Origin of the sequence: Acetobacterium sp. (assembly GCF_041752335.1) — a bacterium.
GTDB lineage: Bacteria > Bacillota > Clostridia > Eubacteriales > Eubacteriaceae > Acetobacterium.
Genome location: NZ_JBGSHG010000097.1, coordinates 1 through 57,666 on the forward strand (window position 1 = coordinate 1; position 57,666 = coordinate 57,666).

Annotated in this window: 44 protein-coding genes and 1 pseudogene; 39 read left to right on the forward strand and 6 right to left on the reverse strand. The window is 48.7% G+C overall.

Translation table 11 applies throughout. The features are described from left to right. The first annotated feature begins 170 nt into the window (after positions 1-170). A complete protein-coding gene (locus tag ACEW8F_RS12435) occupies positions 171-353 on the forward strand; it encodes a hypothetical protein (protein WP_373483790.1) in 183 nt (60 codons plus the stop codon). A 146-nt stretch (positions 354-499) separates the two neighbouring features. Further along, positions 500-796 (forward strand): helix-turn-helix domain-containing protein, encoded by a 297-nt coding sequence (locus ACEW8F_RS12440; protein ID WP_373483791.1) that lies wholly within the window; start codon positions 500-502, stop codon positions 794-796. A gap of 234 nt (positions 797-1,030) precedes the next feature. On the opposite strand, the gene ACEW8F_RS12445 is transcribed toward ACEW8F_RS12440, so the two are convergent. Then, positions 1,031-1,915, reverse strand: a complete 885-nt coding sequence (locus ACEW8F_RS12445; protein WP_373483792.1) for a LysR family transcriptional regulator — start codon at positions 1,913-1,915, stop codon at positions 1,031-1,033. Positions 1,916-2,309: 394 nt separating this feature from the next. Between ACEW8F_RS12445 and deoC the strand changes: the two genes are divergently transcribed. From deoC to ACEW8F_RS12465, 4 genes are all read left to right on the forward strand, one after another. Continuing rightward, positions 2,310-3,029: a deoxyribose-phosphate aldolase gene (deoC, locus tag ACEW8F_RS12450; protein ID WP_373483793.1), complete on the forward strand. Its 720-nt coding sequence runs from the start codon at positions 2,310-2,312 to the stop codon at positions 3,027-3,029. A gap of 314 nt (positions 3,030-3,343) precedes the next feature. After that, positions 3,344-4,495: an iron-containing alcohol dehydrogenase gene (locus tag ACEW8F_RS12455; RefSeq protein WP_373483794.1), complete on the forward strand. Its 1,152-nt coding sequence runs from the start codon at positions 3,344-3,346 to the stop codon at positions 4,493-4,495. A 222-nt stretch (positions 4,496-4,717) separates the two neighbouring features. Next, on the forward strand, positions 4,718-5,518 hold the full coding sequence (locus tag ACEW8F_RS12460; protein ID WP_373483795.1) for an HAD family hydrolase: 801 nt from the start codon (positions 4,718-4,720) through the stop codon (positions 5,516-5,518). A 26-nt stretch (positions 5,519-5,544) separates the two neighbouring features. Continuing rightward, entirely contained in the window at positions 5,545-7,107 is a 1,563-nt protein-coding gene (locus ACEW8F_RS12465) for an FGGY-family carbohydrate kinase (protein ID WP_373483796.1), read from the forward strand. Positions 7,108-7,370: 263 nt separating this feature from the next. On the opposite strand, the gene ACEW8F_RS12470 is transcribed toward ACEW8F_RS12465, so the two are convergent. The 3 genes from ACEW8F_RS12470 to ACEW8F_RS12480 form a co-directional block, all read right to left on the reverse strand. Beyond that, positions 7,371-10,232: an HD domain-containing phosphohydrolase gene (locus tag ACEW8F_RS12470; protein ID WP_373483797.1), complete on the reverse strand. Its 2,862-nt coding sequence runs from the start codon at positions 10,230-10,232 to the stop codon at positions 7,371-7,373. A gap of 198 nt (positions 10,233-10,430) precedes the next feature. After that, a complete protein-coding gene (locus tag ACEW8F_RS12475) occupies positions 10,431-11,669 on the reverse strand; it encodes a DUF3298 domain-containing protein (protein ID WP_373483798.1) in 1,239 nt (412 codons plus the stop codon). A gap of 55 nt (positions 11,670-11,724) precedes the next feature. Next, positions 11,725-13,872: a lectin like domain-containing protein gene (locus ACEW8F_RS12480; protein WP_373483799.1), complete on the reverse strand. Its 2,148-nt coding sequence runs from the start codon at positions 13,870-13,872 to the stop codon at positions 11,725-11,727. 398 nt (positions 13,873-14,270) lie between these two features. Between ACEW8F_RS12480 and ACEW8F_RS12485 the strand changes: the two genes are divergently transcribed. From ACEW8F_RS12485 to ACEW8F_RS12555, 15 genes and pseudogenes are all read left to right on the forward strand, one after another. Next, positions 14,271-14,894: a hypothetical protein gene (locus ACEW8F_RS12485; RefSeq protein WP_373483800.1), complete on the forward strand. Its 624-nt coding sequence runs from the start codon at positions 14,271-14,273 to the stop codon at positions 14,892-14,894. 415 nt (positions 14,895-15,309) lie between these two features. Beyond that, entirely contained in the window at positions 15,310-18,477 is a 3,168-nt protein-coding gene (locus ACEW8F_RS12490) for a methyl-accepting chemotaxis protein (protein ID WP_373483801.1), read from the forward strand. A gap of 226 nt (positions 18,478-18,703) precedes the next feature. Further along, on the forward strand, positions 18,704-21,139 hold the full coding sequence (locus tag ACEW8F_RS12495) for a PocR ligand-binding domain-containing protein (RefSeq protein ID WP_373483802.1): 2,436 nt from the start codon (positions 18,704-18,706) through the stop codon (positions 21,137-21,139). Between the two features lie 24 nt (positions 21,140-21,163). Further along, the gene (locus ACEW8F_RS12500) at positions 21,164-21,739 is read left to right on the forward strand and encodes a glycerol-3-phosphate responsive antiterminator (RefSeq protein ID WP_373483803.1); all 576 of its coding nucleotides are present in this window, start codon (positions 21,164-21,166) and stop codon (positions 21,737-21,739) included. 377 nt (positions 21,740-22,116) lie between these two features. Then, positions 22,117-23,265, forward strand: coding sequence for a uroporphyrinogen decarboxylase family protein (locus ACEW8F_RS12505; RefSeq protein ID WP_373483804.1), 1,149 nt, complete (start codon positions 22,117-22,119; stop codon positions 23,263-23,265). Between the two features lie 45 nt (positions 23,266-23,310). Continuing rightward, positions 23,311-24,105, forward strand: coding sequence for an HAD-IIA family hydrolase (locus tag ACEW8F_RS12510; RefSeq protein ID WP_373483805.1), 795 nt, complete (start codon positions 23,311-23,313; stop codon positions 24,103-24,105). 85 nt (positions 24,106-24,190) lie between these two features. After that, positions 24,191-25,738: pseudogene (locus ACEW8F_RS12515) on the forward strand (FGGY-family carbohydrate kinase). Positions 25,739-25,768: 30 nt separating this feature from the next. After that, complete coding sequence (locus ACEW8F_RS12520; RefSeq protein WP_373483806.1) at positions 25,769-26,401, forward strand: B12-binding domain-containing protein; 633 nt, start codon at positions 25,769-25,771, stop codon at positions 26,399-26,401. A gap of 93 nt (positions 26,402-26,494) precedes the next feature. Next, positions 26,495-27,301, forward strand: a complete 807-nt coding sequence (locus tag ACEW8F_RS12525) for a methyltetrahydrofolate cobalamin methyltransferase (protein ID WP_373483807.1) — start codon at positions 26,495-26,497, stop codon at positions 27,299-27,301. A gap of 175 nt (positions 27,302-27,476) precedes the next feature. Next, positions 27,477-27,782, forward strand: a complete 306-nt coding sequence (locus ACEW8F_RS12530) for a type II toxin-antitoxin system RelB/DinJ family antitoxin (protein ID WP_373483808.1) — start codon at positions 27,477-27,479, stop codon at positions 27,780-27,782. Continuing rightward, a complete protein-coding gene (locus ACEW8F_RS12535; RefSeq protein WP_373483809.1) occupies positions 27,779-28,090 on the forward strand; it encodes a type II toxin-antitoxin system RelE/ParE family toxin in 312 nt (103 codons plus the stop codon). The genes ACEW8F_RS12530 and ACEW8F_RS12535 overlap by 4 nt, the downstream gene beginning before the upstream one ends. A 707-nt stretch (positions 28,091-28,797) precedes the next feature. Beyond that, positions 28,798-29,256 (forward strand): hypothetical protein, encoded by a 459-nt coding sequence (locus ACEW8F_RS12540; RefSeq protein WP_373483810.1) that lies wholly within the window; start codon positions 28,798-28,800, stop codon positions 29,254-29,256. A gap of 351 nt (positions 29,257-29,607) precedes the next feature. Continuing rightward, entirely contained in the window at positions 29,608-31,581 is a 1,974-nt protein-coding gene (locus ACEW8F_RS12545; protein ID WP_373483811.1) for a DNA polymerase, read from the forward strand. Positions 31,582-31,630: 49 nt separating this feature from the next. After that, positions 31,631-34,195 carry a phage/plasmid primase, P4 family gene (locus tag ACEW8F_RS12550; protein ID WP_373483812.1) on the forward strand — a complete coding sequence of 855 codons (2,565 nt, stop codon included), beginning with the start codon at positions 31,631-31,633 and terminating at the stop codon, positions 34,193-34,195. Between the two features lie 350 nt (positions 34,196-34,545). Continuing rightward, positions 34,546-34,923: a hypothetical protein gene (locus ACEW8F_RS12555; protein WP_373483813.1), complete on the forward strand. Its 378-nt coding sequence runs from the start codon at positions 34,546-34,548 to the stop codon at positions 34,921-34,923. Positions 34,924-34,958: 35 nt separating this feature from the next. On the opposite strand, the gene ACEW8F_RS12560 is transcribed toward ACEW8F_RS12555, so the two are convergent. Both ACEW8F_RS12560 and ACEW8F_RS12565 read right to left on the reverse strand, forming a co-directional pair. Then, positions 34,959-35,285 (reverse strand): type II toxin-antitoxin system RelE/ParE family toxin, encoded by a 327-nt coding sequence (locus tag ACEW8F_RS12560; protein WP_373483814.1) that lies wholly within the window; start codon positions 35,283-35,285, stop codon positions 34,959-34,961. Then, positions 35,278-35,532: a type II toxin-antitoxin system prevent-host-death family antitoxin gene (locus tag ACEW8F_RS12565; RefSeq protein WP_373483815.1), complete on the reverse strand. Its 255-nt coding sequence runs from the start codon at positions 35,530-35,532 to the stop codon at positions 35,278-35,280. The genes ACEW8F_RS12560 and ACEW8F_RS12565 overlap by 8 nt, the downstream gene beginning before the upstream one ends. A 319-nt stretch (positions 35,533-35,851) precedes the next feature. Here ACEW8F_RS12565 and ACEW8F_RS12570 point away from each other — a divergent pair, with 319 nt between their 5' ends. The 18 genes from ACEW8F_RS12570 to ACEW8F_RS12655 form a co-directional block, all read left to right on the forward strand. Then, positions 35,852-37,486, forward strand: coding sequence for a diguanylate cyclase (locus ACEW8F_RS12570; RefSeq protein ID WP_373483816.1), 1,635 nt, complete (start codon positions 35,852-35,854; stop codon positions 37,484-37,486). 145 nt (positions 37,487-37,631) lie between these two features. Then, positions 37,632-37,853, forward strand: coding sequence for a DUF1659 domain-containing protein (locus tag ACEW8F_RS12575; protein ID WP_373483817.1), 222 nt, complete (start codon positions 37,632-37,634; stop codon positions 37,851-37,853). Positions 37,854-38,017: 164 nt separating this feature from the next. Continuing rightward, positions 38,018-38,242 (forward strand): DUF2922 domain-containing protein, encoded by a 225-nt coding sequence (locus tag ACEW8F_RS12580; RefSeq protein WP_373483818.1) that lies wholly within the window; start codon positions 38,018-38,020, stop codon positions 38,240-38,242. A 51-nt stretch (positions 38,243-38,293) separates the two neighbouring features. Continuing rightward, positions 38,294-38,839 carry a D-Ala-D-Ala carboxypeptidase family metallohydrolase gene (locus ACEW8F_RS12585; protein WP_373483819.1) on the forward strand — a complete coding sequence of 182 codons (546 nt, stop codon included), beginning with the start codon at positions 38,294-38,296 and terminating at the stop codon, positions 38,837-38,839. Further along, entirely contained in the window at positions 38,805-39,239 is a 435-nt protein-coding gene (locus ACEW8F_RS12590; RefSeq protein WP_373483820.1) for a holin family protein, read from the forward strand. Before ACEW8F_RS12585 ends, ACEW8F_RS12590 begins: the two co-directional genes overlap by 35 nt. 137 nt (positions 39,240-39,376) lie before the next feature. Then, complete coding sequence (locus ACEW8F_RS12595; protein ID WP_373483821.1) at positions 39,377-40,414, forward strand: hypothetical protein; 1,038 nt, start codon at positions 39,377-39,379, stop codon at positions 40,412-40,414. Between the two features lie 306 nt (positions 40,415-40,720). Next, complete coding sequence (gene radC / locus ACEW8F_RS12600; protein ID WP_373483822.1) at positions 40,721-41,398, forward strand: DNA repair protein RadC; 678 nt, start codon at positions 40,721-40,723, stop codon at positions 41,396-41,398. Between the two features lie 288 nt (positions 41,399-41,686). Continuing rightward, positions 41,687-42,289 carry a DUF6088 family protein gene (locus ACEW8F_RS12605; RefSeq protein WP_373483823.1) on the forward strand — a complete coding sequence of 201 codons (603 nt, stop codon included), beginning with the start codon at positions 41,687-41,689 and terminating at the stop codon, positions 42,287-42,289. A 9-nt stretch (positions 42,290-42,298) separates the two neighbouring features. Continuing rightward, entirely contained in the window at positions 42,299-43,297 is a 999-nt protein-coding gene (locus ACEW8F_RS12610) for a nucleotidyl transferase AbiEii/AbiGii toxin family protein (protein WP_373483824.1), read from the forward strand. A 153-nt stretch (positions 43,298-43,450) separates the two neighbouring features. Further along, positions 43,451-43,624: a hypothetical protein gene (locus ACEW8F_RS12615; protein ID WP_373483825.1), complete on the forward strand. Its 174-nt coding sequence runs from the start codon at positions 43,451-43,453 to the stop codon at positions 43,622-43,624. A gap of 376 nt (positions 43,625-44,000) precedes the next feature. Then, a complete protein-coding gene (locus tag ACEW8F_RS12620) occupies positions 44,001-46,157 on the forward strand; it encodes an EAL domain-containing protein (RefSeq protein WP_373483826.1) in 2,157 nt (718 codons plus the stop codon). 67 nt (positions 46,158-46,224) lie between these two features. Further along, positions 46,225-48,831 (forward strand): ABC transporter substrate binding protein, encoded by a 2,607-nt coding sequence (locus ACEW8F_RS12625; RefSeq protein ID WP_373483827.1) that lies wholly within the window; start codon positions 46,225-46,227, stop codon positions 48,829-48,831. 46 nt (positions 48,832-48,877) lie between these two features. Beyond that, on the forward strand, positions 48,878-49,108 hold the full coding sequence (locus ACEW8F_RS12630; protein WP_373483828.1) for a hypothetical protein: 231 nt from the start codon (positions 48,878-48,880) through the stop codon (positions 49,106-49,108). A gap of 449 nt (positions 49,109-49,557) precedes the next feature. Further along, on the forward strand, positions 49,558-52,101 hold the full coding sequence (locus tag ACEW8F_RS12635; RefSeq protein ID WP_373483829.1) for a DEAD/DEAH box helicase family protein: 2,544 nt from the start codon (positions 49,558-49,560) through the stop codon (positions 52,099-52,101). A 25-nt stretch (positions 52,102-52,126) separates the two neighbouring features. Further along, positions 52,127-52,726: a class I SAM-dependent methyltransferase gene (locus tag ACEW8F_RS12640; RefSeq protein WP_373483830.1), complete on the forward strand. Its 600-nt coding sequence runs from the start codon at positions 52,127-52,129 to the stop codon at positions 52,724-52,726. A gap of 347 nt (positions 52,727-53,073) precedes the next feature. After that, the gene (locus ACEW8F_RS12645; RefSeq protein ID WP_373483831.1) at positions 53,074-54,606 is read left to right on the forward strand and encodes an RNA-binding domain-containing protein; all 1,533 of its coding nucleotides are present in this window, start codon (positions 53,074-53,076) and stop codon (positions 54,604-54,606) included. Beyond that, positions 54,603-55,001, forward strand: coding sequence for a (deoxy)nucleoside triphosphate pyrophosphohydrolase (locus tag ACEW8F_RS12650; protein ID WP_373483832.1), 399 nt, complete (start codon positions 54,603-54,605; stop codon positions 54,999-55,001). Before ACEW8F_RS12645 ends, ACEW8F_RS12650 begins: the two co-directional genes overlap by 4 nt. Positions 55,002-55,023: 22 nt before the next feature. Next, positions 55,024-57,666 (forward strand): DUF3427 domain-containing protein (locus ACEW8F_RS12655; protein WP_373483833.1); only part of this gene is annotated, 2,643 nt, incomplete at its 3' end.

The following is a 57,666-nucleotide window of genomic DNA, read 5'->3' on the forward strand; positions in this document are numbered from 1 at the left end:
ATATCCATGTATAACTCCTTTCAGGTTGATAGATTTGTTTTTAAGCAACTCAATTTTATCACAATCTGGTGAGGAGTTATATTTATTTATGTTAAAAATATCCCGTAATTATGCGGGCTGTGGCGTTTTGCAAACGCCTAATAAAATAAACAAAAAAGGAGGTGCTGGCTATGAGTGATGAAGCCACTCAAAAATATCTATTTGACAGCGAAGTCTATTTTAAATTAAAAGAGGCGGAGTTGGAAGCCCAACAAACCAGTCAGCGTTATTTGCATAAGGTGGTGTTTGCTGACTTAAAGAAAATACTTGAGGCAAAGGTTGAAGCAAAGGTTGAATATCGTGATGATTTATAAAACTTCACCGGAATTTTTTGAAGATCTGAAAATCTTGACAAGTTAGCAAGACGTCCACAAGCTCAGAACAATTAAAACAACGATACGTGAAATTCAAAAGGCAAATAAATACCGAGCCGATTATTTAACAAGGGAGGCGAAAAAAAATGAGTCGATTTAATGATTATTTAGCCGAGAAAATGGGCGATCCTGAATTTAAAGCTGAGTATGATGCCTTGGAGCCGGAATTTGCCATTATCCAGGCTAGGATTGACGCCCAAAAACAACTCGGTCTAACCCAAAAACAACTTTCTGAAAAAACAGGGATTGCTCAAGCCGATATCAGCAAATTGGAAAACGGCAATGCCAATCCTTCTTTAAAAACACTACAACGATTGGCTCACGGGATGGGAATGAATTTAAAAATTGAATTTATACCTAACCATCATTCGCTTCGTAAATAATTGCGTCATGACGGTTGGTTCAGGTGCTTGTTTTAGGTGGCAAAGGATTACTTTCTGACCAGCTTGTTACCGAAATAAAAAGCAGCGCTGTTTCAGGCGCTGCTTTGTGCTTACTGATAGTAAAAAATAGCAGGAGCTGGAAAAGACTTTTGCGCTGCCGACAACGGCTGTGGGAACAGAATTATCACTGAAATTAAGGCATAATTTGTGTTTGTGAAATGCGCCATCAAATAATTAGGTACGCGTTTCAAAATATCGCAAAAAGTAATCGCAAAATTTTTGGGCACCCAAAGAAAGGGGTGTCTTTTTTTTTGTTAAGATATGGATTTGCGGTATGTTTTGACATCGATATGGTTGGACGATAATATCTTCTGAAATTGGGAGTGCTTTATTCATGCCAAGGATAAAAGGACTCACGCCTAGACCAGATTGAACACACTGCATGGTTACATTGATGTCAGTTGAAGAAACGACTATGTTTGGAACAAAATTAGCCTCGGCACAATCTTTAACAACCGTATAGTAATTCGTGGAGCCACATAAGATAAGTTTTGTATCGCGGAGGTCTTCAACAGTAATGAAGCTTTTTTTTGCAAGCACATGGTTTTTAGGGACGTAGACAATAGAATTAAGGGGATAGAATGGCAAAACATCAAATTGCTCACTATCAACCGATTTTACAGCAAAAAAAACATCAGCAGTGCCATCAGAAAGCTGGGCTTGACAGATCGTCTCACGATGTTCACCAAACCTGAGGTCAACATTGGGATATTCTTCAATAAAGTGTAAAAATGGAGACAACGTTAAGAGGGTAAGGCAACCAAGCTCTAATACAACATTTAAAGGGCCATGGATTAAGCTATTATTTAAGTTGATGGAGTCGGTTACTTTTTGATATTCACTTAAAATTTTTTCTGCATGTTCCCAAAGAAGTTTTCCCTCAACCGTAGGAGTAACACCGCGATTGTTACGTCTAAATAGTTTTACACCCAGTTCATTTTCCATTCGCTTGATCATTTGACTCAAACCTTGCTGGGAAATGAATAGATTCTCGGCTGCAACAGAAACATTCTTGTCCTTGCATAGTCGCACAAAGAATTCAAGACTTTTGATATCCAAAATTATACTCCTATCCAAAAATGTAGTGGGGTAATAGTAATATTGACTTATTCGCAATAAAACTACAAAGCAACATATTTTAGAACAATCATCTTAAAACACAAATCGCTTAATATTTCAGGAAGAAAAGGATTTCATTAGTTTATTCTATCAAATGGAGAATTGGTTGTCAATTTTTGATATTTTTTTTACAATCTTTAAATTTGATTGTAATGGGTTACAATTAAGCGTTGTTTTACCTGGTTTTTATAAGGTGCTATACTAAAATCGTGGAAAGATTAAGGGCAAAGTTTATTGATAAACTACTTGTTTTTAAGATGTTTCACATTTGATTTTGTTAAAAAGTCGAGAGGTTATTCTACACTCTGGCTAATTTAAAATAAAGGAGAAAAAGATGTTAGTATTAAACGGAAAAGAAATTAACAAAGCGTCCTTGGCAAAAATGATTGATGGTTCATTACTTAATCCCTATACAACAACTCAGGAGATTGATGAATTAGTAAAAATTTCCTTGGAGTACAACACAAATTCTGTTTGTGTAAATCCAAACTATCTTGAAAGAGTTGCCAAACAATTAAAAGGGACCGATGTTAAAGCTTGTGTTGTTATTGACTACCCCTTTGGAACCGGATCAATTGAAGACAAAGTCAATCAGGCAAAAGTGGCCATTGAGCATGGCGTCGAAATTGTTGATTTTGTGATTGATTACGGTCATTTAAAAAGTGGCAATAAAGATCATTTATTAGAAGAAATTAAAGCTTGTGTTGCAGCAGTAAATGGTCTTGAAACAAGATTTATCATTGAAGTATGCTATTTGACACCTGAGGAAATTGTAACTGCTTGTGAGTGTGTTATTGAAGGTGGCGGGGATTTTGTAAAAACCTCGACAGGTCGATTTGGCGGTCCTGATATGGAAATCATCGACCTTCTTGTAAAAACCTGCAAAGGTCGCTGCAAATTAAAAGTTGCTGGAACAGGTCAGTTTTGGACTGCGAATATTGCATTAATGTGTATTGCCGCCGGTGTAGATATTATTGGTACCCGCTCTGCTAAAAAAATTGTTGACGCTTTAGAAATTTTCGAAAGATTTGTTAAAGGCATCGAAATCAAATAACCGGCTGGCCAGAAGTAAAAAAATAAGAAAAAATGCTGTAAAAAGCGTGAAAAGAGTGGTTTCTTGAGAGAAACTGCTCATTTTCTCTAAAGCAATGTAAACGATTATTTGTGAGGCGGGGGGCAATAATTAATTTAAAAGCCCTGAAATTTTCCCTTGGGCGGTAGAACAGCTGGCAAAACACGACATAATTGAAATGGATCTTTATAATCGTTGTGGTCAGCCATTAGGCTCAGTAGAATGTGGGGAAGAAGCATTTTGGTAGTATGTGAGAACATTAAAATGTGTTTCTAGGATAGAAACAAGGAGGAGCTATGGAATTTTCGTTTTTAACAGCAACAAAGACCGTTCTAAAACAAGGAGTGATTAAGGAATTAGATCAATACGTATGTAATTTTGGAACTAATTTTTTAATTGTGGTGGATAGCTTTTTTGCAAATTCGCCTATTCTGGAGAATATTAAAACTCAGCTTGAAAGCAATGGTAAAAAAACAGTTTTTTATAGTGAGATTCGAGGAGAACCGACAGTAGAACAAGTCGATGAAGTCACGGCTATAGCAATTAAAAATGGATGTGATTGTGTTATCTCTATTGGCGGTGGAAGTTGTATCGATGTTGGTAAAGCAGTTGCAGCACTCATTACGAATGGTACACCAGCACTTGATTATATGGAGGTCGTCGGAAAAGGCAAAAAAATTACGGAGCTGCCAGTTCCATTTGTGGCGTGTCCAACAACGGCTGGCACTGGTAGTGAAGTCACTAAGAACGCTGTTTTAGGATCACGTGTTTTAAATTTTAAGCGTTCGATGCGTTCTGATACGATGATTGCGAATGTAGCACTTCTTGATCCGGAATTAACGAGAGATTGTCCTAAGAGCGTTACCGCATTTTCAGGAATTGATGCATTAACACATTTAATTGAAGCCTATACAACATGGAGAGCAACACCGATCAGTGATGGTTTAGCATTAAGCGGGATTGCCCTTGGCGGAAAATATTTACAAAGAGCTTTTGATGATGGTAATGATATGGAAGCACGGGAGGGGATGTGTGCGGCATCACTTCTGGGTGGAATGGCATTCGCAAATTCAGGATTAGGGGCAGTTCATGGCATAGCAATGGCCGTTGGGATTGCCTATCATGTTCCCCACGGAGAATCTTGTGGAATTATGCTTCCTCACATTATGAAAATTAATGCGGATATTGCGCAAGAACGCATGGATATTATTGGTGAAGCTTTAACCGGCAAGCGTTATCATAAACCAGGTGATGGAGCGAAAGCGGCAGTTGATTTTATCTTTGAACTTAATAATTATATGGGAATTAAGCCCGATTATAAGCATCTGAAGATCGATCCGGAAGATATCCCGATATTGGCAAAAGCAAGCTTTGGAACGAGTATGTCGAGTAATCCGAAGCAGTTATCAGTTGAAGAATGGATTGCGTTCTTTGAGACAGTGATGTAAGTAAATTTTAAATTGATTTAGACTGACAGTCCCGGAAAATTATATCTAGAAGGGCCCGAAATCACTGTAAATAGGATGGTGTAGCTTACATGTCGGGCACCCTTTATATCGCTGTGTGATTTCTGAAACCCACTTATTTCATGGTTTCAATACCTGGATATAAAAATGCGGGATTTCAGGTTTAGCGTGTCGTTATGATAAAGTGCGGGACAAGGAGTTTGTATGATTAAAATTATAGTGTCAGATCTTGATGGGACATTACTTAACAGCAAAAAAGAATTACCTAAACGATTCCCAGCGTTAATTAAAGCGTTAAAGCGTGAAGGAATACGATTTGTTCCAGCAAGTGGCAGAGCCGTACATACCCTTAAAGTTCAATTCTTCGAATATTTTCATGAAATTGGATTGATTTGTGAAAATGGGAATGTGGTGTTAGATTGTGGTGAGATGATCTACCATGTGTCGATTGAAAAAAAAGAACTTGAAGTATTGCTTGGGCAGATTGAAAAAATTGATGAATTACGACCAGCACTATGTGGAATTCATGCGACTTACATTATGGATCGGTTACCTGCTTTTGAAGCACAGGTGAGACGCTTTTTTTATAATACCGTAATCGTAGAAAATTTTGAGGAAGTGATCGCGCAGGAAGAAATCTGTAAAATATCAAGTGTTGATGGGATTAATCCGTTGACAAATGCTTGTCCAAAGCTTTTTTCGATCACCGATCAATATGATCTTGTTCCGTCAGGGGAAAACTGGATTGACATTGTTAAAAAAGGGGAGAACAAAGGAAAAGCTTTGCAGATGTTGATGGCAAACATTGGCGCAAAACCTGAGGAAACAATGGCTTTTGGTGACTTTCTCAACGATCTTTCCCTAATGGAGGTTTGTGAACATACTTTTGCGATGAAAAATGCTCATCCCGATCTAAAAGCAGTTGCCAAAAATATCACCCATAAAACAAATGAAGAAGATGGTGTGATTGATACAATTATTGAGGTGCTTAACTTAAAGTTATAAAATATAGTAATAAAAAGGAGTACGAAATGAGTAAATATATTGCAGGTATCGATGGGGGCACCATGGGTGTTCGTTGTGTTATCGTAGATTTTAAAGGAAATGAAGTAAGCAGTGCGTATTTTGAAACTCCGACAACGTATCCAAAACCCGGATGGGTTGAGCAAAATGCAGAAGATTTTATGGATTTGGCACTTAAATCAACTGAAGCGGCTATTTCTAAAGCTAACATCAAGGGCGAAGACATTGCCTGTGTAAGTTTTACAAACATGCGTTCAACCTTTGTACCTGTCGATAAGGATGGCAATTTCCTGCATCCGATTTTCATATGGCAGGATCTGAGAGGCGTAGAGATGTTCCCGTGGATGGAAGAACGCATGGCCAAATATGACATGGACTGGGCTGATCTCTATAAAATCACGGGATTCCCAAAAGGAGCTGTATGGCCATCGTCTAAAGTATATTGGTATAAAAAACATTTCCCCGAACTCTACGAAAAAACGTATAAGATGGTGACGCCCCAGGCCCTTCTTATCAAAGCTTTAGGTGCTGATGGTTGGTATGACGATGATACTGACGCTGGATGGTGGCAGATCTGTGATGCCGATACATTTGAATATGTGCCAAAATTGGCAGAGGTATTTGAAGTAGATATTGATAAATACCCTAAAAATTACAAACCGACCACCAAAGTTGGCGAAGTAACACCTGAAGTTGCGAAACTTACCGGACTAAAGGTTGGTACTCCCTTAATTATGGGCAGTGGCGATCAGCAATGCGGCGCTATTGGTGTTGGTAACGTAGCATCTGGGCTGGCATCTATTTGTCTTGGTACTGCGGGACTGGTTATTGGTTACTCTGATGAACCAGTACGCCATCCAACAGCAGCCTGTCATGTTCTGGGACATCCTGGTACTGGAAACTGGACGATGGAGGGTCATGCCAGTGCTGCAGCCAGTGCATTTAGATGGGTCAAGAACACCATCAGCGATTCAGAAGTACAGGAAGCTGCACTCCGGGATATTGATGTTTATGAAATACTCACTGCTGAAGCAGCTAAATCTCCTCCTGGAGCTAAAGGAGCCATCTTCATGCCTTGGCTGGCCGGCGAAGCTTGTCCCTATTATGAGGATAATGCCAGGGCAGCTTTTATAGGCATGACATTGGCCCACACGAAAGCTGACCTGTATCGCGCCGCCATGGAAGGCATTTGCTTTGAAATGAAACAAATGCTCGAAGCACTCAAAGCAGCCAATTTCAAAGAGTTTAAACTCTTGCGCGTGACCGGTGGTGCTGCCCGTTCTGATGTCTGGAACCAAATCCAGGCAGACATTTACGGCAGTCCCGTTGAAACTGTTAAGGTTAGTGAGGCAACGGCTCTTGGAGCATGTATGTTAGGTGCTGTTGGAGTCGGAATCTATAAGGATATTCATGAAGCCGCAGAAAATATGGTGCAAGTTGATAAACGTTTTGAACCAATACCTGAGAATGTTGAAACCTATAAAGAAGTTTTCAAAATATTCGAGTTAGGCTTTAACGCATTAAGGAAAGAAACATTCCCGGCAATCGTTAATTTCCAGAATAAGGAATGAGATAAAATAGTATAAAAGGTGTTATGAGTGATCTTCTCTGAAACGCAATTCGACGCGCTGGCGCCCGAATTAGCCATGATCTCGGTCATGATTGACGTCTGAAAACAAGGTGTTCAGACTAGGCCGCTACCACAAAAAAAACAGCGAGTAATCAATCGCTGTTTTTTTGTGGTAGCAGCATGGGCGAAATCTAACGGGTGAAAGGCCCGTGTCCGGTGCAGTGCTCGAATGAAAAAGTCGATCGTGATTTTTACCGGCCCTTTTTAAATAACCGCTTCTTTAATCAGGATAGCAACGATATTTGGGTCGAATTGCGTCCCGGCACAATCGATCAGGACTTGCTTGGCTTTTTCAACCGACAGGCCATTTTTGCGGTAAGGGCGTGACGCCGTCATCGCGTCATAGGCGTCAGCAATGGTGATAATGCGCGACTCGATGGGAATGTCATCACCTTTGATGCCGTTGGGATAGCCCGTACCATCCCATCTTTCATGGTGACTCAAAACGCCTTTGGCGATGTTGGAAAATTCATTGGTGGTCGTCAACATCCGATAGCCGATGGCGGGATGCTTTTTGATTTCGTTATATTCTGCTTCGGTGAGCCGTCCCGGTTTCTCAAGGATATCTCCCGAAACAATGATTTTTCCGATATCGTGCAATAATCCCAAAGTGGCAATGTCATCGATCTGATGCTGCGAGAAATGCAAGGCTTTGGCGATCTTGACCGCCAGGTCTTTAACCCGATGCGAGTGGCTTTCTTCCCGGGGACTTTTCTCATACAGGGTGTTCACGATCGTCTTGATGGTTAAACCCCGAACACCCTGGCTTTCGCTCAGTTTTCTTTTATACATGTATTCTTCAGCATTTTTGAAAACAGCCTCAAAATTCATGGTGCTGTCTGTTTTTGTATCCCAACCAAAAGCGATCGACAGGATCCCGTTGGTGGTCTCTAATTGACTGCTCCCCTGATTCATGCGATCGACAATTTTTTGGGCTTCATCGGAGGTTGTTTGTGGCATCAGAATAACAAACTCGTCACCGCCCCACCGCGCCGCGATATCATCGGCCCGCAGATAGGTGCTAAACAGATGGGCGGTCTGTTTTAACAAGACATCCCCCTGATGATGGCCAAAGGCATCATTGGTCAGCTTCAGGCCATTCAAATCGGCCATGATGATGGTCAGGGGATAGTTTCTGGGGGTATCAAGCCGTCCCATTTCCGCTTCAAAAAAGCGGCGATTGTACAGTCCGGTCAGGGCATCATGGAAACTGAGATATTCAATCTCTCGTCTTTGAGCTCTTTTTTGGGTCACATCGCGAAAGACCAGAACCACGCCAAGCATTTCATGGTGGAGATTTTTAACCGGTGAGGCACTGTCCTCCAGCAGATAACATTGCCCATCCTTAGATGTTAAGATGGCGTGATTGCTTAACTCATAGGGGAGGCCAGATTTAAGCACCTCGCTGACCGGGTCAATAATTTCACAGCTGGGATTTTCATGAGATAATCTCAGGACATCCTGATAATGCATCCCTTTGGCTTCGGCTTCGGTCCAGCCCGTCATGTCGGCACAGACCTTATTCATGAGCTCGATTCTTTCATTTAAGTCGACCACCAGGACCCCGTCCCCGATCGAGACTAAAGTCGATAAATATTTGTTTTTTTCGACCTCAAGTTCGTCCCGGTATTTCGATTTCTCAATCATATTCCAGACGCCACTCATCAGGGTCGTCACCTGATAGATATCATTTTCATCGTAATCAACCGGGCGATTGGCCAGCCCAACGGTGGCGACGATGTGCGAATCGGCAAAAACGGGCACGGCCATCCAGTTATCAAGTGTAACATGGCCCTGGGGATAGCCTTTTTTGAGCGGATCCGGTTTGTTGAAGTCATTGATGATCATCGGCTTTCGCTGGCGGATGACCTCACCCCAAATACCAACGGAATCTAATTGATAGACGGTCTTTTTCTCGGCCACCAGACAGGCTGTCATCACCCCAGTTGACCATGAATTGATGGTGAGCTGGTTAGTTGCTTCGTCGAACAAATAGATATAACCAAATTCGCTGCCAGTCATTTTGATCATTTCATTCAGGACATAATCGAGTCGATCGGTAACCGAACTAGATTCTTGATTCATCACGTTAAACATAATGGTATTGCGAAAGAGGTTATTCTCTAATTTTGCGGTTTGACGTTTGACTTCTTTGCGAATCATGATAAAAGAAAATAACAGCAAAACCACAATTGCCGCCAGCAGGGCGCCAAAAAAATAGATCGCGATTTGGGTATAGTCCGGTTTTGTTTCGACCAGAAAGGGGAACCATTTGAGATAAAGGGCCTCATAGGTGCCGTTTTCCGAGACAATCGCCAGGCCTTCATTGAGTGCGGCCAGGAGCTCTTTGTCGCCTTCTTTGACAGCAAAGCAGAACTTTTGCTCAAAGCCACTAAGGGAAACCTTGACCCGGTCAACACCATCGTCAGACAGGCGGGTAACGGCCTCAATATTTTCTATTTTTAAGTCATTAATTAACTTCTGGCCCACCAGGCTCTGTGCCAGAACGGCATCATGAGAACCGGAACTGAGCAAGGAAAAGGCCTCGGCATAGGTATCAACGAGAATCAGGTGGTCGGTAAAATTCATGCTTTCGGCATAGTCCTGAGCATTATCGCCTTTCATGACGATGATTTCTTTGCCATACAAATCTGCTTCCGAGGTGATTTTGGTGTCATCCTGACGGACAAAAATATTGCCGCGCATGACAATATAGGGCACCGTAAAATCAAAATACTGATCACGTTCTTCGGAGTAACCAACCAGGGGCAGGACATCGAGCTGGCCATCTTCCAGTTCGGCTTTGATCGTCGCCCAATGATCGACTTTGAACTCAATCGTCAGCCCCATCTCATTGGCCACCGCCTGTAACAGCTCCACTGAAAAACCATCGGCCTGGCCATCCGTTACCACCGAAAAAGGCGGATAATCATATTCGGTGGCACTTTTGTAGACAAGCTTTGGCGCTGCCATGGCATGGGCGGTCAAGCGATTGCCAGTCATACTTAAACAGAGCACCGCACAAGTAAGCCCAAGTAGCATCATGATCCTTATTCTGACTTTCATATCTACCTCCAGAAAACGTTTGTAAAAACAGCGGACGTTGAAGCACAATCTGGTTTTGTAAGAACTAATCATAACATGGCAGGGGGGTGCTTTACTATCATTTATCGGTAATATTTTGTTAGCTTAAAAAGCAGCGAGGCATCACTCGCTGCTTTTTGATTGCCGATTTTTCCGGCATTGTTCAGATGTTTACCACCCTCAAATCAGCGTCTCAATATCCACCAGCAGATCGGTGCGGGTGTAGGGGATGACGAGCTCCACCCGGCCGACGGCGCCGGCGGCGACTTCGTAGGGGTTGAAGAAGACACAGACCCCGGCATCGCTGAGGTAGTAGGCGGAGTTGGCGTTGAGGCTGCTGGCGATGGTCGTCAGATCAATATCCGCGTAGCGGGGATTGCTATTCTTCAGGTTCTGGAATTCCGCCGTCAGCTGGTTGCTGATCTGGGCATCCGGGATCGCCAGAATATCGCCGAGGCTCAGTTCATCACCGGTTGTGGTGCCAAAGCTGTGGGCCGTCAGCTCGCTATTGCCATGGGCGCCGCCGGAATAACGGTACTGTTCCTGGGTCACCGAGATGATGTTATTATTATTGTAGGAAATCGTCGCGGTGACATTGTTCTCATATTTACCGATCAGGTTGGCCCGGAAGATGGGATCGGTGGTGTAGGAATTGACAAAGCTCATGTATTCGGCGTTGTTAGCCTGGACCCAGCTGGTTTCCAGGGCATCATAGAAGGTTTCCAGTTTCAGCTGGACCAGACTGTTGTCATAAAACACCGGCCGTTCGTAGCGGGAGCCGTAGACCCAGCGGAGGGTGTCGATGTCATAATAGTTTTGTGACTGGGTTTGATTGATGGCCATGCTGTAAACACTGACAAAGGGCCGTAGGGTCGAGCCCGGGGCGGCGCCGCCTTTGTTGACGATCACAATTTCGATCGCTTCGAGCCGATAGCTGAGTCCGGCGGACCCGGCACTGGCGCCGTTTTTAGCCCAGCCCAGCCAGCCCAGATTCTGGGCGTGAACGCGATAGTAAATATCGAAGAGATCAGCATCGCTGCCGGTCAGGTTGATCCGGATCGCTTCTAACCGTAGCGACTGGCCCGAGGTACCGCTGGTTTCGCCATCGTACTTCAGCTCTTGCCAGCCGACATTCTGGACATGGGTCTGGTATTCCACCCCCAGATCATAGCCCTGATCATTGACGGTAATTTCGATCGCTTCCAGCCGCAGTGACTGGCCCGAGGTGCCGCTGGTCTGGCCGTTGCTTTTCCACTCCTGCCAGCCGATATTCTGGACGTGGGTGCGATAGCTGCAGAACGGTGGGGCGGTCTGGGCATCCAGACTGCCGGCGGCCAGAAGGGTCTGGGGCAGGGCCAGCAGCAAAATTAACAGCAAGAGGGGGATTTTTTTGAATCGCTTTTTGCTGGGCGTGTTCATCTTGTAACCTCACTTTCATGGGAATTGGCACCCGCAGCCGGGTGCCGGACGGGTATTAATTCGTTTCCAGATAGGCCGGTGCCTCGGCGTCGACACTGAAGTAGGTGCCTTTGGGCACCACTTCGATCTGGATTGCTTCGAGACGGTAGCCGTAGCCGGAGGTGCCGGCCATCTGGCCGTTTTTGCCCCAGCCCATCCAGCCGATGTTCTGGCAATGAACCCGGTAATAGACATCAAATTTGTCGGCATCATCGCCGACTAACTGAATCTCAATGGCTTCCAGCCGTAAACCCATCCCCGAGGTGCCGCTGATCTCTTTGTCATAGTGCCAGGGTGCCCAGCCGATATTCTGGATATGGGTGCGATAGGCAATGCCGAGGTCGTAGCCGGATTGGACCAGCTGAATTTGAATGGCTTCCAGCCGGTAGCCGTAGCCGGAGGTGCCGGAGACCTCGCCATTTTTGCAGTCATACTGCCAGCCGACGTTTTGGATGTGGGTGCGGTAATAGACGTCAACGCCACCGGTAGCGGCACTCTTAACGGTAATGGTGTAGCTGGTGGTCTTGCCGCCAATGGCGATGGTCAGGGTTTTGGTGCCCGCCGTAGCAGCGTCAAAGCCACTGACATTGGCGGCGGTGACGGTCTCGGTCCGGGTCGAGCCATCACTGTAGGTGCCGGTGACCACCAGACCGGACAGATCCAGGGACTCACCAATCTGATAGGTCAGCTTATTGGCGGGACTGGTAATCTCGATGCCCGTCAGGGTGGCGACGCTTTGGCCACCGGTAAAGGCTTTGATGCAGACACTTTCATTATCGTTATAACCGGAGTCATACCAGATGTCGCTGCCATTGCCCCGGGTAAAGCTCTCACCGGCATTGGCACTGGCGGCGCTGCTGTAGTTGGCGATAGCCCGCTCGGTGGGTATCTGGTATTCGCTTTGGGGGGTTGTATATTTAATCACCACGGCAAATGGCTGGTTGGCCGTCAGACCCACCGGGGTGTTGAGATCGACGGTGTAATAGCCGTTATTGGCAAAGTTGGCAGTTTGGGTTGCCCGCAGTTGGCCACTGCTGGGATTGTCGGCCGAAACATCGGTATAGATGCTGATTTCAGCGGTGGTGTTGGCACTCATCGAGTAGGTGGCAATGGCGGTCAGATTTTCGCTGGCCGCGGCGGTAAAAATATTGGCGCCCCAGGCCGAGCCATCAGCGGTGGCATAACCGCGGCTCCCGGTGTTGCCGAGGGGATCATACTGGTAGATGCGACCGTAATTGCTGGTGGTTTCGGCGTTATTGAAGACTGTCGCATGATTGCCGGCATAGGTGTCATAATAGGAGAGGTAGAAATAGCCGCCGTCACCCCAGTTGGTGCCCCAGCTGTTTTTGATGATCCAGGCGCCGTTGCCCGGGGCCGTGATGGGAAACAGGTTGCGGTCGAAATTGTCATCCCAGCCGACAATCGTCACGGCGTGATCAGTGGGGTTACTGCCATTATAGTAAAGGGCGGCGGCCTCGGCATTATAGTAAGAGCTGGAGTTAACGGCACTGGCATAAATGGAGGTAAATACGGCGCCGCTGTCCATCAGGGCCTGTTTGATGGCGGTCGCGGATTTGGGCAGGTTTTCGGCCTGCTGAACGTGATAAACCGGGGCCAGACCGATTTTTTGGGAGCTGCCATAGGGATCGCTGCTTTCACTGACCGGACCGCTCCAGCGGGCCAGGTAGGCCAGCACCATGTCGGCGTTGCCGGGATCTTCGGGCCCGGAATCAAAACCATGGTTCCAACGGATATTGTTTTCGGACAGATCCGTGGTGACCGTCGGCTTCAGGGTTGATTCCAGCGAGGCGAGGCTGGCAAAGGCCCAGCAGACGCTAAATGTGCCCTGATGGCGGACGTCGGTGACCCGGCCGAGGCTGCGCAGATCATAACTGGCCGGAAAACTGGCCGCGGTGTCAAGACTGGCATCCACCGGGGCTTCTACCCGGACTACGGGTGACGGCATATAGCCCAGACTATAGCCGTCGGCGGTGCTGGTCGTGAGGGTACCGGCTTCGCGGTCGGACAGGTACTGGACAAAGTCGGGATTTAAGGGGGCCGTTGTGGGGGCGGTGGCATCAGCCCAGACCGACTGGGGGATCACCAGCAAACAGGCCAGACCGAACAGGATCAGCGACATGCGGTGTTTGAATCGGGTTTTCATTTGGGAACATCCTTTCTTAGAACAGAACCGCTGCCGGCCCCTGCGATCGTGGCAGGGGTGAACAGCTCGGGGTAGCAAAAACCTGGCCTGACGTGGAGAATAAACAGGGCCACCTGGCAGCGACAACCATCATCGTAAAAAACGTGTTTCTATACCAGAGATATACCAATTAACGGTGGTTTTATTCATCGATTCTAAAAATATTTAAAGTAAAATTCTTAGTTATCGGGGCAACGGTGCGGCTGATAATAATGCCAGTGAAACGCAAAATAAAATCGCCACTTTGAAGGAGCGTTTTTATTTTACCGGAATAGCGGTGATAATCGTTTCGGAAAAAGGGTAAGAAAGAACAATAACCGATTGTGAAGATTTAATTCGGATGAAAGAGGGACAATACGATGAAATTTAAAAAAATCAGACCGGTTCGATGGGGCGTCGCCCTGCTGCTTGGGGGGATGCTGGTGCTGAGCGGCTGCACTGCCTCCGGAAACAAACCGGCCACAACCGCAAGCCGGACCGAAAAGGCCGCGACAACCATCATCAATCCGGCCACCGCAGCGGCGGCTCAGCAGGCCCTCAAATTCTACCATTCCATCACCCTGGATGAACCCCGGGATCAGGTGGAAACGATACTGGCCGTTCCCGGAGAAGTTCAGCCCGACGGCCAGGTGGCCTATCGCGATCCGGGCAGCGGTTATGGGGTGCTGGTCACGTATGGTGAAGACGATAAGGTCTTTTCCAAACGACTGCTCCCCACCGAAAAATCTCCCGAACTGGCAGCGATGAATCCCTTCCCGGTCACCGACAAACAGGCCTACCGGATCGCCATCGGGATGCCCTTCTATGAGGTTCAGGACGTGATGGGCAGCGACGGCATCGAAATCAGCCTGAGCCGGCCCGAACCCGGCAGCGCCAAACAGCTCACCGGCCTGGGCTGGTTCAACCCCGATGGCTCCTACGCCGTGGTCTATCTCAATCTGCCCACCGGCGAAGTGATTGGCTCGGAATTTGTGACGGTATAAAATAATCAGCTGGGAATGATAAATCAACAGGTTATATGAATGTCAACAAGGCAGCTCCGCAAGGGGGTGCCTTTTATATTTTACACGCGCTCGAATCTGATGCTTGATCACGATTGCCGGGACCATCCCACGTTCAGCTTTGTGCGCGGATTAACCAGGCCGATCGTTTGTGGCGATGTCGTAATTATTTGTTAAAATTAAAATTAGGCTGGAAACGTAATCTGTAATATGTTAATATGGCACAATAACGATGAGTTCTTTATCAGGAATAGCCCATGATTAAAATTGACGTGGATTTGCGGTCATCCTTTATCTCAATTTAGTGATGAGTTGCGACTTAATTCCCGTTGATTTAGGTCTTTAAAACGACAATCAGAATTTGTTATCGTTCTTGATGAGCAAAAGGAGAAAAGAAATGAGTCAGAAAAAAGGATTACTCGCCCGTATGTTGTTGTCCATTGGATTGCCCGTCGCCATTATTTTTGCGATGGTGGCCGGGGTTTCACTGTATATTGTAAACCAGGCCATCACCAGAATTACCATCGATGAGCTTTCGGCCCGCTCACAATCGGTTTCCAACGAAATTGAGAGTTATTTTACGACCTATCTGGAAGCAGCCAACCAGATGTCGACTAATCCAGAAATCCGCAGTTACTTTGAACAGGTCACCCCGGGAATCGGCATCACCACCACAGCCAATTTTCCGGAAATCAAACAGACCCTGGATAATGTCGTCTCCACCGATCCCGAAAATATCCGGGTTACCTGGGTTGCCGATATCGATTCCAGTCAGTATGCCCAGTCTGATGGTGTTGTGTCTACTGCGGATTACGATATTAATGCCCGACCCTGGTTTAAGGAATTACTGGAGAAAAAAGAAGTATTTATCTCTGAACCCTATGAAGACATTGCGACCAAATCAATCATTGTCAGCGTTGTGGCGCCGGTATTTAAAGCGGGTACCGACGAAATGATCGGGGCCACCTGTGTCGATGTCTCCATTGATCGGATCAAAGAAATCATCGCTGAAAATAAAATTGGCGAAACCGGTTTTTTTGTAGTCTCAACCAACAGCGGCATGGTTTTTGATCATCCCAATCCGGAGTTTAACAACGGTCCGCTCAGCGATACCGATCTCTCCGAAAATATCATCGCCGCCCTGACCGATAAAAGCGCCGGCCCGATTGCCTATGCTTCCGCCGGCACCGACAGCCAGGGTTATGTCACTGAGATCGGTGATACCGGTTGGGTGCTGGCCACCGGACTGCCAATGTCAGAATTCAACCAGTCCTTCGCCGCCATTCAGACGATGATGCTGGTGATCTTCGGCCTCGGTCTGTTCGTTATCGTGGGACTGATTATCATCTCCACCCGCAGCTTTATCCGGCCGATTGCCAAACTGGCTGAGGCCGCTGATCTTATGGCTTTAGGGGCCGTCGATATTGACTACACCATCGCTGATAACGCCAAAGCCGATGAAATCGGCGAACTGACTAAATCCTTTGTCAATATGGCCGAAAATATCCGCGCTCAGGCCGAAGTCGCCCAAAAGATGGCCCGGGGGGATTTATCCATTGAGATCCAGCCCCAGTCGGACAAGGATGTCCTTGGCAACAGCATGGTTTCCATTAAACAGGCCATCGGCAACCTGGTTGCTGATACCATGATGCTTTCCGATTCGGCGATTCGCGGTGATTTCACCAGGCGGGCCGCGGTCAGCCAGCATAACGGCGAATATGCCCAGGTGCTTGCCGGCGTCAACCAGACCCTCGATACCGTCGTCGATAAGATGGTCTGGTATGAAGCCCTCCTGGATGCCGTACCGTTTGCGATGTCAGCAACGGATCTGGAGATGAACTGGACCTTCATCAATCAGCCCGTCGAAAATCTCCTCGGGGTTAAACGTCAGGATGTTCTGGGGAGCCAATGCAGCAACTGGAATGCCAACATCTGTAATACTGAAAAATGCGGCGTGGCCGGATTAAGACAGGGTCAGATTCAAACCCTGTTTGAACAGCAGGGCTTGAATTTCCAGGTCGATACCGCCTATATCAACAATCAAAAAGGCGAAAAAGTCGGCCACGTTGAAATCGTCCAGGACATTACCGGGACGAAAAAAGCGGCCGAATATCAGAGTGTGGAAGTAAAACGGCTGGCAGCAAACCTGATGCGACTGGCCGAGGGGAATCTGGATTTTGATCTGAACATCAGCCCCGCTGATCAGTACACCAGTGAAATCAGCACCCAGTTCACTGAAATCAGTTATAGTTTAGCCGCTGTTAAAAAATCGATTGGCAACATGATTGAGGGGGCCACGATGATTTCCAATGCGGTAATCGACGGGAACCTCCAGGTCCGCGCCGATCCCAGCCAGTTCCAGGGGGCCTGGGCCGAACTGGTGGGCGGCATGGATGCCATCCTTGACGAAATCAGCAAGCCCCTGGGTGAGGTTCTGGCCGTGATGGATGCCATCTCCAACGGTCACCTCCAAACGCGGATCAGCGGTGATTATCAAGGTGATATCAATGAACTCAAGCAAACGGTGAACAACACGATTGATATGTTGGCTGTTGTGGTCAACGAAATTACCGAAAAAATCGAACAATTATCCCAGGGCAATCTGGCGATCGAAAATGCCCGGGAATTCCGGGGTGACTTTGTCACCATCTCCAATGCCATTAATGTGATCATTGATTCGTTAAACAATGTTATGGGCGACATCAATGTCGCTGCCGAACAGGTCGCCTCCGGCTCCGGCCAGGTTTCCGATGGCAGTCAGGCGTTGGCTCAGGGTTCCACCGAACAGGCCAGCTCGGTGCAGGAACTGACCGCTTCCATTGCCGAAATTGCTGATCAGACCAAGCACAATGCGGTGGACGCCAATAAGGCCCGGGAACTGGCCGATACCGTTAAAGATCACGCCGCCAAGGGCAACGCCCAGATGTCACAAATGCAGAACTCGATGGTGGCGATCAACCAGTCTTCCAATGATATTTCCAAAATTATTAAGGTCATTGATGACATCGCCTTCCAGACCAATATTCTGGCCCTCAATGCCGCTGTCGAAGCAGCCCGGGCCGGTCAGCACGGTAAAGGCTTCGCGGTCGTCGCCGAAGAAGTGCGCAGCCTGGCGTTCCGCAGTGCCCAGGCCGCCAAGGAAACGACGGTCTTGATTGAAGGCTCCATCGACAATGTCCAGCAAGGCACTAAAATTGCCGATAATACCGCCGCAGCCCTGAATGACATTGTCGCCGGCATCGAAAAGGTCACCTCCCTGATCGGGAATATTGCGGTGGCCTCCAACGAGCAGGCCTCGGGCATTGCCCAGATTGATACCGGCGTCGAACAGGTCGCCCATGTGGTCCAGCAGAATTCTGCCACCGCCGAAGAAAGCGCCGCCGCCAGCGAAGAACTGTCCGGCCAGGCCGAGCTGCTAAAACAACTGGTGGATACTTTTAAACTGAGAAGCAACAGCAAATCTTATACAGCGGCCATTTCAACGCCCAAAAGAATTGAAGTGACAAAGAAAACCGCCGCGGAACCAACCATTGACCTGGGTGACCTGAACATCGATAAATACTAATTGCACTATCAGAATACCAGGCCTTTTGGCCAATTGATCAAAAGCGGATCCACATCAGCAATTGCTGGTGTGGATCCGCTTTGCTTTTTAAGGGGGTGATAATCAGCGACAGCAAGCCCCGACAAATAAAGATCGCAAAATAATATTATCAGCCCTGTTTGAAACACCTTAAACCGGGTAGAAACAATGAAAATGACAAATCCTCAGAAAAAAGGAGGTAATCTGCGTGAATTCTGAAGCAGGTCCGCACACTGAAGCGACAGCGCCCCACAATCTGACGGCAACAATCGAGCCGGAAATCGATTGGGGTGAACTGGCCCTGGCTGACATCATTGATGTTCCGGCCGTGCAGGCCCTGCTGGAAAGTTTTCAGCAGCTCACCGGGATGCTGAGTGCCATTGTCGACACCAGGGGAGAGGTGCTGATCAGCGTCGGTTGGCAGGACATCTGCACCAAGTTTCATCGCTGCCATCCCGAAACCCGGAAAAACTGTATTGAGAGCGACACCGTACTGGCCCAGGCGGTGGAGCCGGGAACCTTCCAGGCCTATCACTGCAAAAACGGGATGTGGGATATCTCCTCACCGATTGTGGTTTCCGGCCAGCATCTCGGCAATATCTATTTTGGCCAGTTTATCTATACCGATGAAGTGCTGGATCTGGAATACTTCCGCCAGCAGGCCCGCCGCTATGGCTTTGATGAGAGCGCCTACCTGGACGCCCTGCAGCGGGTGCCCCGCTATGACCACGAAACCGTTAAGGCGGTGATGGCCTTTCATGCCAGGATGGGGACGATGATCTCGGACCTGGGTTTTAAAAACCTCAGTTTGTCCCGGACCCTGAGCGAACGCCAGCGGGCCGAAGCCGAACTGAAAGAGAGTGAAAAAAGATTTCAGCTGCTCTTTACCCGCGCCCCGCTGGGCTACCAGTCCCTGGATTTTGACGGCAATTTTCTTGAGGTGAATCCCAAATGGCTGGAAATCTTAGGCTATCAAAAAGCGGAAGTGATCGGAAAATGGTTTGGCGATTTTCTCTGCCCGGAATATGTGGAAGGCTTTCGCCAGCGCTTTCCGCTGTTCAAGTCCCAGGGCTACATCCACAGTGAATTTGAAATGCGCACCAAAGACGGCCAGCGGCTGACCATCGCCTTTGACGGCAAGATTGGCTATGATGTCGACGGCGGCTTTAAACAGACCCATTGCATCCTCCAGGACATCACTCAACAAAAGGCCATGGAAGCCCAGCTTTATAATGAAAAAGAATTGTTTAGAACGACCCTGTTTTCAATTGGCGACGGTGTTATCGCCACCGATACCAGGGGACAGGTGCTGATCATGAACAAAATTGCCGAACAGCTCACCGGCTGGACCCCGGCCGAAGCGGCGGGCAAACCAATCGATGAGGTTTTTGTGATCGTCAATGAATGCACCCGGGAACGCTGTGAAAACCCCGTCGCCAAAGCGCTGGCCGCGGAAGCCATCATCGAGCTGGCCAATCATACCCTGCTGATTTCCAAAGACGGCAGCGAACGGCCGATTGAAGACAGTGCCGCGCCGATCATCGATGAACAGGGTAATCTCACCGGGGTGGTGCTGGTCTTCCGGGATTTTACCGAGAAGAAAAAAAGCCAGGAAGAAATTAAATATATAAGCTTTCATGATCACCTCACCGGCACCTATAATCGCCGCTTTTATGAAGAAGAACTGGCCCGGCTGGATACCGCCAGAAACTGGCCGCTGACGATTGTGATGGGCGATGTCAACGGCCTCAAACTGATCAACGATTCCTTTGGCCATGCCACCGGCGATCAGCTGCTGATCAAGACCGCCGCCGCCCTGACCAACGGCTGCCGCTCCGATGACATCATTGCCCGGATCGGCGGCGATGAGTTTATCCTGCTGTTCCCTAAAACCGATGCCTTTGAAGCCGCCCAACTGATCAAACGGATCAAAAAGCTGTTGCAAAAGGAGAGCATCGAGGGCCTGGAAATCTCGGTTTCCTTCGGGTCGGCCACCAAAACCAGCGCCACCGAGGAGATCGGGGAAATCTTCAAACAGGCCGAAGATATCATGTACCACAACAAACTCTATGAAGGTCCCAGTTTAAAGGGCCGAGTCATCGACAATATCGTCGCCGCCCTCAATAGTAAGAGTGATCGCGAGGAAATTCATTCCCGACAGGTCTCGGAATTCTGTGAAAAGATGGGTGCGGCTCTGGCAATGGAAAACTATCAGATCAAGGAGCTGAAAGCCTTTGGCTTGCTCCACGATATCGGCAAAATCGCCATCTCCGACAAGATCCTCAATAAACCTGACAGTCTCACTGAGGCCGAATGGCTGGAAATGAGAAATCACGCCGAAATCGGCTACCGCATTCTATGCACCAATAACGATATGATCGAGATTGCCGATTATGTCCTGGCCCATCATGAACGTTGGGATGGACAAGGCTATCCGAAAGGCCTTAAGGGCCTGGAAATCCCGCTGCAGTCACGGATCTGCGCCATCGCCGACGCCTATGATGCGATGATCAGTGCGCGCAGCTACAAGCCGGTGCTCTCTCAGGAAGAGGCCATCGTCGAACTGCGAAACCATGCCGGCACCCAGTTTGATCCCGAACTGGTGGCGGTTTTTATTGAGCAGCTATCAAGTAGTAGTAATTAAGATCGTTTCAGAAAGGTTCTTTATATGATTAGCAAACAAAAACTTTTAAAATTCAAAGAATACCCGGTGATCGCTGGCGTGCGAACCCAGGAAGATTATGCCAGTGCTTTAGACTCCAGCGTTCGCATTATTTTTATGGTCGGAGGCGACGTTTTTAAAGTACAAAAAGAAATGAAAATTCATAAAGATAAGGGCGGGTTATTGTTTTTGCATATGGATCTGATTGAAGGCATCGGCAAAGATCACGGCGGCATAAACTTTGCCAAAGAACATTTTGGTATTGATGGGATTATTTCGACAAAGACGAATATCTTAAAAATTGGCAAAGAAGAAAATTTAATCACCGTCCACCGCATTTTTTTAATGGATTTTCAGGCCCTTAATAGTGGCATGAATTTAATTAAACTATCCCATCCTGATTTTATCGAGTTAACACCCGGTGTTATACCAAGGGTTGTAAAAAAGGTGAGCACAGAGAATTCGCAACCGGTGATTACAAGCGGTCTGATTTCCAGTGAAGAAGATGTTAAAACGATGATTCGTGCTGGTGCTTCAAATATTGTCTGTAGCTGCCGAAAAATCTGGAATATGGTTGATTAAGCTTAGCAGGATTTGGGCGAAACCATTTCCAGATTGATTTAAGAAGATCCGGTTAAAACATAAAGTCATGAAATTTACGAGAATGTGTTGGTAAACAGTACTTATCAACCATTTAAAACAATGCTTGCGGGAGATATTACAAAAATATCTTGACAACGGTTTTAATTCATGCTAATATTTGCCTATCAAAATTATATAATTTTTGGTTTGAGAATGTAGAAACCACGAAAACGAGTGCTTAGCGGCATGAGCTTGTTTTTCGTGGTTTTTTTTATTCCCTGAGTTTAACCACGGTTTTTAAATGATCGTTGATTGAAAAAAGGCCGTTTCAATCAGCGTGAAAAAATGGAAAAAACCAATTACAAAAGGAGAGTCGTATGAATTCACGAGAACGAGTATTAGCAGCGGTGAATCATCAAGAACCGGATCGGGTCCCAGTGGACATGGTTTTAACCATTGATGTGTATCGGGATATGAAAAAAGCCCTTAACCTGGAGCATTTGCCGGACAGCCCCCGGATGGGCCATTGGACGGATGTCCAAATGCCCCTTGAGATGATTCAGGCGTTGGGAACCGATATGTATTACATCTCACCGCGTTCAGGAACTTCAGTGCATAGCAAAAAATTTGATGACGGCAGTTTTACCGACGAGTGGGGCTGTTATTGGAAAAAAACGGCCATCGACGGCGGACATTTTTATTTTGAACTGCAGAATCCGCCTTTGGCGAAAGCGACCATTGAAGATCTTAAGACCTATCAGTGGCCAAATCCCGATGATCCGATCCGTTATGCTGGTTTGCGGGAAGAGATGGAGGAAGTTAGGGCGCAGACGGATCTGGCGATCCTGGCTAAATTTGGCGGCGCCGTTTTTGAAGTAGCCACCTATATGCGGGGTCATGAGCGATGGTATATGGATTTGGTCAACAATCAGGCGTTTGCCCATGCCTTGATGGATAAAATCTGTCAGATTCAAAAGCGCATCAATGAATGCTGTATGAATGAAGTGGGCGAATATGTGGATATTTTGAGACTGAGTGGCGAAGATCTGGGGATGCAGGATCGCACCTTGATTTCCCCCAAATCCTTTCGCAATGTTGTTAAGCCACATCTTCAGGAATTATGGCGACATGCCAAAGCAACCCTCACCGCCAAGAATCCGGCGGCGAAAATTATGCTCCATAGCTGTGGCGCGGTTAAGCCTTTTATTGAAGACTTAATCGAATCGGGGGTGGATATTCTCGACCCGGTGCAACCGGCGGCCAAGGACATGAATCGTTATGAACTTAAACAAGCGTTTGGGGATCGCATCGTCTTCCACGGCAATATTGATATTCAAAATATTCTGCCGTTTGGTACCAAAGAAGAGATCAAAAATGAAGTCATTGATGCAATCAAAGCATTAGCGCCAGGCGGCGGCTTTTTAATGGCACCGGCCCACAATGTCCAAAGTGATGTCAGTGCCGAAAACCTGATTTACATGGTGCAATGTGCCAAAGAATTTGGCCAGTATCCAATTAAGTTATAGCCGTTTGATTATTAGTAGGCTGACTTGCGAAAGGACTTATAAACGATGCGACGAGAAAAACAGGCGGCCTTAAAAGAGGTTGAGTTGTTTGTGTTAGACATGGATGGCACCATCTATTTAGGTGATGAATTAATTGCCGGTGCCATCGAATTCATGCAGAAAGTAAAATTAACGGGCCGTGATTTCATTCTGTTTACCAACAATTCTTCGCGAACGGCTGAATTTTACCAACAAAAGTTAGCAAAAATGGGTTGTCAGATTGGCAAAGAGCGGATTATTACCTCCGGTGATGTTACCATCGATTATTTAAAAAAATGGTATCCCGGAAAAAAGATTTATTTAATGGGGACGCCGCTGCTTGAAGAAAGTTTTAAAAAAAGCGGTGTGAATCTGGTTGAACAACACCCCGATGTGGTTGTTGCCAGCTTTGATACCAGCTTAACCTATGAAAAGCTGGATAAGATTTGCCGGAGTATCCATGACGGCGCCATTTTCCTGGCAACGCACCTGGATCTGGTGTGCCCCCTGAAGGACGGCTTTATGCCAGACTGCGGCTCTATTTGTGCCCTGATCACCAAATCTACCGGTGTCGAACCAAAGTATTTGGGAAAACCGTTTCCGGAAACGATGGCGATGATTCTCGCGGTGACCGGCTACAAAAGGGAAAAGGTGGCCTTTGTGGGGGATCGTTTATATACCGATGTGGCCACCGGCGTTAATAATGGCGGCCAAGGATTTCTGGTTTTATCTGGCGAAGCAACCCTGGATGATGTAGAAAAATCCGATGTTAAGCCGGATGGGATTTTTACCTCGCTGGCAGAAATGGCATTGTATCTGTAATCGTGTCCGAACAGAAATAGAAACCATCGTTTTAAACAAGCAAAACGATGATCAATCAACTACTTTTGAAAAAGGAGATAAAGAGATGATTAAAAATTATGTAAGTGGTATTGATGTTGGAACAACTGGGGTTAAGGTCATTATATTTGATCTGGATGGCAATAAGGTCAGTAGTGCCTATCGGGAATATCCCTGTACCTTCCCGAAATCGGGTTGGGTTGAGCAAGATGGTGAAATGACCTGGGAGATGACCTGTGCGGCGTCAAAGGAAGCGATCGAAAAAGCCGGGATTGAACCAGAAAGCATTGTCTCCATCGGTTTGTCGACACAACGCTGTACATTTACGCCGGTGGATGAAAAGGGGATGGCCTTGAGATCGGCTATTTCCTGGCAGGATAGCCGTTCGTTTGAAGAATGCAATATCATGACCGAAAAAATTGGCGCCGAAAAATATTATGATATCACCGGTTTGCCGATTGCGCCGGTGTGGACCGTCAGTAAAATCATGTGGATTAAAAAACATCAGCCGGAACTGTATGAAAAGACCTATAAGTTCGCGTTGGATCAGGAACGGATCCTGATGAAACTGGGTGCCGAAGATTATTTTGAAGACTGGTCAAATGGTTCCCTGCAGGGACTGATGGACATCAAAACATTTGCGTGGAGTCAGGAATTAATTGACACCCTGGAAATTGATGCAGCCAAACTGCCTAAGCTGGTTCCTTCCGGTGAGGTGATTGGAAAAGTATCCCCACAGGCCGCCGAACGCACCGGCTATGCAGCAGGAACCCTGTTAGTATCCGGCGGCGGCGATCAGCAATGCGCCGGGATTGGCGCTGGTGCGGTGAAAAAAGGCGTCATCGAAGTAACCGTCGGGACGGCAGCGGTAACCCTGGCTTATATGGACCAGCCGCTTTATGATGACAGTATGCGTTTGCCCTGTTCCGCTCATGCGGTTGCGGGAAAATGGGAGACTGAAGGTCTGCAGAATGCCGCCGGCAGTTCGCTTAAATGGTATCGAAACGAATTCGCAATCCCTGAAGTTGCCCTGGCCAAAGAAACTGGCAAGGACCCTTATGATTATATTAACGAACAAGTGGCCGAAATCAAACCCGGTTCAAACGGACTGATCTGCATTCCCTATTTTGCCAGCTCAGCCGCGCCAAACTGGGATCCTTTTGCCCGGGGCACCTTCATTGGATTGACATTGGGACACGAACGACCGGCCCTGGCACGAGCGATTATGGAAGGGGTCACCTTTGAAACCAGAGAAATCATTGAATAAATGATTACCAACGGGGTCCAAATCGATCAGATTGTTATCAGTGGTGGTGCCTCGAAGTCACCCGTCTGGAATCAGATCCAGGCTGATATTTTCGGAAAACCCTGTAGCATTCTGGCAATCGAAGAAGCGACATCCTTAGGCGCAGCGATTCTGGCAGCCAAAGGCGCCGGATTGTATCCAACCATCAACGAGGCCGTTGAAAAAATGGTTCAAATCATTGCCAAGTGTGAACCGAATATGGAAAATCATGAAATTTACACCGCATACTTTGATGTCTATAAAGACGCATACCAGGCTTTAGCGAAGGCTGGGGTCTATGAGCGGCTTGTAAAACTAGCACTAAAATAGTGTTTAAAAAGGAAAAGAAATGGAGAAAACATGGAGATTTTAGAAAAAATAGCCGCAGCCCTGTATGATGGTGACGAAAAAGAAATGCCACTGCTGGTCCAGGAAGCCATTGAGGCGGGTTGCAGTCCCCAGCAAGTATTAGACGCGATGATGGCCGGGATGGCCATTGTGGGGGACGAATTCAGTCGCGATGAGTTGTATATTCCGGAAGTGCTTTGCTCTTGTCATGCCATGATGGAAGGATCAAAGCTGCTTAAGCCACTACTCACCGATGCCGATCGTAACGCAATTGGTACCGTGGTCCTCGGTAGTGTACAAGGTGATATGCATGATATCGGCAAAAATTTAGTGGGGATGATGCTAGAAGGACGGGGATTAAAGGTCATCGACATTGGGATTGATGTGCCGGCTGAAAAATTTGTTGAGGCCGCCATAAAAAATAATGCCGATCTTGTGGCGTGTTCAATTCTTCTGACCACCACCATGCCGGAAACCCCAAAGGTTGTCAAAGCTTTTGAGGAGGCCGGCATCCGGGATAAGATCAAAATTATGATTGGTGGAGCACCGATCACCCAGGAATTCTGTGACCGCATGAAATGTGATGGATACGCTAAAGATGCCGGTGGAGCCGCAGCGCTGGCAGTCGAACTGTGCCAAAAATAATGGCGGATCAGAAATAAAGAAATAGTTGGATGATTTGAGAGGCGATCAGGCAGGTGTCAAAAATTGATGCTTGCCTGTTATTGGAGGTAATCGATGATAATAATAGGAGAAAAAATTAATGGTACCATACCTGCCGTTAAGGAAGCGATCGAAAAAAGAGATGCCGCATTTATTGGTGAGCTGGCGAAAAAGCAGGCCGAAGCCGGTGCAGATTATATTGATTTATGCGCCAGCACCGCGCCTGAACATGAAATAGAAGCGCTAAGATGGCTGGTGGATGTGGCTCAAGCTGCGACAGACACCCCCCTTTGCCTGGACAGTCCAAATCCCCGGGTGATCGAAGCCGTATTTAAAAACGTAGAAAAACCAGGACTGATCAACTCAATTTCGGAAGAAGGCGATAAATGCGAGATTCTGCTGCCCTTGCTGGCAGGCAATAGCTGGGAATTTGTGGGATTAACCTGTGATAATACGGGCATTCCCACGGATCTTCAAATGAAGCTGGATATTACCAAAAGCATGGTCGAGAAGGCCTCGCAGTATGGTGTTGCCCCTGAGCGTATTCATATTGACCCCTGTGTTCTGGCAATGGCAACAGACAGCAATTCACCGCTGAACTTCACCGCAGAGATCAAGGCAATTAAAGCCTTATTTCCAACCATTCATGTAACCGGGGCGATTAGTAACATTTCTTTTGGACTTCCAGCACGGGCGTTAATGAATAAAACCTTTATGGTCATGGCGATACAGGCGGGGTTGGATTCAGCGGTTATGGATCCCCTTAACCGAGAGATCATGGGAACCGTGTTTGCGACCAATGCACTGATGGGAAAGGATCGATATTGTAAAAAATATAGCCAGGCTTTTAGACAAGGAAGAATTGGCCAGCAAGCAAAATGAACCGTCCTCTTGATCAAATAATAAATTGATAATGTATTGCGTTTGTGCGGACATATGCGTATAATAAAATTAAGCAGCAATGATATGCAGTCCTAGCGAAAGTAAAATACTGACACAAAGCCCAACGGACGTTGCAACGACTGTCACCGTATGATTTGAAAGGAGTTGATAAGCGATGGCAAAATCAGCTAATCTCTATGCCAGAATCGAGCCGGAAGTGAAGGAAGAAGCCGAGCGGATTTTAACCGTGCTGGGAATTCCCGCATCCAACGCAATCAATATGTTTTATAAACAGATCATTTTACAGAAAGGTCTGCCGTTTGATGTGAAAATTCCGTCGCCAGGCCGGGTTGATCTGTCGGCCTTGAATGAGGAAGAGTTGGATGCCGAATTAGAAAAAGGTTATGCCGACAAAGAAAGCGGCCGGACCAAGCCGGCTGGTATAGCCTTTGCCGATATGCGCAAAAATTACAATTTATGAGTTATGCAATCGTTATAACGGAACAGGCGGATGCGGATTTGCGGAGCATTTTCAGGTACATCGCTGATGAACTTAAGTCACGGCAAAATGCCAGCGGCCAGTTAGATCGATTGGAACAAAGCATCATGAAACTTGACCAGCTACCAGAACGTTTTCGAATCTACGGAAAAGAGCCCTGGCACAGTCGTGGCTTGCGCATCATGCCGGTGGATAATTATTCGGTATTTTATATCGCTGATCCAGACAAGGCGATCGTGACTGTGATTCGGGTGATGTATGGGAGTCGCAATTGCGATGCGCATTTGTAGATAGCGGCCAGCAGCATTATTTTTATGACCAGCGCTGTCAGGTGAATCTGTGCTTCCGCCTGAATGCATTAAAAAGTAGCAGCAGCTGATCGGCGGATAGTTTGGCAGTCTCAAAAAGATGGGAGTAATCAGAAATGACTGATTGCGACCGTCTTTTTTTTGTGTAACGTTTGATGCGCCAAGGCCAAGACCGGAAATGCAAGGGGACGGAGGTAGTGTGTCCGGATGAATAAGACCCGCAGTAAGAACACAAAAGAGCCGTCCCCATGATTCCCCATGATTCCGTCCTGATTCCATTGGATGTTTTTGGGGGAACTCAAATCGGAAAGGATCAGGAAAAACCAACAACCTTAAGCGTTGCTTAAGTGAAAAACGCCGTGCCCATTAATTCACCGGAATAATCAATATTGCCATATTAACAACAAGTAAGCAAGTATCACAAAGGTGCTGCTTTTACTTTAAAAACCGGCAATTTGGCTGAATTGACAAAAATATGGCGGATATACACACTATTTTTTATTTTACTTGAATGTAATTTGAAATGCAAGCGTTTTCTGCAGCAAATAAATGTCAAATTATTTTTTAAAAATTTCAGAAATATCTTTCTGAGAATTGCCATTGATGATATAATGTACCCATAATAGCGAAAGGGGGTTGGGACATCATGAGGCTGTCGAGATAAAAAAAAACGATTAAAGGAGGGCCCATTGGATATTTTTTTTAGTGATGGGATAAACTTGATGGATGTGTCGTCGGAACGGCGGGGGGAGTGCTTCAAAGATTTTGTGCGGGTGGATTGTCCCCACCGGCTGACCTGCCGCTATGCGGATCTTGAGAAGAAGAAGCATTGTGTCGGGTACCTGTTTGATTATCGTCACCATGACGGGGCCAGTATGGTCGCCCTCAAATGCGCCCGGGCCAAAAAAGTGGTCATGGTCAGGATTGAAAATCATCACCATTCTTTTCTAGAGTCAGGGTCGCCGGAGCTGCTTGATTTTGAAAATCAACATCAAAAAATTCGCTGCCCCAATTGTGATCAACGCCTGTTTGATGCGGTTGTGGAGAACAAACTGGATTTACGCTTTAAATGTTCCCGGGATAATCGACAGTTGGTTGTGTTGCTGTCGAAGAATCACGATTCCGATCCGGAATTAACACAAAATTAAACGGTTAGAAAAATTGTCGTTGCGACAATCATAAAACGGTGTCAAAGACACTGAGAAAACGTGTGCGAACACGCCAGAAATATTGATCGACAGAAATGTTAATGTACTAAGGAAAGAATTCACCGACTTGCTGTAAGATCAGTGAATAATATTGAAAGATCGCACTCTGTCCGCTGGTCGGCCAGGGCATACAAATAGAATCGAATGTAACCACATTTCGAGTTAAATAGGGCCGATATGGTGCCACTGACCTACCGAATGTTGTTAATTAACCTGCTGCTGCAGGCATTAACTTCATTCGGTTTTTTTTGTCAAAATTGATCAGATAATTTAATGAGAAAGAGGTAAGAGATGAACATTCAACAAACACAGTATGGCCTGGTCACTGATCTGGCGGTGCTGGACGCGTATCTGTCCGGTGCCACGGTGGTGGCTTTCGATTTTGAAACGGCGCCGCGGTTGGCCTGGCGGGAGGACCGGGAGGCGGCACTTGATCCCCATCGCGGGGAGATTATCGGGGTTTCGTTAGCCGTTGCCCCCACATTAGCAGAAAATAATGGTTATGATGCGCTCTATATTCCACTGGGCCACCATGATACCGATGGGGCCGGGTTCAATGCGGAGGCCGGGGCGGTGTTTGATTTTTTACGGCAGCGGGTGTTTGAACATCCCGGGGTGATTAAAGTCGCCCATAACCTGGCCTTTGAGGCTAAATTTCTGCTGGCTCGGGGGATTGCCCTGGTGGCGCCGGTGTATGACACCATGGCCGGGGCGCTGCTGATTTATCGGGAGCAGGGCCATTTCCGCACGCTGGCCGAGGTGGGCTTAAAAACCCTGGCCCGGGACTGGTTGGGGCTGGAGCTGCCGGGTTTTGTCGATGTCGTCGGGCTGGGCTCTTTTGCTGATCTTGACCCCCGGGCGGCGGCGACGATTGCCTATGCCTGCGCCGATGCCGATCTGGCGCGACGGTTTTATGAGCTGGAAAGTGACTGGTTTAAAAAGAACATCCCGGCCCACGAACACCTGGTCAAGGCGCTTGAAAGCCCGGTGGCGCTGTTTACGGCGCGGATGGAGCAGCGCGGCTTTTTAGCCGATCAGACCGGGATTGCGGCGGCGGCCAGCGCCTGCTGCCAGCAGCTGGAAATCTATCAGAACGATCTGGAAAGCGGCGGCACCCGGCCGGTGCGGGTGGGTAAAAATGCCGCCACCCATGACCTCAAGGCTTATCTGTTTGAGGAGCTGGGGCTGCCGGTGGTGAAGCACACCGACACCGGCAAGGCCTCGCTGGATGAGGATGCCATCGGCCAGCTGCTGGCCTATTGCCGGACCCAGGGGTTGCCGGCGGCGGCCTATTTAGAAGCGATCAGCGCCTATCGGGGGCTGGGCAAGCTGTACAAAACCTATGTCCTGGGGCTGGCCGATAAAATCAATCCCGCCACGGGCGCCATCCATACCCGGCTGATGCCTTTGGGGACGGCCACCGGGCGGTTTAGCAGCGCCCAGCCCAATTGTCAGAACCTGCCGGTCGGGGCGGTCCATGGCATTGCCGTCCGGGATTTCTTGATGGCCCGGCCGGGTACTACCCTGGTGGCGGTGGATTACAGCCAGATCGAGCTGCGCATTGGCGCCTGGTTTACCGGCGACGCCAATCTGCTGGCGGTTTACCGGGAGGGTGGCGATATCCACGCGGTGACCACGGCGGCGGTTTATGGGATTCCCCTGGCGGAGGCGCTGGACAAAAGCCATCCGGATTATAAGGCCCGCCGGACGGTGGCCAAGAATATTAACTTCGGGATTTTTTATGGCCTCTATCCCCGGGGCCTCCAGGATATTCTGCGGGTCAAGGCGGGGCTGAGCCTGAGCCTGGAAGCCTGTGAGGCGATGATTTTTAATCTGCGGCTGGCCTATCCGGGGCTGACCCCCTGGCAGCAGCAGACCAAGGCGGCGGCCCGTTATCATGAGACGGTGGACACGGCCCTGGGCCGGCGCCGCTGTCTCCCGGGGATCAACGCCCCGGATCAGGGGCTGCAGCAGCATTTTGAGCGGGCGGCGCTGAACCACCCGATTCAGGGCACGGCGGCGGATATCTTAAAGCTGGCGATGGTGCGGCTGGAGGCGGGGCTGGCGGAATGGCCGGGGATTCACCCGCTGCTGACGGTCCATGATGAGATTGTTTTTGAGGTTGAAACCCCGCAACTGGAAGCGGCGATCGCCTGGATTGTAGCCGTGATGGAAGCCCGGCCCTTCCCGGAGTTTGATGTGCCCCTGGCCGTGGAAGTGACGGTGGGCGACCGCTATGGTTCGCTGGCGGCGTGGGCCGAGTAGGGGGTAGTGGACGGGCCCGTTGTGGAATATAATTTTGGGGAGGAAAACAATGAAAGAGGATATGCGTGTGAATAATAGCAAAACTAAAAAATGGGCGGAGCTGACGCCGCTGGAGATTGGCCCGGGGGCTTTTTTGGCGGCCTTTGGGCCGGGGCCTTATGGGCTGCGGACTTTTTGTGACCGGGGCGGCGGGGCCGGGAAAAACTATACCGTGGCCGGGGGAGACGAGCCAGCCCTGGCGGCGCTGCTGCTGGAGCTGGCCCGGGTTAACCGGGAGCAGCAGCGGGGGGTCTTTTTTGTGGTCAACTGCGGTGGCCATCGGGATGCCGAGATCACCCGGGTCACGGCCCATTTTGTCGAGGCCGATGACCTACCGCTGGAAACCCAGTGGGATAATTTAATGAATTTTCCGTTGCCGCCGTCGATTGTGGTGCGGACCCGGAAATCTCTGCATGGCTATTGGCTGCTGGCAGGTGACGGCGACCCCGGGCGATCACGGATCGCCGCTACGAATCAGAAGTCGCCGCCGGTTTTAGAAACTGACCTGGGGCATCAGCCCGGCGGGGACACCACCGCCATCGCGAGCAACGACCCCGGGCAATTAAGCACGACCCCGGCTCAGCCCCTTGCCCCGCCGAACCGGGAGCCGCAGCCAGCTCAAACCAGCGCCGTCACGGCTCAGTCCGTGGCCAGCACTGACCCCCATCTGGCTGGCTTCCGGACCCTGCAGCAACAGCTGGCGGCGCATTTCGGGGGTGATCCGGTGATTGCCAACCCCAGCCGGGTGATGCGGCTGCCGGGGTTTGACCATTTCAAGGCCGAGCCGGTGGCGGTTGTCTGTCTGCTCTTTGAGCCGCAGCGGCGCTATTCTCCGGCAGCCCTGCAGGCGGCGCTTAGTCAACTGCATCCTGATGAGGCCGCCTTTCGGGTCAGTGCCGCCGCCCCGGGTCGTCCGCCGGCGGCCAAAGCCCGGCCGGTGGTGGATCTGAGCGAGCCGCGGGGGGATTTTGACCTGGCCCGGCTGCTTGGCAGCTGTGCTTTTATCCGTCACGCTCAGGATCACGCCGCCACCCTGCCGGAACCGCTGTGGTATCCGCTGATCACCAATCTGGCCGATGTCCCCGGCGGCGAGGCGGCCATCCAGCGTCTGTCAGCGCCCCATCCCGGCTACAGCTTTACCGCCACGGCGGCCAAGATTGCCCAGTACCGGCAATCCGGCACCCAGCCGTTCACCTGTGAAACCATTAATCAGTGGGGCTTTAGCTGTCCCCAGCGGGGTCGCTGTCCGGCCCGGCGGCCCCAGGATCTGGGTCAGGTGCCGCTGCCGCCCTGGTATACCAAAACCAGAACCGGTCTGCGGCTGATTCCCGGGGAGCTGGCCAACGCCCTGGCCGCCAACAAAAAAATCTTTTATGCCGGACAATGTTATTATCAGTATCTCGATGGCGTCTACAAAAATGTCGATGCCCTCCACGTCAAACATATCGTCCGCAAATACCTGCGCGTCGATGATGTCGAAATGCGCCAGATCAATGACATCCATGGCCAGTGGACGATGGAAATCCTGCGGAGCCCCGAGCGCCTCAATGTCAACAAAAACCTGATCAATCTTAAAAACGGCCTCTATGACCGGCGCACCCGCAGGCTTAACCCCCATGACCCCGAGCTGCTGTCAACGATCCAGTTGGCGGCGAGCTATGCGCCCCAGGTCACGGCCCCGCTTTTTGCGGCTTTTCTCGACGATTGTCTGGATCCGGCCACCCAGCTGCTGGTGCAGGAGCTGTGCGGTTATCTGCTGATCCCCGAAACCCGGGCCCAGAAGGCCTTTGTGCTGGTGGGGGAAGGCGGCGCCGGCAAATCGACGCTGCTTGCGGTGATCCAGGAGCTGCTGCTGGGCCGCGCCAATGTATCCAATATTTCCTGGCAGAATCTGGGCGAGACCTTTCTCACGGCAGAGCTGGATGGCCGGCTGGCCAATATTTTTGCCGATCTGCCGTCCCGCAGTATTGAGGACAGCAGCCTCTTTAAAAGCATCACCGGCGAGGACTGGCTCACCGCCCAGCGCAAAAATAAGGACCCCCACAGTTTCAAGACCACCGCCCGGCTGGTCTTTTCCTGCAACAGCATCCCCAAGAATCTGGGCGATCGCAGTGAGGCCTTTTACCGGCGGCTGGTGATCATCCCCTTTGGCCCCCCCAAGCCGCCGGAGCAGCGGGATCTGCATTTAAAGGATAAACTGGCCACTGAGGTACCGGGGATTCTCAACTGGGCCCTGGCCGGACTGGAGCGGCTGATCGACAATGGCTATCGCTTCAGTGAGTCAACCACCAGCCAGGCGGCCCTGTCCCGCTATCGGGTGGCCGGCAGCTCGGTGCTGTCGTTTGTGGAGGATTGCTGTGTCTGCGCAGCCGGGCGGCAGGTGGCGGCGGCCAGTCTGTATCATGCTTATCAGCAATACAGCAGCACATCAGGGCTACGGCCGGTTAGTCAGAAACGCTTCTGGATGGAGTTAAAAGAAAGTTATGGGACAGTGGACAAAATCAGGGAAAAAGTCACCCGACGGACCATGTATCTTGGCATTGACCTTGAAGATTTTGACGATTTTTTATGCTGATGCACAATATGAGACAAAGAGGCGAGTGTGTTATCGTAAAAACCCAAAAATGACAGGGTTTGGAAAGGGTTCGGACAGGGTTAAATGGCCTTGCAAAGACATCGGACAGGGTGAAAGGGTTGTTTTGAGTTTTGATTTCTAAGGACAAAAAAATTAAAAACGACAAAAGGTTTTATTTAACCCCCCAACCCTTTCAACCCTGTCCGAAAGGCCGGAGCAGGTTGAAATTAAGCAAACCGCGACAGGGCGGTAAAAGCAGATTGATGGCCTTGTGATAAGAGATCAAACGTCACCCATCATCCCGTCGGGGCGGTCATTGACCGCCCGGAAGTCACCCCCAAGGAGGTACCATGTCCATTAAAACCATCAAAGCCGAGATCGCCGAAGTTCAGGGCCGGCTCTGGCGCAACCGCCAGTACCTGGCCCACACCCAGAAACAGCTGGCCCTGATTTACCGCGCCACCCCGGCCACCGGTCACCGCAGCCGGGCCCAGCTCCGGGCCCTGCAGGCGGCCCTGGCCCGGGACAGCCGCCATCTGGCGGCCCTGAATCAGGCCCTGCAGGCCGCCATCGACCGCCAGGCCAATCCCCAGATCCAGGAAATCCTGACCCGCCGCTATTTAAACGACCAGCCTTTTACCGAAATCGCCGCGGCGATGGGCTATGACCTGCGCTGGGTTTACCGGCTCCATGCCCGGGGGCTGGCGGACGAAAAAAAGCCGGGTTAAACGCTAACCCGGCCATTCATCATGTGTCAACTTTTTTAGTCTTGATCAAGTAAATCTTTAAATAATACCCGCATGTAGTCTCGTCGGCCATAAAGAATTCGCGATACGAAAACAAGGTCGTTTTCATACCAGTAAAAAATCAGATAGTTTTCGCAAGTCAAATAACGATAGTTGGTTTGCATGCCAATCCGTGCGGTTAGGGTGGGACCGATTTGAGGATGGTCAATTAAAATACGCATTTTTGCCGTAATTTTTCCAATTAATTCCATGGCTGCTTGAGGATTACACAATTCTTCTGAGATATAGTCTTTAATCTGTGATAAATCATCTCGTGCTTCCGGGGAGATTTGTAGCCTAGTCATTTGTAATGCCCAACTCGGCCTCCACCGCTTCGATGGATAACCAGCCCTGCTCACGACCGGCCTGTTCGCCGGCAGAAAGCTGCGCCATCAGCTTCAGTGAAGCTTTTAACGATTCGTATTCTGTGATATCAATAATGGCAAATTTACCGCGACCATTTTTGGTTAAAAAGACCGGTTCGCCTACTGCCACATCCCGTAGCACTTCAGTATAGTTTCTTAAATCAGAGATTGGTTTGATATTTGGCATGGTCAACATCTCCTTTCCTGTTGATTAGATTATACCCTTATTTGATGCTATATTCAACAGCAAATAAATGACGTAAGCTTATTATTAATTGACAATGCATTGCTTTTGTGCGGACGCATCACGGCTGTAGCCGCAATCACAGGTCTTCCCGGCCCGGCCAACAATTTCGCATTCATCCTTGCCAAAAATCGTAAATTATACTATAATGATTTTAATTTATTAAAAAATGCAAACGGTTAAAAATGCTGGGCACCGCCAACCAGAACAGCACAGCGCAGCCCCACAATAATCAAACCCAAACAGTCAGGAGGTCCTTTCGGTGAGTGAACAATTGTTAGAAAATCTCCAGATCGTCACCTACCGCTGCAGTGGCGACGAACAGCGTCGGGTGCTGGAAATCAGCGAGAATATCAAAGCCCTGACCGGTTATCAGGATCCTTACTTTACCAGTGGCATCCCAACCGATCTCGATCGCATCGTCCATCCCGATGACCAGGGTAAAATAAGACAGGCGATCATCGCCCATTTACACGAAGCGTCCCCCTTTACCCTGGAATACCGGATCATTGGAGCCGACGACGGGGTCCGCTGGGTCCTCGATCAGGGCCGCAGCAACGCAGATGGCAGCGAAATCGCCGGGATCCTGATTGATGTCACTGCTAAGAACGAACAGGACCTCCGCCAGAAAGCCTGGCAAGCCGCCTGCCGGGTCGAGGCCGACCAGTTTGAAGCGATTCTTGATCACATGCCGGGGATGATTTACTATAAAGACCGGGAAAATCGTTTTATCCGGGTCAATAAGATGATGGCGGAAGAGAATGGCCTGCCCAAAGAGGCCCTGGAAGGTAAAAACCTCAGTGCCATCTATCCGCTGGAGTTGGCGGAACGCTATTATCAGGATGACCTGGCCGTGATTAATTCCGGCGAGCCACGGCTCAACATCGTCGAAAAGTTTACCACTAGAAAGGGGCTCCGCTGGGTCAATACCAGCAAGCTGCCGTTTCGCGACGAAGCCGGTGCGATCATCGGCGTGATCGGCATGTCCTTTGATATTACCGAGCGCATCGAGGCCGAAAAAAAGGTCAAGGTGCTGCAAACAGCCATCGAACAGTCGCCCATTATGGTGTTGATTACCGACCCCGATGGCACCATCACCTATGTCAATAACACCTTTATGGCAGTCACCGGCTATAGCCGGGAAGAAGCGCTGGGCCAGAATCCGCGGATGCTCAAGCTGAATCGGGACGTGAAGATCGATTATCAGAACCTGTGGGAGACGATTCTGGCGGGGGAGGACTGGCAGGGGATTTTTCAGAACCGCAAAAAAAATGGTCAACCGTACTGGGAACAGGCGATTATTGCGCCGATTTTCGATGATGACGGACAGCTTTATAAATTTATCGGCATCAAGCAGGATATCACCGAGGAATATCACAATCGTCAGGCCCTGGAAAAGCTCTACCAGGAGGATATGCTGACCCAGGTATTCAACCGCCGCAGCTTTTTTGAACAGCTGGAGCGCAATGCGATCCGCTACCAGACCGAAGCGGTGGAATGGGCGATGCTGATGCTGGATATTGATTTATTCAAACAGATCAACGATACCTACGGGCATGCCGTCGGCGATCAGGCCTTGTGGGGCTTTGCCGAGATCTGTAAAAAGAACGTCCGCAAAACCGACCTGATCGGCCGCATCGGCGGCGAAGAATTTGCCATCTGTCTGGAGCATACCGGTTTTGAAGAAGCCCTCCAGATGGCCAGGCGGCTGTGCAAAAATGTGGCGGCCAGTGAGCTGGTCCTCGACAACGGCACGGTCATCAAGTATACCGTCAGCATTGGTTTGTCGCTGCCGCGGACGGCCGACGAGACCTTTGAAGAGGTGCTGAAACGGGCCGACACGGCCATGTACAGCGCCAAAAATAACGGCCGCAACCGGGTTGAATTAAGCCTGTGATGCCGCCGACAGACACAACAAAAACGCCTCATGGGGGCGTTTTTATTTTGCCAAAAATGACTCCCCCCTGCTGGCAACACGCCATTTAAAGCCATCTGCCGCCCATGTTACACTGAAGACAAATACAGAAGGGAGGTACAAACAGATGGCAGTAACCACTGATTTTCTGGAACAGAAGCTCCAGATCCGCTCCAACCATGGGATGGTCGACGGCAAGGAAAAAATTACCAGCCGGACCTATGGCGATGTCAAAGCCGCCGCCACCGATGCCGACATCTATGATGTGGCTGAGATCATTGCCGGGCTCCAGCAGCCGGTGATGGAAGAAGTCATTAAACAGGAAATGAACCTGATCATGCCGGTTTAAGGTGACGTAAAGCCGTGCCGATCAATTGTTAATCTGTTGTCCGCTCCGATGCGGAGGGTCTGACCCCTAGGTCACAACATGATGTAACAATTGTCGGCACTGGGATTCGGCCGGTAACGGTTGAATCTCGCAGTAACTGAATTTTAACAGAAAGGAGGAACCATATGGCAGCAAATACAATTCTGCAACTGACCTTTAAACGGTCGGATCTGAAAACCACCACCATGTCCATTCCCACTCCCAAAACGGGACTGACAGTGGAAGCGGTGAACACCGCCATGGCGGGGATCATTGCCAAAAACATTTTTGCCCCTGACGGCATGGACCTGATCTCCAAAGCCAAGGCCGAACTGGTTGTCACCGACACCACCACCTTTAGCATGAGCTAGGGGGTAGGGGCGGGTAACCGCCCCGATTAAAAAACACCGAAAGGATCAACTATGAACCCATTTATCAAAAAAGTCCAGGAAGCCCTGGCGGCTCGGGGTTATGCGCCCGGTCCGATTGATGGCCGGGACGGGCCCAAGACCCAGAAGGCGATCCGGCTTTTTCAGCAGGATTCCGGGCTGGACCCCGACGGCCAGGTGGGGATCCTCACCGAAAACCGGCTCTTTACGGAGCAGCTCAGTATTATTTCCTTTGACAGCGACGGCTCAACCCCGCACTTTGCCCGGCAGGAATTTGCCTGCGACTGCGGCGGGGCCTACTGCGATGGTTTCCCGGCGGAAATGAACCTGGAGCTGCTGCTCAAGTTAGAAGCCCTGCGCAATGCCCTGAATGTCCCGGTGATCATCACCTCCGGGGTCCGCTGTCCGACCCGCAACGATGAGGTCGGCGGCGTCCAGAATTCCCAGCACCTCTTTGGCCAGGCCGCCGATCTCTACGCCCCGGGTATCCCCATTGCCACCGTCGCCGCCATCGGCGAAAGCCTGGGGCTGACGGCGATCCGCTATGATGACCGCGGCTTTGTCCATCTGGCGGTATAGCTGGGCCCTGGTCGGCGGCCTGCTTGGCCAGCTCCTGGGCGGCTGGGACGGCTTTCTCCTCTGTCTTTCCGCCTTTGTGGTCCTCGACTATCTCACCGGGGTGCTGGCCGCCGCCGCGCAACAGCGGCTGTCCAGCGCCCGGGGCTGTTACGGCATCCTCAAAAAAATCCTGATCTTTATGGTCGTTGGCATGGGCCACCTGCTCGATACCGCCCTGCTGGGTGGCGCCGGCGCCCCGCTGCGCTCAGCGATGATCTTTTTCTACCTGGCCAACGAAGGCCTGAGCATCTTAGAAAACCTGGCCGTCCTCGGGGTGCCGATCCCCAAGCGCCTCAAACAGGTAATCGCCGAGCTGGGGGAGGAGGACCCGCCCCCAGACCAAACCACCCGCCCCCATTAATTTCATTGCCAACCTCATCCGGACAGCCCCCGGATGGGGTTTTTACCGTTTAAAACAAAATAAATCTTAACCTGTCCCATTTTTGACCAGCCTTAAGTGTTATACTAAGACTAATAATAAGGGAAAGAGGTAAACAAATGAAAATTGCGAAACTGGTTATCGGTATTGTTTCGATGGTTCTCTCGATTTTTGTCCTGTTTCAGTCCTGCGCGGCCGGGTTGGTCAACACCATCGAAGGCAGTGGTGGTTTCAGCGGCACAACTGGGGTGATCGTTGCCGCCTGCTTTATCATCGCCGGCATCGTCGGGCTGGTCACCCGCAATTCTTACCGAGCCGGCGGCGGCCTGACTGCAGCGGGATTCTATCTGGTCGCGGCCTTGCTCGGCGGTACCATGGCCGGCAATTATAGTGATCTATATATCTGGGCCTTTCTGTCCTGGGCCTTTGGCGTCTTTTATCTGGTCGATGCCTTTTATGACGAAGATGAGTGGGAAGAAGTCAGCTGGTGGCAGAAATCCTGGCTGATTATCCTGGCGATGATTGTTTTTCCGCCAGCCGGAATTGCGCTACTGTGGTTCAGCCGCCAGTTTATTGTGATCCCCAAGATTATCATGACGGTGATTTTTAGCCTCGGCTTTCTCATCATCCTGGCCAATCTGGGCGGCTTCTTCACCAGCGCTCCGGGCGCTGCTAGCTCGACCGCCGACGACAACGCCACAACCCCCTCCGCCACCACCGAAGAGCCCGAAAAAACCACAGAACCCGAAAACAAGGTCTACGGCCTGGGCGAAACCTGGACTGTCGATGGCCAGTTTGCCCTGACCTTTACCGGCGCCAGTCTCACCGCGGATCGCAACCAGTTCTCCGAAAAAACCCCGGCCCAGGTAGTGATTCTGACCTACGATTACGTCAATATCGGGGTTGAGAAAAACTTTATGGAGCTCTATATCTCCAGCAACGATTTCAAGGTCATCGATGCGACCGGGGTGATGGCCGACACCTATCCGGCATCGACCACCGGCAATCCCCAGGAAACCCCCATCGGCGCCAAAACCGTCGGCGCCCAGACCGCCTACGGCCTGGTCAATGCCAGCGGTGAAATCACCGTCAATGTGGAAGTGCTCGGCAATAATTACAAAAGTTACGACGCCACCTTCAAGCTGCCGGTGAGCTAGAGCTGCCAGCAAAAAAAGATCATCAATAAAAAAACCGCTGTGATGCACTCCGCCCAGCGGTTTTTTCGTCTGTCAAAGTTTCCCAAAAAGCACAATCCAGCAATAATTTGCCCAAAAGATCCTTTGACTAATGAGGTAAATGGCGTATAATAAAATAATATCAAAAACACTAGCAAATGATGGGTAACATCGTTGACTTGAAAGGCGGATACCATGGCTGATACCAAATTAAAATGTTTACGGGTACTGGATATTTTTAACGAAACCGACATCGATCATCCCCTGCCGCCGGGAAAGGGCTGAGCCATGGCTGAGAATCCCCACAAAGGCCACCGCCAGCGGGTCAAAACCCGGGCCCTCAACGCCGGCATTGACAGTTTTGAGGAACACCAGATCCTCGAGCTGCTGCTCTTTTATGCCATTCCGATGAAGGATACCAATGTGCTGGCCCACGACCTGATTAATCACTACGGCTCACTGGCGGCGGTCTTTGATGCCGATCCCCGGGATCTCTGCGCCCAGACCGGGGTCACCGAAAACACCGCTTTGCTGCTGAGTCTGCTGCCGGCCCTGGCCCGCCGCTATCAGCAGGGCAAGCTGGCCCCCAAAACGGTGCTGGGCAGCACCACCGCCGCCGGCGAATACGCTTTGTCGCTGTTTACCGGCCGCCTTAACGAAGCCTTTTACGTGATCTGCCTGGACAGCCAGAACCGCGTCAACCAGGCCACCCTGCTCCACGAGGGCACCATCAACGAAGCCCCGGTGTACCCCCGGCTGATTGTCGAAACGGCGCTGCGCCACCAGGCCGCCAGCATCATCCTGGCCCACAATCACCCCGGCGGCAGCCTGGCCCCCTCAGCGGCGGATCTGGCCGTGACCCAGCGGATCAAAGCCGCCACCGAAGCCATTGCCATCACCGTGGTCGACCATATTATCGTGGCCGGCGACGGCTATTATAGTTTTGCCGAGAACCGGGTGCTGTGAAAGCGTGGCGTATCGGGACTGAATCACTTTGAAAACATGACCTGCGGCAATCGATCATTGTAAAAGGCCGGATACCGGATCGAAGCGGCCGGGAAGTATCGGGGCCAATTATTTTTGCCAGAAAATTGCAACGCCAAAGCGGCGCCGTCCACCCACACCGATTTTAGCGACGGACCCGCCCAAGCAACAGATCCTGCCCGACCATCACTGCGATGGCCGGGGGTTTTTTTTAAAAGTGTTGATATTTCGTCCCTAAAACTATACAATAAATGGGACGAGGTAGATAAGATGGAAAGAACGCAAGTTAAAGAAATAATTGAAAATAAAATCGCTGGTTATTCAAACGGTGCTTTGTTTGTATCATCAGATTTTCTGGATTATGGGAATTATGAAGCAGTAAAGCGAGCATTGGCAAGACTAGCAGACGAAAAAAAAATAATTAGAATAATGCGAGGAATTTATAAAAAACCGAATTTTAGTGAATTTCTGCAAGAAGAAGTTGAAGCATCACCAATTGATGTGGCAAAAATTTATGCAACCACTTATGGTTGGACGATTATCCCATACAGTGATACGGCCCTCAATTTATTGGGGCTCTCAACTCAAGTACCAAGTGTCTATACATTTGTTAGTGATGGACCCTATCGAAAAGTGATGTTGGATAATGGCATCTTGCTGGAGTTCAGACATCGGGCTAACCGTGAAATTTCGGGCTTGTCTTACAAATCAGCGCTTATTATTGAAGCTTTTCGGGCAATTGGAAAAGAAGGCGTAAACGAAGAAATACGTCATACGATTCGCAGTAAATGTACGGTAGAAGAATTAAAAAAACTCAAAGAGGAGAGTATTTATTCGAGAAATTGGATAATTGATGAAATAAAAAAATTATAGGAGATATTTATGTTTAATATAGCACGAGAATCGTTAGAAAATAGAAAAGAATTATTTGTCAATACTGCCATTAAGAAGAGAATGAGCGAATCAATTATCGAAAAAGATTTTTGGGTTTGCTTTCTTCTTGAGTTGATTTTCTATCACTGTGAATATGCGCAATATTTTTCTTTTAAGGGCGGCACCAGTTTGTCAAAAGGATATCAAGTAATTGAACGGTTTTCAGAAGATATCGACTTAATTTTAGATTGGTGTGCACTATCTTATCAACAAAATGAACCATGGATTGAACGTTCAAATTCGAAACAAGATCAGTTCAATAAGGAAATGAATAAAAATACAGAGGTGTTTTTAAAACAAAACTTGCTTCCAGTGTTGGAAGAAATTATGGGAAAGTATGTAAAAGACAGCTTTGAATTTTATATAAATGATAATGATTTACAAACGATTCGTTTTATTTATCCGCAAATTTTTAAAGATCAATCCATTCTTCAAGAGATCCGCCTGGAAATAGGTGCACTTGCTGCATGGACACCCGTTACCGAAAAAATAATAACATCTTACGTTGCAGAAGAATACCCGCATATTTTTGCAAAAAGGAACTCAAAGATTAGAATGGTAGAAGCAAAACGAACCTTTTGGGAAAAGGCAACAATTCTACACAGAGAAGGAAATCGAACAAATGGGTCGATACCGGAAAGATATTCAAGGCACTATTATGATCTTTATTTGCTATCGAAAGCGGATGTTAAAGATGAAGCCTTGAATGACCTGCGGCTGTTAAATAAGGTGGTTGAATTCAAAATGCGATTTTACCGTTCGAATTGGGCAAAATACGAAGAAGCAACAAATGGAAAGCTAAAACTTTTGCCTCAAGAAAATCATCTGTTTGAATTAGAAAAGGACTATGAAAAAATGCAGAATATGATATTTGGTGAAAAAGTTGCGTTTAAAAAAATCATGACTGGATTAACGGAACTTGAACAATTGATTAATACAAGGTTTTAATCATACAACTAAGGAGCTGCCCCCCGAGGCTGTCACGGATGCGCTGATCGTCAACTTCCCGGCCAAACCACAATCGGCCGCCATTTTCTGATCTGGGGCAATGTCCGCCCGGTCTTTAATGAGCGCGATACCCTGGCCGCGGTGGATGCGGAGTTGCACGCCGAAAATGATCAGCACTACCTGGAGCTTCACTATCACAGTACCGCGCGGATGCGTTATGGCCAGGCGGAGTTTGACGATCAGGTCCGCCTGCTGGTTCCGGCTGGCCGTGACAGCGACGCCCGGGCCCTGATTCAAACCCTGGAAGACGCCACCAAGCGTAACTGAGAACCGCTTGGCGACACCCCCCGGCCGCAACCGCTCCGGACGGTTATCAAACCGGCCTGCCCATCCCCGCCATGGCCGGGCTTTTTTTTCGTGCCCGGGCCCCAAAAGCGCCCCGGGGACGGGGGCGGACAAAAACCCAACTTTATTGCTTGACGAAAACAAACCCAACATGATAGTATGAAATTTATTCCTAATCGTTTTAAGCCATGGTCGATTGAACTTCACATGTGCAAAGAATACCAAGGGTCAGGGTGCCGACAAGCGGGTCAATCTTTGACAAAGCCTTATATATGAACATAAATTAGCGGCTTCGAGGACTTCCATAAAATATTTTGGATTACGTGTAAGCGGGTATATGAAAAATGGGGAGCTCACTATGAATCGACAGTATTTCAATCACATCGCAATAACCATTAGTTTGAGCCTGGTTTTTGGCCTGCTGTTTGTGCTGTACCTGTTAAACTACCAGCAGCATCATCTGCGGATGGCCCAGGAACAATTAAAAGTAACGACCGAAAACCGGGCAGCCTTTATCAGTAAACAGATCGCTACCTCATTAAGCACCCTCAAATCAATTGGCGATATGATGGAAAAACAAATCGGGGCCGACATTACGGCCGCGGAAAGCTCCAATTATACGCGCATTAACGAGGTTTTTGATGATATCAACAGATCAGAGGGGCTGATCAACTGGATATATTATATTGCCAATGCCAGTGGTAATGCCCTGGATGCCACCGGTTTTATTGAAATGAAAGATTTGGCCACCGATCTGCGTTATCGGGACTGGTATGTCAATGGTTCAAAATTTGTTCAGCCAACTGTAACCGATGTGTTTATCGACATCAATACCAATCAACCCTGTCTGACCCTTAGTTATAGCGTCTACAAAGACAACCAGTTTATCGGCATTATTGCGGCCGATGTGTTTTTAGACGACTTGAATAACTATATCCTGGCCAACAATAATGACCGCAATTATCACACCTACGTCATCAGCCAAACGGGCATGCTGATCCTTGCTGACCAAGCCGAGCTGCTCGGTGTTCCGGTTGAAAAAAGCGGGAATCCGGCTCTCACCAGGCTTGTCGCAGCATCCCGGAACGATCCGCCCACCATGCGTGATCAGATGGCTTACGCCGCCGCGGTGCCGGGTCTCAATTGGACCGTTGTTTCGATTGCCAAGGAACCGCTGTATTTTGGATTGTCAAAAACCGATCTCACCTGGTTTGTGGCTTTCCTGATTGCGGCAGTTCTGGTGATCGTTTTGACAAACATCTTTTATAAAGCCAGTTATACCGTCAGCAGTGTCACCGGCCTGTATTCAAAGCACAAATTGTTCAAAGATGTTGGGCGGTATCGATCAGAATCCCTTTACCTGCTGTTTGTCGGGATTAAAAACAGCCATGAAATGCATGCTGATTTTGGCGATCACCATTTTGAAAAAGTTGTCCGGATGGTGACCGGTCTGCTGTCCAATACCTTTGATAAAAACCATCTCTATGATACCGAACACGGGAATTTTGTGGTGTTGTTAACGGCGGCTGAAAAAGAACGGCAGCAGCATTATTTGGAATCGATCGCGGAAAACCTGTGGATCAATGAAATCGAAATTGACGGGGCCGTTCGGGCCATCGAAACATTTGTCTGCCTGATTCATTTTAACAAAGAAGATATTAGCGATTTTGATAAAAACTTCCCCCGCACCGAAATAGCCATTGCATCGCTGAAAATGAATAATAGCGACTTTTTTGAATCGACCCTGGTTGACTTGCTGGCCTTGGAAACTGAAACCAAACGGGCGCTGAACTTTCTCAAATGCGCCATTTCAGAAAACCGCATTCATGCTTTTTTTCAGCCGATCCAAAATGTCCGGACCCTCAAAATCGAAAAATACGAGGTTTTAATGCGTCTGGAAAATGAGGGAGTGTTTCTGGCCCCCAGTCCTTATATCGCATTAGCAGAAAAGCACCAGCTGATCGAAAGCCTCGACATGTGCGTTCTGGAAAAGGCCTTAAAGGGTAAAAATAATATTGATCAAACGGATCAAATCACCCTGTCGCTGAATATCTCCGCAAAAGTTTTGGATGATGGCAGGTATCTGACAAAAGCGGCAGCGTTAATTGAACAGTACCATGTCCGGCCGGAGCATATCATTTTTGAATTGACGGAAACCGAGAACATCAATAATATTCACAGCTTGCGGGAAATTATCGTGAGGTTCAAAGAAAAGGGTTATAAATTTGCCATTGATGATTTCGGAACCGGCTATGCTTCGATCAATTATTTGAAATGGATTCCCGTTGATTATTTGAAAATTGATGGCTCATTTATTCGTGATATTACTGAAAATAAAAGCAACTATTATTTAGTCCAGTCGATTGTCAACATGGCGAAAGCCTTTCAGGTTCAAACCGTCGCGGAATATGTTGAAAGTCAGGCCATTGCCGATGCTTTGTGCGCCTTAGGGGTTGATTATTATCAAGGTTATCATATCGGCAAACCGCAGCAGTTTGTAGCAGTTTGGACCTGATAGTGCGCCTTTTAAACGGATGAGTTGGATTGTTTTTGTAACGTAATCAGAGTGGAGGGATTGGCAAGTGAAGGGAATCATCGCATCGGATCATCAAACCAGGACCATAAATAAATATCTGATCATGGTATTAGTGCTGGTGATCGGTTGTTTTTGCTTTGGCCACAATGTCCAGGCCGCCGCAACCACCGAACCAAAAACGGTGCTATTTCTTAATTCCTATCATGCGGGTTATAAATGGAGTGACGATATTTATGATGGCATCAAATCCGCCCTCAACACCGGGGATCAGCACATCACTTTGCAGGTCGAGTACATGGATACCCAGCGCTCCACCGACAGTCAATACCTGGAATCACTTTTTGAGACCTATCAGTACAAGTTAAAGGACCGCCGGTACGATCTGATCATCGCTTCGGATGACACCGCTCTGGCGTTTCTGTTAGATTATGGTGATACCTTATTTCCCGGAACACCGGTGGTATTTTGTGGGGTTAACTATTTTCAGCCGGACATGCTTGATCATCACGCGCTTTTCACCGGCGTGATCGAAGGCTTTGATATTGGGGCAACCCTCGATGTCGCCAGCCGTCTTCATCCCGACACCGAAACGATTTATTATCTGGTGGATGATACCAAAACCGGGCAAGCGATCATGCTGGAGCTGGCCCGGATCATCCCCCAATACGCAGATCAATTTAATTTTGTCAGACTGGATGGCGCCAGCCTGGAACAAATAATCAAACAGGTACCAACCTTGCCGGACAACAGTCTGATCCTCAATCTGATCTATTTTAAAGATAACGCCGGCAATCACTTTGACTACGATGAGGCCATTTCGTTGATCGAAGAACAGGCGACGGTGCCGATTTATGGCGTCTGGGACTTTAGCTTAGGCCATGGGATCATCGGCGGTAAATTAACCAGCGGTTATTATCAGGGTAAGACGGCCGCCGACATTGCTCTTCGCGTGTTATCCGGGGTCACCCCGGCAGCGATCCCGGTCCTGACAGAAAATACCACCTACTACGGATTTGATTACCGGCAATTAGAAAAATTCAAGATCAATCAGGAAGCATTGCCGCCCAATAGCAGGCTGATCAATGCGGTTAAGTCATCAAAGCGACAGGTGCTGATTTTAAACTCCTATGACCGGAGCTTAAAATGGACCAAAGACTTAGAGCAGAGCATTACCGCCCGAATCGGGGCTGAGATCGAGGATGTTGAGTTTATTTATGAGGATATGGATGTCAAGCGTAACCCGGATCCGGTTTATCTGCAAAACGAATATGAATTACTGATTAGAAAGCATCAGAATAAGCAGTTTGATTTAATTATCACCACCGACGACCCCGCCTTTAATTATATCAAGAAGTATCATGACACAGTTTATCCGGATGTCCCGACGATCTTTTCCGGGGTCAATTATTTTGAAGCCGCGATGATTGAAGATCAGCCCAGTTTTACCGGGGTGGTGGAATCCAATGATTTAAGCGGAACCATTGACACGGCTCTGGCGATCGACCCCGGGATAAAAAAGATTATTGTGATTAATGATCAAACCGAAACCGGTGCGGCCAACCAAAAGCATCTGGAGCAACTATTGCCGGACTATCAGGAGCGGCTAAACATTGAGATTTGGGATGATTTTAATATGTTTGAAATCCAGCAAAAAGTGAGCACCCTTTCAGCCGATACCGTCATCTTGCTGTTGTCCTTTAACCAGGATCGTTCCAATAACAGTTTTTCCTATGATGAGAGCATTGAATTGATTTCTCAGGCGGCCAGTGTGCCGATTTATAGTGTCTGGGACTTTTACCTGGACCATGGCCTGTTAGGCGGGGTGCTGACATCGGGAACCAGCCACGGCGAGATGGTCGGCGAGATGGCCGTGGCCGTGCTCAACGGTCAGCCGCCGGCAGCGATTCCGGTGGTCACCGCAAGTCCCAATCACGAGATGTTCGACGCCCAGATACTAAAAAAGTTCAATATTTCGCCAGCGCGCTTGCCCAAAGGCAGTATTGTCATCAATCAACCCGACACCTTGGAGGCGTATCTGGAGCAAAACAAAGCGATTCTGATGCCCTTTACGGTGATTCTCCTAACCCTGTGTGGGATCGTTTTCCTGATGTATTTTAAAATTAAGGGTAAACAGGCGGCCGAAGAAAGAGAGCGCCAGTACGCCTTAACCGATCCCCTCACGGGGATGCCCAATCGCCGCGCCGGCATTGAACATCTCAGCAGGATGCTGGATAAATCCCGGGAGAGTGATGCGCTAACGACGGTTTGTTTTATTGATGTCGACAAACTAAAAATTGTCAATGATACCTGGGGACACCGGGAAGGGGATCAGCTGATCAACATCCTCTGCCGGCTGATTCAATCAAAACTGCGGGAAACCGATTTATGCTGCCGTTTTGGCGGCGATGAATTCCTGATTGTCTTTTACGATGCCAGCATCACCGAAGCCACCGGGGCGATGGCGCGGATTGAAGCAGTGCTGACGGACCATAATCAAAACCAGACACAGCCCTATGAAATCAGTATCAGCTACGGCTTTGCCCAGTATCGTGCCGCCGCGGAAACATCGGTTGACGATCTGATTGAACAGGCCGACAAGGCCATGTATCAAAATAAAATACGTGCCCGGGCGGCGGTTCCTGACAGCCTGTGATGATCTAAAAAGACCTGAGCGATCCAGGGCGACCGGGGGTTTGGCGGTGATGTCACAGTTCCCGCTGAAATTTCCGGCGCTCCGGTGCTCAAGATCGCTGACAACGCCCGTTAAGGCGCGGCGATCCGGGAAACCCGCCCCGCCGCCGGCAGCCGGCAACCCCAACCAGCAACATACCCGCCCGCCCATCATTGCGATGGCCGGGCGGGTTTTATTTTTTAAAAAATTAAAAAAAGCCGGCACCTGCACCATCTTTGGGCGGGTCATCGTTGTATGATTAAAGCCACCCGCCGCATCACGACAGCCTGGGATGCGGGGAACTGTCCAGGCAGGCCACCGGCCCCGGACAAAAGGACGCCGATTAGATAAAAACACCAAAAAGTCTGGCACACAAACTGCCACATCTTGCCAGACCGGTGCAACCGTGTAATAATAATAAAAAAAGAAGGACTTTTCCGGCGGGTGATGGCGTTGCCCACCGGAATTTTTAGCAGATGTCAACTTTTTCAGGATAAGATTCCCACCAGGGCGCGATTGTTGACAAAAGAAGCGGTTTTTTTGGTGGGAAAGTTTTGATATATTTGGGAATGGGCGTATAATGGAAGGTAAGACTACCATTTACGAAAATAATCATTTATTGATGCCGCTATAAAACCATCAGGGGCGGGGAAAGCCAGGATTGCTTTGCCGGAAAATGGATGGGTAAAAAGACAGAAAGAGGAAACCATGGGAACATATCAGATCGGGGCCACTGCGTTTAATCCCAATTGCATCACCGGCGCCAGCGACCACCTTTATCCATACCTGAAGAAAGCGTTTACCGGAGCCGGGCAAATTGACATCAATGTCTCTTTTTTAATGGTGTCGGGTATCCAGCTGGTGCTGGATGATCTCATCGCAGCCGCCGCCAGAGGCGTCAACATCCGGATTCTCTGCGGCAACTATCTCAACATCACCCAGCCGGAAGCCCTCTATCTGCTCAAAGATGCCCTGGGGGAGCGGCTGGAGCTGCGCTTTTACGATGTTCCCAATCACTCCTTCCATGCCAAAGCCTATTTTTTTAAATATCCGGATTACGAAGAAGTCTTTGTCGGCTCCTCCAACCTGTCCAAATCCGCCCTGACCACTGGCATCGAGTGGAATTACCGGCTTAATTCCCGGGCCCACCCGGATGATTGCGCCACTTTCCGGCAGACCTTTGAAGCACTGCTGACCCACCATTCCCGGATCATTGATGATGATGAACTCAAAAATTACTCCAAACAATGGGTTCGCCCCAAGATTATGCAGCAAATCGAAGCCAGTGAGGAAGCCAGCGCAGCGGCAGCCGATCCTGCCGAAGCCCCCGACCGGGTGGCCCAGGGACAGGCGGCCTTTATTGTCGATACAATTTCCGCCGCTCCGGCGCCGCTGATTGCCTTTCCCCAGCCCACCGGCGCCCAGGTGGAAGCCCTCTACGCCCTTAAAAACTTCCGCCGTGAAAAGCTCGACAAGGGCCTGATTGTGGCGGCGACCGGCATCGGCAAAACTTTTCTGGCGGCCTTTGACTCCCGCGGTTTTACCCGGATTCTGTTTGTGGCCCATCGCGACGAAATCCTCAGCCAGGCCGAATATACCTTCAAATGTGTGCGCCGCGAGCTGTCCGCCGGCCACTTCAACGGCACCCGGAAAGACACCGATGCTGATATTATTTTCGCCTCGGTTCAGACCCTGGGGAATCCCGCCTATCTGGACAATGGCCCCTTTACCCCGGAGGCCTTTGACTACCTGATCATCGATGAATTCCATCACGCCGTGTCCGACTATTACCAGCACATCATCGATTATTTCCGGCCGAAATTTCTGCTGGGGCTCACCGCCACCCCGGAGCGGCTGGATAATCAGGATGTCTTTGCCCTTTGCGACTACAACGTGGTTTACGAGGTGCGCCTTAAAGAAGCCATCAATAAGGGCTGGCTGGTGCCCTTCCGCTACTACGGCATCTATGACGATCTGGATTATGACCACGTCGACTTCCACAACGGCCAGTATGACAGCGAGCAGCTGGGCCAACTGGCCAGTGTCAATAAACGCGGCAACCTGATTTTTAAGCACTACGGCAAATATGGCAGCCGCCGGGCCCTGGGCTTCTGCATCAACCGCCGCCACGCCCTCTATATGACCAGCTACTTCCGGGAACAGGGAATCATTTGCTGCGCCGTCATCAGCGGCACCGTCACAGCCGAACAACGGGAGCTGGTAAAGGATCGGGAGGCGGCCATCAGCGATCTCAAAACCGGCAAGCTGGCGGTCATTTTTTCGGTGGATATGTTTAATGAGGGGCTGGATATTCCCGAGCTGGATATGGTGATGTTTCTCCGTCCGACCCAGTCACCGATTGTCTTTTTGCAGCAGCTGGGCCGGGGTCTGCGCAAGAGCCGGGGTAAAAACTATGTCAACGTGCTGGATTTTATGGGCAACTATAAAAAAGCCAACCTGGTACCCTTTCTGCTGACCAGCGAGCCCCAGCCGGAACCCACCGGCCGTTCGGGATTCCGGCTGCCCCGGGAAGACGACTACCCGGTGGACTGTCTGGTGGATTTTGATTTCAAGCTGATTGATCTGTTCAAAAAAATGGCCGGGGATCAGAAGAAAATTAAGGACCGGGTGCTTGATGAGTTTGACCGGATCATGGAAGAACTGGGCCGCCGGCCACTGCGGCTGGATCTCTATGTGCACCTGGACGAAGCGATCTATCACACCATCCGCAGTAAAAAAGAACTCAATCCGTTCCGAGATTATCTGTCCTTTCTTGATGCCATCGGCCAGACCACGGCGGATGAGAAAGCACTGCTGGGAACCCCGGGACACGCCTTTCTTACCACCATCGAAAACACCGCCATGTCAAAAACCTACAAGATGCCGGTGCTGCTGGCGTTTTATAACGGCGGCCAGATGAAATCAGCAATTGATGACGAAGATCTTTACCAGAGCTTCAAGGCCTTCTACGAAAAGGGCTCCAACCGGGTCGATCTGCTCCGGGATAAAAGCACCGCCCAGGCCATGAGCTGGGGACAAAAAGAATATGTCAGCCTGGCCCGGCGCAACCCCGTCCATTTTCTGGCCCAATCCGCCGGGGAATTCTTTTACTTAGACGGCAACCGCTTCTGTCTGGCGCCGGAACTGGGCGCCTTTGTGACCAATCCGGATTTTATAGAACACTTCAAAGATATCATCGATTACCGTACCAAGCGTTTCTATAAAGAACGGCTGGAAAAACTGAATCCGTAAGCAAATTATTTTCAGGAGATAGATCATGACAAAAAACCTCAGTAAAACCCTGCACTACTACAACCAGACCGCCCAGACCTTTGTCCAGGGCACCATCGATGCCGACCTTGGCAAACTGCACCGCCGCTTTTTAAAGCTGCTGCCGATCCAGGCCCACATCCTCGATCTGGGCTGCGGTTCCGGCCGGGATGCCAAAGCCTTTCTGGATGCCGGTTACCAGGTCACGGCCATCGACGGTTCGGCCGGCTGCTGCCGCCTGGCCGAAGATTACATCGGCCAGGAAGTGCTCTGCCAGACCTTTGACGAACTGGATTGCTACCAGGCCTTTGACGGCGTCTGGGCCTGCGCCTCGCTGCTCCATGTGCCCTATGCCGAACTGACCGGGATCTTCCGGAAAATCGCCCGGGCCTTACGTCCCGGCGGTTATTTGTACGCTTCCTTTAAATATGGCGATTTTGAAGGGGAGCGGAATGGCCGCTATTTTACGGATTTGACAGAAGAACGGTTGAAGGTGCTGATTGAGCCGGTGGCGGGGTTGGAGATTATGGCGACCTTTGTCTCCGGGGATGTTAGAGATGGACGGGATGGGGAGAAGTGGTTGAATGTGATAGGGCAGAAGCGTTAGTTAGAGTCAAACACTGCACTGAAACAAAATTAGTTAATTGTGATAGTAAAGGACATACAGTGCCTGACATCTACTTATTAACTTATGTAAAATGAATGCGGCTAAACCCGTTTCAGCCCATCAGGGTCAATATAAACCTGTCGGGCCCGGAAGGGGCCGGGGACGGTATACTGGCGTTTGACCTTGTCGAAATCGCTGAGTCTTTATAATTTATCATAAGAACCGTCCCCTTGATTCCCATACGTTTAAAATTAAGTCGACAGTTAAGTCGATAGCTAAGTCGACAGTTAAGTCGATAGCTGATATAATGGAGTCAAAAGATTAGTTCAAAAAGGTGGTGGCAAAAGATGGCGATACCTATTTCGATTGAAAAGTTAATGAATGAAAATATTGTTGAGTATGCCCGAATTGAGTTTAAAGAAAATTGGAATCCTGAGCCTATTTTGCATACAATCTGTGCTTTTGCAAACGATATCGACAATTGGGGTGGTGGTTATATTGTCGTTGGCGTAAAAGAGGAAAATGGAATGCCTGTTCATCCAGTCACTGGAATTCCTGCAGCGTCATTGGACAGAATTCAAAAGGATTTATTGGCACTATGTCATAAAATTAAACCACTCTATTTACCTGTCTGCGAACCTGTTGTTTACGAAGAAAAGCATCTGCTTTTAATTTGGGCGCCCGGTGGATACGAGCGACCCTATAAGTCATTTGAAAGTTTATCCAAAGATAAAAAGAAAGTAGTTGCCTATGTACGTCGATTTTCTAATACGGTAAAAGCAAGTGAAGCAGATTTGAAGGAATTGCATTCGATTGGAAATAACGTTCCATTTGATGATCGAGTCAACCCGAGAGCAGCATTAAAAGATCTCAAAGTGCCGCTGATTACAGATTATTTGGGAGAAGTAGAGAGTGCCCTTTATCCTGCCTGCTATGATATGTCCACTAAAGAATTAGCAGAATCCCTGAAAATTGCAGATGGTCCAACAGAGTTTTTCAAACCGCTAAATGTGGGCCTGATGTTTTTTAATGATAGACCAGATGACTATTTCCGGTACACCCAGATTGAAGTTGTTTCAATACCTGATCCAACCGGGGAGGGTATGACTGAACGCGTATTTAAGGGACCTATCCATCGGCAATTAGTAGATTCACTTGCCCATATACGCAATTCTATTTTAGCTGAAATGGTGACGAAATCATCTGACCGACCACAAGCAAACAGAGTTTATAACTATCCTTTTTCGGCCATTGAAGAAATTTTATGTAATGCCGTTTACCACAAGAGTTATCAAATAGCCGAGCCGATCACAGTAAGAGTTGAAAAGGACCAAATGTCGATTACAAGCTGTCCTGGACCAGATCGTTCAATTTCTTCGGAGGACTTAGCCAATCGACGTTTAGTATCAAGACGATACCGCAACCGTCGCATCGGTGATTTCTTAAAAGAATTGAAACTCATTGAAGGACGCAACACTGGCGTCCCAACTATTTTAAAAGCATTGAAAGAAAATGGATCACCATTGCCAATATTTGAAACGGATGAAGACCGCAGCTATTTTACGGTAACATTGAAGATTCATGAAGCATTCTTAGGAATAGATATTCCAGAAGTAAAACCTCGAAAAGTTAGACGTAGCAGAGAACAGATTCGTAACGAGGTCTTGGAACTTTTGCGTACCAATGATTACTCCCAGAATGAACTGGCGCAGCAAATGGGTTATTCAGGTGTATCTAAGACGTTTAGTGCTGTGATTGAAGCAATGATTAATGCAGGTTTGATTAAGTATACCGGATGTGAAAGCCAGCGGTCGCCGAATTTAAAATTAGAAATAATTAAAAAAGATCCAGGGAAGAATAATGGAAGGAGTACCCCATGAAACACTACAAAGTAGCAGCTGCCATCATCACGTACCAAAACGAAATCTTATGCATGCAGCGCCCCGAATCCAGCTATCCCTACCTTTCTTATAAATACGAATTTCCCGGTGGCAAGATCGAAGTCGGCGAGACCGTCGAAGCGGCGCTTTCCCGAGAATTACAAGAAGAAATGGCCCTGGCTGTGACGGTGCTGCCGGAAAACTTTTTCATGACCGTCAATCACCAGTATCCGGATTTTTCAATTGAAATGCACAGCTATATCATTCCCGTCGAGTGCAAAGATTTTGAGCGCTTAGAACATCATCATCACTGCTGGTTAACGGCCGCACGCCTCAACGAACTGGATTGGGCGCCGGCGGATATCCCGATAATGGAAAAACTAATGGCCAACTAAAATGACATGAAGGGGTGGCAAAATGGAACCAAATGAAGCAGTAAAGGCCGGTATTTATGCGGGTTTAATCGACAAAAACAGGTTCTCCCTTGAACAATACCGGCCGCGACTCTTGATTAATGATGTCACCAAGGGGCAAAAAGTATTAACCAGCTTAATCAGTGAGCTGAATCAGTGCGATGAGTTCTTTTTCTCGGTGGCCTTTATTACCGAAAGTGGGGTGGTCTCACTATTAAATACCCTGATTGAATTAGAAAAGAAAAATATCCAGGGGCGGATCATTGCCTCCCGATATCTGGAATTTACCCAACCCAAAGCCTTACGACGACTGCTGGCTTTTAAGAATATCGATTTGCGGATCGTCACCACTGGCAACCATCATACCAAAGGCTATATTTTTCGCAAAAAAGACATATATAGCTTAATCGTCGGCAGCAGCAACATGACTCAAAATGCCTTATCATCTAATAAAGAATGGAACTTAAAAGTCACGTCGATGGAAGCGGGCTCGTTGATTCATGAAACATTAAGCGAATTTAATAGTCTCTATCAAGCGGCGGTAAACGTCAATGCCCAATGGATTGATCAGTATGAAGCAATCTATCTCCAAAATCTGGCTAAGCAAGGTAGCAACAATCCAGAAAAACTGCCGGTACTATCAAATGTGGCCAATAACCAAGCCAGCTATCAAGTTGATCAACCCCATCGCGCTAACGGTGCTCCAACCTTTCAGCTTGATCAGGTGATGCCCAACAAAATGCAGGTCAAAGCGCTGGCGGGCATTGCGCAAATTCGTCATGATGGTGAAAATAAAGCCCTGCTGATCTCAGCAACGGGTACCGGCAAAACCTATCTGGCGGCATTTGATGTCAAAAAAGTTCGGCCGCATCGATTACTGTTTTTGGCCCATCGCGAGCAGCTTTTAAACCAGGCCATGGCCAGCTTTGAGCGGGTGCTGGGGGAGCCGTTCAACTGTGGCAAACTAACCGGGGGGCATCAACAATATGGCTGTCCCTATTTATTTTCAACAGTGCAAACCATTTCTAAAGATGGGCAGCTCTATTCGTTCAAACCCAGCGAGTTCGACTATATTATTGTCGATGAAAGTCACCGCGCCGGGGCCCACACCTATCAAAAGATTTTAAACTATTTCAAACCGCAATTTTTACTGGGGATGACGGCAACCCCAGAGAGAACCGATGAACACAATATCTGTGCCGATTTTGATTATAATATCGCCTATGAAATACGCCTGCAAGAAGCGATGCAAGAAAATATGCTTTGTCCCTTCCATTATTTTGGCATCTCCGAAATAACCGTTGAGGGGGTATTAATTGATGACACCACGGAATTTAAATATTTAACCTCAGCCGTGCGGGCTAGAAATGTGATTGAACAAATCAAGCGTTATGGTCATGACGGCCCGCGGGTTACGGGGCTCGTCTTTTGTTCGAGAAATGACGAAGCCGCAGCTTTGTCGGCTTTATTTAATCAATATGGTTATAAAACGGTGGCCTTATCCGGCAATGACTCAGCTGAACGACGGGAGGAAATGATCCGGCGCCTGGAGAGTGACGGGCCCAACGCCTTAGACTATCTTTTTAGTGTCGACTTGTTTAATGAGGGCTTAGATGTCCCCACCCTGAATCAAATCGTGATGCTGCGGCCCACCCAGTCGGCCATTATTTTTGTGCAGCAACTGGGACGGGGGCTACGAAAAGCCGAAAACAAAGAATTTGTGGTGATCCTTGACTTTATCGGCAACTATAAAAACAATTTTATGATCCCCATGGCCTTATCCGATGACCGGAGTTACAACAAGGATACCATCCGCCGTTACACCGTGGAGGGGACCCGGGTGATCCCCGGCGCATCGACCATCAATTTTGATGAGATTTCCCGCAGCAAAATCTATCAAGCCATTGATCAGGTTAATTTTAGAAGTGTTAAATACCTGCGCGAAAGTTATACCAACCTCAAATACCGGTTAGGCCGGATTCCCCAATTAATGGATTTTGAGACCCACGATGCCATGGATCTCGAAGTATTATTTACGGGTAGCGTCGGTTCCTATCACGAATTTTTAAAACGGTACGAACCAGAATATGATATCGAGTATAACGAAATCCAAGCAGAAATGCTGTCCTTTGTCTCCAAGAAATTTGCGGTGGGGAAGAGGCCCCACGAATTATTGGTGCTCAAATATATCTTAGCAGGAAACCCGAAACCCCTCCGCCAGATGGAAATTGCCCTGACTGAGGAATATGGCATTGCCGTTAAAGCGAAAACCCTGATTAATGTTGCGAATATCTTAACCAACCAATTTCAAGTTGGTGCTGCTAAGAACAGCTTTGAAAACGCCGTTTTTCTAGATGATCAAAGGCCCGCCGCGTCTTTTTCAGCACAGCTAAAAGATGACGGGTTTAAAGCCAGCTTGCTGGAATTAGTCGAATATGGTTTATACCGCAATGCTAAGTATTATGGCAAGCCCTATCGAAAATCGTCATTCGCCCTGTATCAAAAGTATTCTTATGAGGATGTGTGTCGTTTGCTAGAATGGGAAAAAAATGAGGTTTCATTGAATATCGGCGGTTACAAATATGATGAAAAATCAGCGACTTATCCGGTCTTTATTAATTATCACAAAAGCGATGCGATTGAGTCC

Bases quoted from the DNA above. Each gene is read 5' to 3' on its own strand.
- ACEW8F_RS12465 (WP_373483796.1), top strand. From the start codon at position 5,545: ATGAGTAAATATATTGCAGGTATCGATGGGGGCACCATGGGTGTTCGT.
- ACEW8F_RS12485 (WP_373483800.1), top strand. From the start codon at position 14,271: ATGAAATTTAAAAAAATCAGACCGGTTCGATGGGGCGTCGCCCTGCTG.
- ACEW8F_RS12460 (WP_373483795.1), top strand. From the start codon at position 4,718: ATGATTAAAATTATAGTGTCAGATCTTGATGGGACATTACTTAACAGC.
- ACEW8F_RS12560 (WP_373483814.1), bottom strand. From the start codon at position 35,285: ATGACTAGGCTACAAATCTCCCCGGAAGCACGAGATGATTTATCACAG.
- ACEW8F_RS12605 (WP_373483823.1), top strand. From the start codon at position 41,687: ATGGAAAGAACGCAAGTTAAAGAAATAATTGAAAATAAAATCGCTGGT.
- ACEW8F_RS12435 (WP_373483790.1), top strand. From the start codon at position 171: ATGAGTGATGAAGCCACTCAAAAATATCTATTTGACAGCGAAGTCTAT.
- ACEW8F_RS12480 (WP_373483799.1), bottom strand. From the start codon at position 13,872: ATGAAAACCCGATTCAAACACCGCATGTCGCTGATCCTGTTCGGTCTG.
- ACEW8F_RS12510 (WP_373483805.1), top strand. From the start codon at position 23,311: ATGCGACGAGAAAAACAGGCGGCCTTAAAAGAGGTTGAGTTGTTTGTG.
- ACEW8F_RS12580 (WP_373483818.1), top strand. From the start codon at position 38,018: ATGGCAGCAAATACAATTCTGCAACTGACCTTTAAACGGTCGGATCTG.
- ACEW8F_RS12595 (WP_373483821.1), top strand. From the start codon at position 39,377: ATGAAAATTGCGAAACTGGTTATCGGTATTGTTTCGATGGTTCTCTCG.
- ACEW8F_RS12640 (WP_373483830.1), top strand. From the start codon at position 52,127: ATGACAAAAAACCTCAGTAAAACCCTGCACTACTACAACCAGACCGCC.
- ACEW8F_RS12440 (WP_373483791.1), top strand. From the start codon at position 500: ATGAGTCGATTTAATGATTATTTAGCCGAGAAAATGGGCGATCCTGAA.
- radC (WP_373483822.1), top strand. From the start codon at position 40,721: ATGGCTGAGAATCCCCACAAAGGCCACCGCCAGCGGGTCAAAACCCGG.
- ACEW8F_RS12530 (WP_373483808.1), top strand. From the start codon at position 27,477: ATGGCAAAATCAGCTAATCTCTATGCCAGAATCGAGCCGGAAGTGAAG.
- ACEW8F_RS12555 (WP_373483813.1), top strand. From the start codon at position 34,546: ATGTCCATTAAAACCATCAAAGCCGAGATCGCCGAAGTTCAGGGCCGG.
- ACEW8F_RS12645 (WP_373483831.1), top strand. From the start codon at position 53,074: ATGGCGATACCTATTTCGATTGAAAAGTTAATGAATGAAAATATTGTT.
- ACEW8F_RS12635 (WP_373483829.1), top strand. From the start codon at position 49,558: ATGGGAACATATCAGATCGGGGCCACTGCGTTTAATCCCAATTGCATC.
- ACEW8F_RS12535 (WP_373483809.1), top strand. From the start codon at position 27,779: ATGAGTTATGCAATCGTTATAACGGAACAGGCGGATGCGGATTTGCGG.
- ACEW8F_RS12585 (WP_373483819.1), top strand. From the start codon at position 38,294: ATGAACCCATTTATCAAAAAAGTCCAGGAAGCCCTGGCGGCTCGGGGT.
- ACEW8F_RS12620 (WP_373483826.1), top strand. From the start codon at position 44,001: ATGAATCGACAGTATTTCAATCACATCGCAATAACCATTAGTTTGAGC.
- deoC (WP_373483793.1), top strand. From the start codon at position 2,310: ATGTTAGTATTAAACGGAAAAGAAATTAACAAAGCGTCCTTGGCAAAA.
- ACEW8F_RS12520 (WP_373483806.1), top strand. From the start codon at position 25,769: ATGGAGATTTTAGAAAAAATAGCCGCAGCCCTGTATGATGGTGACGAA.
- ACEW8F_RS12565 (WP_373483815.1), bottom strand. From the start codon at position 35,532: ATGCCAAATATCAAACCAATCTCTGATTTAAGAAACTATACTGAAGTG.
- ACEW8F_RS12590 (WP_373483820.1), top strand. From the start codon at position 38,805: ATGATGACCGCGGCTTTGTCCATCTGGCGGTATAGCTGGGCCCTGGTC.
- ACEW8F_RS12470 (WP_373483797.1), bottom strand. From the start codon at position 10,232: ATGAAAGTCAGAATAAGGATCATGATGCTACTTGGGCTTACTTGTGCG.
- ACEW8F_RS12490 (WP_373483801.1), top strand. From the start codon at position 15,310: ATGAGTCAGAAAAAAGGATTACTCGCCCGTATGTTGTTGTCCATTGGA.
- ACEW8F_RS12610 (WP_373483824.1), top strand. From the start codon at position 42,299: ATGTTTAATATAGCACGAGAATCGTTAGAAAATAGAAAAGAATTATTT.
- ACEW8F_RS12550 (WP_373483812.1), top strand. From the start codon at position 31,631: ATGAAAGAGGATATGCGTGTGAATAATAGCAAAACTAAAAAATGGGCG.
- ACEW8F_RS12505 (WP_373483804.1), top strand. From the start codon at position 22,117: ATGAATTCACGAGAACGAGTATTAGCAGCGGTGAATCATCAAGAACCG.
- ACEW8F_RS12525 (WP_373483807.1), top strand. From the start codon at position 26,495: ATGATAATAATAGGAGAAAAAATTAATGGTACCATACCTGCCGTTAAG.
- ACEW8F_RS12545 (WP_373483811.1), top strand. From the start codon at position 29,608: ATGAACATTCAACAAACACAGTATGGCCTGGTCACTGATCTGGCGGTG.
- ACEW8F_RS12475 (WP_373483798.1), bottom strand. From the start codon at position 11,669: ATGAACACGCCCAGCAAAAAGCGATTCAAAAAAATCCCCCTCTTGCTG.
- ACEW8F_RS12500 (WP_373483803.1), top strand. From the start codon at position 21,164: ATGATTAGCAAACAAAAACTTTTAAAATTCAAAGAATACCCGGTGATC.
- ACEW8F_RS12650 (WP_373483832.1), top strand. From the start codon at position 54,603: ATGAAACACTACAAAGTAGCAGCTGCCATCATCACGTACCAAAACGAA.
- ACEW8F_RS12455 (WP_373483794.1), top strand. From the start codon at position 3,344: ATGGAATTTTCGTTTTTAACAGCAACAAAGACCGTTCTAAAACAAGGA.
- ACEW8F_RS12575 (WP_373483817.1), top strand. From the start codon at position 37,632: ATGGCAGTAACCACTGATTTTCTGGAACAGAAGCTCCAGATCCGCTCC.